The 57255-nt window shown below is 71.1% G+C and carries 50 protein-coding genes and 1 riboswitch (2 of these 51 only partly in view); of the genes, 33 read left to right on the forward strand and 17 right to left on the reverse strand.

Annotated elements, in window-relative coordinates; translation table 11 throughout:
- A protein-coding gene (locus tag ABZZ20_RS12090) for a leucyl aminopeptidase (RefSeq protein WP_356869293.1) crosses the window boundary here: on the reverse strand, window positions 1-1240 show its 5' portion. The gene continues 293 nt to the left of window position 1, outside the view; 1240 of the gene's 1533 nt are visible here — the first part of the coding sequence; its start codon is at window positions 1238-1240; the stop codon falls past the left edge of the window.
- A 346-nt stretch (window positions 1241-1586) separates the two neighbouring features.
- Here ABZZ20_RS12090 and ABZZ20_RS12095 point away from each other — a divergent pair, with 346 nt between their 5' ends.
- From ABZZ20_RS12095 to ABZZ20_RS12115, 5 genes are all read left to right on the forward strand, one after another.
- A complete protein-coding gene (locus tag ABZZ20_RS12095; RefSeq protein WP_356869294.1) occupies window positions 1587-3614 on the forward strand; it encodes a hypothetical protein in 2028 nt (675 codons plus the stop codon).
- 225 nt (window positions 3615-3839) lie between these two features.
- Window positions 3840-5432, forward strand: a complete 1593-nt coding sequence (gene pelF, locus ABZZ20_RS12100) for a GT4 family glycosyltransferase PelF (protein ID WP_356869295.1) — start codon at window positions 3840-3842, stop codon at window positions 5430-5432.
- Window positions 5429-6967, forward strand: a complete 1539-nt coding sequence (locus ABZZ20_RS12105) for a hypothetical protein (RefSeq protein WP_356869296.1) — start codon at window positions 5429-5431, stop codon at window positions 6965-6967. The genes pelF and ABZZ20_RS12105 overlap by 4 nt, the downstream gene beginning before the upstream one ends.
- Window positions 6968-7007: 40 nt before the next feature.
- Window positions 7008-7655: a spherulation-specific family 4 protein gene (locus tag ABZZ20_RS12110; RefSeq protein ID WP_356869441.1), complete on the forward strand. Its 648-nt coding sequence runs from the start codon at window positions 7008-7010 to the stop codon at window positions 7653-7655.
- Window positions 7652-8479, forward strand: coding sequence for an endo alpha-1,4 polygalactosaminidase (locus ABZZ20_RS12115; RefSeq protein WP_356869297.1), 828 nt, complete (start codon window positions 7652-7654; stop codon window positions 8477-8479). The genes ABZZ20_RS12110 and ABZZ20_RS12115 overlap by 4 nt, the downstream gene beginning before the upstream one ends.
- Before the next feature lie 22 nt (window positions 8480-8501).
- Here ABZZ20_RS12115 and ABZZ20_RS12120 read toward each other — a convergent pair whose 3' ends face one another.
- The 5 genes from ABZZ20_RS12120 to ABZZ20_RS12140 form a co-directional block, all read right to left on the reverse strand.
- Window positions 8502-9695, reverse strand: a complete 1194-nt coding sequence (locus tag ABZZ20_RS12120) for a histidine kinase (RefSeq protein WP_356869442.1) — start codon at window positions 9693-9695, stop codon at window positions 8502-8504.
- 146 nt (window positions 9696-9841) lie between these two features.
- Window positions 9842-10570, reverse strand: a complete 729-nt coding sequence (locus tag ABZZ20_RS12125; protein WP_356869298.1) for a hypothetical protein — start codon at window positions 10568-10570, stop codon at window positions 9842-9844.
- Window positions 10567-12489 (reverse strand): phosphatidylglycerol lysyltransferase domain-containing protein, encoded by a 1923-nt coding sequence (locus tag ABZZ20_RS12130; protein ID WP_356869299.1) that lies wholly within the window; start codon window positions 12487-12489, stop codon window positions 10567-10569. The genes ABZZ20_RS12125 and ABZZ20_RS12130 overlap by 4 nt, the downstream gene beginning before the upstream one ends.
- 84 nt (window positions 12490-12573) lie before the next feature.
- Window positions 12574-13638, reverse strand: coding sequence for a nicotinate-nucleotide--dimethylbenzimidazole phosphoribosyltransferase (gene cobT / locus ABZZ20_RS12135; protein WP_356869300.1), 1065 nt, complete (start codon window positions 13636-13638; stop codon window positions 12574-12576).
- Between the two features lie 70 nt (window positions 13639-13708).
- Window positions 13709-14959: a bifunctional adenosylcobinamide kinase/adenosylcobinamide-phosphate guanylyltransferase gene (locus ABZZ20_RS12140; protein WP_356869301.1), complete on the reverse strand. Its 1251-nt coding sequence runs from the start codon at window positions 14957-14959 to the stop codon at window positions 13709-13711.
- Window positions 14960-15063: 104 nt separating this feature from the next.
- Here ABZZ20_RS12140 and ABZZ20_RS12145 point away from each other — a divergent pair, with 104 nt between their 5' ends.
- Window positions 15064-15276 carry a hypothetical protein gene (locus tag ABZZ20_RS12145; protein ID WP_356869302.1) on the forward strand — a complete coding sequence of 71 codons (213 nt, stop codon included), beginning with the start codon at window positions 15064-15066 and terminating at the stop codon, window positions 15274-15276.
- 107 nt (window positions 15277-15383) lie between these two features.
- Here ABZZ20_RS12145 and ABZZ20_RS12150 read toward each other — a convergent pair whose 3' ends face one another.
- Together ABZZ20_RS12150 and ABZZ20_RS12155 are read right to left on the reverse strand one after the other, a co-directional pair.
- Window positions 15384-16175 carry a class I SAM-dependent methyltransferase gene (locus tag ABZZ20_RS12150; RefSeq protein WP_356869303.1) on the reverse strand — a complete coding sequence of 264 codons (792 nt, stop codon included), beginning with the start codon at window positions 16173-16175 and terminating at the stop codon, window positions 15384-15386.
- 17 nt (window positions 16176-16192) lie between these two features.
- A complete protein-coding gene (locus tag ABZZ20_RS12155) occupies window positions 16193-16801 on the reverse strand; it encodes a DUF3043 domain-containing protein (RefSeq protein WP_356869304.1) in 609 nt (202 codons plus the stop codon).
- A 324-nt stretch (window positions 16802-17125) separates the two neighbouring features.
- On the opposite strand from ABZZ20_RS12155, the gene ABZZ20_RS12160 reads away from it, so the two are divergent.
- Window positions 17126-17920 carry a PspA/IM30 family protein gene (locus tag ABZZ20_RS12160; protein ID WP_356869305.1) on the forward strand — a complete coding sequence of 265 codons (795 nt, stop codon included), beginning with the start codon at window positions 17126-17128 and terminating at the stop codon, window positions 17918-17920.
- A 13-nt stretch (window positions 17921-17933) separates the two neighbouring features.
- Window positions 17934-18212: a hypothetical protein gene (locus ABZZ20_RS12165; protein WP_356869306.1), complete on the forward strand. Its 279-nt coding sequence runs from the start codon at window positions 17934-17936 to the stop codon at window positions 18210-18212.
- 86 nt (window positions 18213-18298) lie between these two features.
- Here the strand turns inward: ABZZ20_RS12165 and ABZZ20_RS12170 are convergent, their stop codons facing one another.
- Window positions 18299-19072, reverse strand: a complete 774-nt coding sequence (locus ABZZ20_RS12170; RefSeq protein ID WP_356869307.1) for a hypothetical protein — start codon at window positions 19070-19072, stop codon at window positions 18299-18301.
- An 85-nt stretch (window positions 19073-19157) separates the two neighbouring features.
- Here ABZZ20_RS12170 and ABZZ20_RS12175 point away from each other — a divergent pair, with 85 nt between their 5' ends.
- The 3 genes from ABZZ20_RS12175 to ABZZ20_RS12185 all read left to right on the forward strand — a co-directional run bounded on the left by ABZZ20_RS12175 (window position 19158) and on the right by ABZZ20_RS12185 (window position 24092).
- Entirely contained in the window at window positions 19158-19991 is an 834-nt protein-coding gene (locus ABZZ20_RS12175; RefSeq protein WP_356869308.1) for an adenosylcobinamide-GDP ribazoletransferase, read from the forward strand.
- A gap of 58 nt (window positions 19992-20049) precedes the next feature.
- A complete protein-coding gene (locus ABZZ20_RS12180; protein WP_356869309.1) occupies window positions 20050-20751 on the forward strand; it encodes a response regulator transcription factor in 702 nt (233 codons plus the stop codon).
- A gap of 221 nt (window positions 20752-20972) precedes the next feature.
- Window positions 20973-24092 carry an efflux RND transporter permease subunit gene (locus ABZZ20_RS12185; RefSeq protein WP_356869310.1) on the forward strand — a complete coding sequence of 1040 codons (3120 nt, stop codon included), beginning with the start codon at window positions 20973-20975 and terminating at the stop codon, window positions 24090-24092.
- A 73-nt stretch (window positions 24093-24165) separates the two neighbouring features.
- Here ABZZ20_RS12185 and nadA read toward each other — a convergent pair whose 3' ends face one another.
- Entirely contained in the window at window positions 24166-25353 is a 1188-nt protein-coding gene (gene nadA, locus ABZZ20_RS12190; RefSeq protein ID WP_356869311.1) for a quinolinate synthase NadA, read from the reverse strand.
- Window positions 25354-25655: 302 nt separating this feature from the next.
- Between nadA and erpA the strand changes: the two genes are divergently transcribed.
- On the forward strand, window positions 25656-26012 hold the full coding sequence (erpA, locus tag ABZZ20_RS12195) for an iron-sulfur cluster insertion protein ErpA (RefSeq protein ID WP_030010511.1): 357 nt from the start codon (window positions 25656-25658) through the stop codon (window positions 26010-26012).
- Between the two features lie 115 nt (window positions 26013-26127).
- Here the strand turns inward: erpA and ABZZ20_RS12200 are convergent, their stop codons facing one another.
- Window positions 26128-27585, reverse strand: coding sequence for a hypothetical protein (locus ABZZ20_RS12200; RefSeq protein WP_356869312.1), 1458 nt, complete (start codon window positions 27583-27585; stop codon window positions 26128-26130).
- Between the two features lie 77 nt (window positions 27586-27662).
- Window positions 27663-27878: a hypothetical protein gene (locus ABZZ20_RS12205; RefSeq protein WP_356869313.1), complete on the reverse strand. Its 216-nt coding sequence runs from the start codon at window positions 27876-27878 to the stop codon at window positions 27663-27665.
- Window positions 27879-28009: 131 nt separating this feature from the next.
- Between ABZZ20_RS12205 and ABZZ20_RS12210 the strand changes: the two genes are divergently transcribed.
- On the forward strand, window positions 28010-28987 hold the full coding sequence (locus ABZZ20_RS12210; RefSeq protein WP_356869314.1) for a carbohydrate kinase family protein: 978 nt from the start codon (window positions 28010-28012) through the stop codon (window positions 28985-28987).
- A 69-nt stretch (window positions 28988-29056) separates the two neighbouring features.
- Here the strand turns inward: ABZZ20_RS12210 and ABZZ20_RS12215 are convergent, their stop codons facing one another.
- The gene (locus ABZZ20_RS12215; RefSeq protein ID WP_356869315.1) at window positions 29057-30436 is read right to left on the reverse strand and encodes an aminotransferase class V-fold PLP-dependent enzyme; all 1380 of its coding nucleotides are present in this window, start codon (window positions 30434-30436) and stop codon (window positions 29057-29059) included.
- 283 nt (window positions 30437-30719) lie between these two features.
- Here ABZZ20_RS12215 and coxB point away from each other — a divergent pair, with 283 nt between their 5' ends.
- From coxB to ABZZ20_RS12235, 4 genes are all read left to right on the forward strand, one after another.
- Window positions 30720-31691: a cytochrome c oxidase subunit II gene (coxB, locus tag ABZZ20_RS12220; RefSeq protein ID WP_356869316.1), complete on the forward strand. Its 972-nt coding sequence runs from the start codon at window positions 30720-30722 to the stop codon at window positions 31689-31691.
- Window positions 31688-33418 carry a cytochrome c oxidase subunit I gene (ctaD, locus tag ABZZ20_RS12225; RefSeq protein ID WP_356869317.1) on the forward strand — a complete coding sequence of 577 codons (1731 nt, stop codon included), beginning with the start codon at window positions 31688-31690 and terminating at the stop codon, window positions 33416-33418. The genes coxB and ctaD overlap by 4 nt, the downstream gene beginning before the upstream one ends.
- A complete protein-coding gene (locus ABZZ20_RS12230; RefSeq protein ID WP_356869318.1) occupies window positions 33415-33813 on the forward strand; it encodes a cytochrome c oxidase subunit 4 in 399 nt (132 codons plus the stop codon). The genes ctaD and ABZZ20_RS12230 overlap by 4 nt, the downstream gene beginning before the upstream one ends.
- A 118-nt stretch (window positions 33814-33931) precedes the next feature.
- Window positions 33932-35176 (forward strand): Ig-like domain-containing protein, encoded by a 1245-nt coding sequence (locus ABZZ20_RS12235; RefSeq protein ID WP_356869319.1) that lies wholly within the window; start codon window positions 33932-33934, stop codon window positions 35174-35176.
- 192 nt (window positions 35177-35368) lie between these two features.
- On the opposite strand, the gene ABZZ20_RS12240 is transcribed toward ABZZ20_RS12235, so the two are convergent.
- Window positions 35369-35770 carry a hypothetical protein gene (locus ABZZ20_RS12240; RefSeq protein ID WP_356869320.1) on the reverse strand — a complete coding sequence of 134 codons (402 nt, stop codon included), beginning with the start codon at window positions 35768-35770 and terminating at the stop codon, window positions 35369-35371.
- Window positions 35771-35968: 198 nt separating this feature from the next.
- Here ABZZ20_RS12240 and ABZZ20_RS12245 point away from each other — a divergent pair, with 198 nt between their 5' ends.
- The 6 genes from ABZZ20_RS12245 to ABZZ20_RS12270 all read left to right on the forward strand — a co-directional run bounded on the left by ABZZ20_RS12245 (window position 35969) and on the right by ABZZ20_RS12270 (window position 43308).
- Complete coding sequence (locus tag ABZZ20_RS12245; RefSeq protein ID WP_048476286.1) at window positions 35969-36589, forward strand: heme-copper oxidase subunit III; 621 nt, start codon at window positions 35969-35971, stop codon at window positions 36587-36589.
- Window positions 36590-36665: 76 nt separating this feature from the next.
- A complete protein-coding gene (locus ABZZ20_RS12250; protein ID WP_356869321.1) occupies window positions 36666-37475 on the forward strand; it encodes a c-type cytochrome in 810 nt (269 codons plus the stop codon).
- Window positions 37472-38530 (forward strand): Rieske 2Fe-2S domain-containing protein, encoded by a 1059-nt coding sequence (locus tag ABZZ20_RS12255; RefSeq protein WP_356869322.1) that lies wholly within the window; start codon window positions 37472-37474, stop codon window positions 38528-38530. The genes ABZZ20_RS12250 and ABZZ20_RS12255 overlap by 4 nt, the downstream gene beginning before the upstream one ends.
- Window positions 38527-40152, forward strand: coding sequence for a cytochrome bc complex cytochrome b subunit (locus ABZZ20_RS12260; RefSeq protein ID WP_356869323.1), 1626 nt, complete (start codon window positions 38527-38529; stop codon window positions 40150-40152). The genes ABZZ20_RS12255 and ABZZ20_RS12260 overlap by 4 nt, the downstream gene beginning before the upstream one ends.
- Before the next feature lie 149 nt (window positions 40153-40301).
- The gene (gene trpD, locus ABZZ20_RS12265) at window positions 40302-41393 is read left to right on the forward strand and encodes an anthranilate phosphoribosyltransferase (RefSeq protein ID WP_356869324.1); all 1092 of its coding nucleotides are present in this window, start codon (window positions 40302-40304) and stop codon (window positions 41391-41393) included.
- A 139-nt stretch (window positions 41394-41532) separates the two neighbouring features.
- Window positions 41533-41649: riboswitch (SAM riboswitch) on the forward strand.
- A gap of 216 nt (window positions 41650-41865) precedes the next feature.
- Entirely contained in the window at window positions 41866-43308 is a 1443-nt protein-coding gene (locus tag ABZZ20_RS12270; protein WP_356869325.1) for an aminotransferase class V-fold PLP-dependent enzyme, read from the forward strand.
- 473 nt (window positions 43309-43781) lie between these two features.
- Here ABZZ20_RS12270 and ABZZ20_RS12275 read toward each other — a convergent pair whose 3' ends face one another.
- Entirely contained in the window at window positions 43782-44063 is a 282-nt protein-coding gene (locus tag ABZZ20_RS12275) for an Lrp/AsnC ligand binding domain-containing protein (RefSeq protein WP_356869326.1), read from the reverse strand.
- Window positions 44060-44794 carry a rhomboid family intramembrane serine protease gene (locus ABZZ20_RS12280; protein ID WP_356869327.1) on the reverse strand — a complete coding sequence of 245 codons (735 nt, stop codon included), beginning with the start codon at window positions 44792-44794 and terminating at the stop codon, window positions 44060-44062. Before ABZZ20_RS12280 ends, ABZZ20_RS12275 begins: the two co-directional genes overlap by 4 nt.
- Window positions 44795-44909: 115 nt before the next feature.
- On the opposite strand from ABZZ20_RS12280, the gene ABZZ20_RS12285 reads away from it, so the two are divergent.
- The 7 genes from ABZZ20_RS12285 to ABZZ20_RS12315 all read left to right on the forward strand — a co-directional run bounded on the left by ABZZ20_RS12285 (window position 44910) and on the right by ABZZ20_RS12315 (window position 53335).
- Window positions 44910-45149 carry a hypothetical protein gene (locus ABZZ20_RS12285; RefSeq protein WP_356869328.1) on the forward strand — a complete coding sequence of 80 codons (240 nt, stop codon included), beginning with the start codon at window positions 44910-44912 and terminating at the stop codon, window positions 45147-45149.
- A 40-nt stretch (window positions 45150-45189) separates the two neighbouring features.
- Window positions 45190-46554 carry an NYN domain-containing protein gene (locus ABZZ20_RS12290; RefSeq protein ID WP_356869443.1) on the forward strand — a complete coding sequence of 455 codons (1365 nt, stop codon included), beginning with the start codon at window positions 45190-45192 and terminating at the stop codon, window positions 46552-46554.
- Window positions 46555-46807: 253 nt separating this feature from the next.
- The gene (locus ABZZ20_RS12295; protein ID WP_356869329.1) at window positions 46808-47833 is read left to right on the forward strand and encodes an NlpC/P60 family protein; all 1026 of its coding nucleotides are present in this window, start codon (window positions 46808-46810) and stop codon (window positions 47831-47833) included.
- 231 nt (window positions 47834-48064) lie between these two features.
- Complete coding sequence (locus tag ABZZ20_RS12300) at window positions 48065-49108, forward strand: NlpC/P60 family protein (protein WP_356869330.1); 1044 nt, start codon at window positions 48065-48067, stop codon at window positions 49106-49108.
- A gap of 25 nt (window positions 49109-49133) precedes the next feature.
- Complete coding sequence (locus ABZZ20_RS12305; RefSeq protein ID WP_356869331.1) at window positions 49134-50276, forward strand: hypothetical protein; 1143 nt, start codon at window positions 49134-49136, stop codon at window positions 50274-50276.
- A 144-nt stretch (window positions 50277-50420) separates the two neighbouring features.
- Window positions 50421-51563 carry a glycosyltransferase family 4 protein gene (locus ABZZ20_RS12310; protein WP_356869332.1) on the forward strand — a complete coding sequence of 381 codons (1143 nt, stop codon included), beginning with the start codon at window positions 50421-50423 and terminating at the stop codon, window positions 51561-51563.
- A 155-nt stretch (window positions 51564-51718) separates the two neighbouring features.
- Complete coding sequence (locus ABZZ20_RS12315) at window positions 51719-53335, forward strand: GMC oxidoreductase (RefSeq protein ID WP_356869333.1); 1617 nt, start codon at window positions 51719-51721, stop codon at window positions 53333-53335.
- A 22-nt stretch (window positions 53336-53357) separates the two neighbouring features.
- Here the strand turns inward: ABZZ20_RS12315 and ABZZ20_RS12320 are convergent, their stop codons facing one another.
- A complete protein-coding gene (locus tag ABZZ20_RS12320) occupies window positions 53358-55154 on the reverse strand; it encodes a long-chain fatty acid--CoA ligase (protein WP_356869334.1) in 1797 nt (598 codons plus the stop codon).
- A 228-nt stretch (window positions 55155-55382) separates the two neighbouring features.
- On the opposite strand from ABZZ20_RS12320, the gene ABZZ20_RS12325 reads away from it, so the two are divergent.
- From ABZZ20_RS12325 to ABZZ20_RS12335, 3 genes are all read left to right on the forward strand, one after another.
- A complete protein-coding gene (locus ABZZ20_RS12325) occupies window positions 55383-56165 on the forward strand; it encodes a metallophosphoesterase (RefSeq protein ID WP_356869335.1) in 783 nt (260 codons plus the stop codon).
- A 106-nt stretch (window positions 56166-56271) separates the two neighbouring features.
- Window positions 56272-56721 (forward strand): SRPBCC family protein, encoded by a 450-nt coding sequence (locus tag ABZZ20_RS12330; protein ID WP_356869336.1) that lies wholly within the window; start codon window positions 56272-56274, stop codon window positions 56719-56721.
- Window positions 56722-56813: 92 nt separating this feature from the next.
- A protein-coding gene (locus tag ABZZ20_RS12335) for an ArsA-related P-loop ATPase (protein ID WP_356869337.1) crosses the window boundary here: on the forward strand, window positions 56814-57255 show its start. It continues 776 nt past the right edge of the window; only the first 442 of its 1218 coding nucleotides appear in the window; the start codon lies at window positions 56814-56816; the stop codon falls past the right edge of the window.

The raw sequence follows: 57255 nt of genomic DNA on the forward strand, positions 1-57255 counted from the left end.
CCTCGGCGATCTCGTGGATCGAGGTGCGGAAGGCGTCGTCGTTGGCCATGATGCCGAAGGTCCGGTTGCCCAGGGCCAGCACCATGGCGCCGGTCAGGGTGGCGACGTCGACGATCGCGTCCGGGTTCTCCTCGGAGGCCTTGGTCAGCGCGTCACCGAGGACGAGGCGGCCCTCGGCGTCCGTGTTCAGGACCTCGACGGTCTTGCCGCTGTACATGCGCAGTACGTCACCGGGGCGGGTGGCGGAGCCGGACGGCATGTTCTCGGCGAGGGCGAGCCAGCCGGTGACGTTGACCGCGAGGCCCAGCTTGGCCACGGCGACGACGGAGGCGAACACGGCGGCGGCGCCGGACATGTCGCACTTCATCGTCTCGTTGTGGCCGGCCGGCTTGAGGGAGATGCCGCCCGAGTCGTAGGTGATGCCCTTGCCGACGAAGGCGAGGTGCTTCTCCGCCTTGGGGTGGGTGTAGGCGATCTTCACCAGGCGCGGCGGGTTCTCGGAGCCCTTGCCGACGCCCATGATCCCGCCGAAGCCGCCCTTGAGCAGGGCCTTCTCGTCCAGGATCTGGACCTTGATGCCGTGCTCCTTGGCGGTCGCGGAGGCGACCGCGGCGAAGGCCTCGGGGGTGAGGTCATTCGGCGGGGTGTTGATCAGGTCGCGGGCGACGTTGACCTCGGTCGCGACGACCGTGGCCCGCTCGACGGCGGCCTTGTGCTCCTTGTCGCGCGGCTTGGCACCCAGCAGGGTGACCTCGGCGAGCGGCTGCTTGGGTCCGTTCTTCTTGCCGGCGGCCTTCTTCTCGCCGCCCTGGTAGGCGGTGAAGGCGTACGCGCCGAGCAGCGCGCCCTCGGCGACGGCCGTGACGGCGGAGGCGTCGTCGAGCGGGAGGGCGAAGGCGGCCTTCTTGCTGCCGTGCAGCGCACGGGCGGCGGCGCCGGCGGCGCGGCGCAGGGCCTCTTCGTCGTACGACTCGTCCTTCTCGGGGACGGGGCCGAGCCCGACCGCCAGCACGACCGGGACCTTCAGGCCGTCCGGAGCCGGCAGCTTGGTGGTCTCGCCTTCGGCGCCCGAGGCACCGAGTGCGTCGAGCACGGCGGCGAGCTTTCCTTCGTACGCCTTGTCCACGGCCTCGGCGCCCGCGGCGACGACCGGGCCCTTCGGGCCCTTCGCCACGCCGACCACGAGGGCGTCGGCGCGCAGCGTCGCCGCGCCGGCAGTGCTGAGAGTCAGAGCAGTCACGGTTGTGAAGTCTCGCTTCCGTTTGTGTTGTGGGCCGAGTGGGTGGACGGCCATCCGTAGCGATCGTATTCCGGCCCGACGGCCACCAGAAACGAGCCTACGCGTACGCACTGGTCCGTACGTCACTCGAAGGTTTGGCAAGTTGTTCGATCAGGACGTCAACAGGTTCACCCATCTGTGGCCTGTGTTCCAGGTTTGCCCTTGGGACCTGACGGGGTCCGAGAGACTCGAGCCACTCTCGCAAGGGGACGCGGGGTCCCTTTGCATGATTTCCACAGAGCCTCCTCGGCCCGGCTGACCGCCACAGGGCCGTAGTCGAGTGATGCCTGCGGGGGGAAAGGCCGAAATGGTCCACAAGAACCGGATGAACAGGGCTGCCGCCGCGATGGCCGCGGCAGCGCTGATGTCCGTGGCAATGCCCGCGGCGACCGCCCAGGCGGTCGTGACGCCGCGCATCGACCTGAAGGTGCTCGTCGTCGACGACGGCGGCAGCTCGGTCGAGGCGATCACCGCCGAACTCCGCGACACCGGAGTGCCGTACACGCGCGTCCTGCTGGCCAGCTCGGGCCGCCCGGTGATCGACGCAGGGTTCCTCAGCGATACGGTCGACGGCCGGCCGCGCGCGAAGTACCAGGGCGTCGTGCTGCCGAACGAGAACCCCTTCGGCGAGGGCTCGGCCGAGATGGCCGCCCTCACCGCGTACGAGACGACCTACAACGTCCGCCAGGTTGACGCGTACACCTGGGCCCATCCGGGGGTGGGCCTGGAGTACACCGACAACGGGGGCTACAGCGGGCAGCTCGACGGCGTTCAGGCCGCCGTCACCGCCGCAGGCAAGGCGGGCCCCTTCGGCTACCTCGGCGGCCAGGTCGCCTTCGAGGACAACTCCGCCCTGGTCCCGGAGAGCTACGGGTTCATGGGCAAGCCGCGGACCGGCTACACCAGCTACCTCGACGCCCCCGTCGACGGCGGACGGGCCTCGCTGGTCGGCGAGTACGCGCACGACGGGCGCAGCGAACTGGTCGTCACCTTCGGCTACAACCAGTACCAGCAGCAGTTCCGGCTGCTCGCCCGCGGCATCGTCGACTGGCTCACCCAAGGGGTCCACCTCGGCCAGAGCCGCAGCTACTTCGCGGTCCACGTCGACGACGTCTTCGCCCCGGACGCCCGCTGGAGCAAGGACCTCAACTGCACGCCCGGCGACTACGCCTGTGCGGGCGGCGAGGGCCAGGAGAGCACGATCCGGATGAGCGCCGCCGACGCCCAGTACGCGGCGCAGTGGCAGACCTCCAAGAACTTCAAGCTCGACATGCTCTTCAATGCCGGCGCCGGCGAGGAATGGAAGGCGGAGAACGGCGGCACCGACGCCCTGACCGCACAGCTCGTCGCGGACCGCGCCAAGTACCGCTGGATGAACCACACCTACACGCACCCCTTCCTCGGCTGCGTCCAGGACACCACCACCAACCCGTGGACCTGCACGAAGAACGCGGTGGGCGCCATCAACTGGATGAGCCGCGCCGAGATCTCCGCCCAGATCCGCGACAACAACAACTGGGCCGCGGCCAAGGGCATCACCACCGACCGCACCGAACTCGTCACGGGCGAACACTCCGGCCTCAAGACCCTGCCGCAGCAGACCACCGACAACCCCAACCTGGCCGGCGCGCTCGCCGACAACGGGGTCAAGTGGGCCGGCAGCGACAACTCGCGCGAGCCCGCGCAGCGGGCGGTCGGCGCCGCCCTGACCGTCCCCCGCCATCCGATGAACGTGTACTACAACACGGGCACCAACGCGGAGATGGCCGACGAGTACAACTGGATCTACACCAGTCGTGCCGACGGCGGCAGCGGGGTCTGCGAGGACAACCCCGCGACCTCCACCTGCCTGCCGGCCCCGCTCGACGTCAACACCGGCTACCTGGACCACATCGTCCCGGCCGAGGCGCGGACCGCCCTGCGCCACGTGCTGGCCAACGACCCCCGCCCGCACTACGTCCACCAGTCCAACCTGGCCGAGGACCGCACGCTCTACCCGGTGCTCAACCAGGTCCTCGACACCTACCGCACGCTCTACGCGCCCAGCGCGCCGATCGTGAACGAGAGCATGAAGGACACCGGGATCGAGCTCAGCCGCCGGGCGGCCTGGGACAAGGCCCTGTCCGACGGCAAGGTGACCGCCTACCGCATCGGAACCACCGTCACCGTCAAGGCGCCCTCCGGCGTCGTCGCCCCGGTGACCGCGCCCAACGGCACCAAGAAGCAGCTCCTGCTGGGCACCGCCGACTTCGGCACCGCGTACGCCGGCAACCGTTCGGCGTGGACCGCGCCGGACGTGCTCCAGAGCGCGGTCACGCTCAACCTGCCCAGCTGACCCGGAGCACGAGCCCTTTACTTCAGGCCGAGCGGACCCCGACCCCCGCTCGGCCGCAGCCCTGCGCGAGTGCGCCGAAGGGAGTGCGTCGGCGAAGGCGGGCGAGCGCCCGGAGGAAACCGTGAGGAACGAACGGTTTCCGAGGGCGCACGCCCGCCTGGAGCCGGCAGAAGCGCTCCCGGAGGCGAACGAGCCTCACAAAAAACGTCCTGGGGGACACACCGCATGAGCCATGGGCGTCATGTCACCATGCTCACCGAAGGCACCTATCCGCATGTCCACGGGGGAGTCAGCACCTGGTGCGACCAGCTGGTACGCGGAATGCCGGAGGTCGACTTCAACCTCATAGCCCTGACCGGCTCCGGCCGTGAACCGGTCACCTGGGAGCTGCCGCGCAACGTCTACCGGCACACCGCCGTCCCGCTCTGGGGGCCGCCGCCCGGCCGCAGCCGCCGCTCGGGCCTGCGGGGCAGGGCGCACCGCCGGTTCACCGAAGCCTACGAAACCTTCCTGCTCTCCCTGCTGGTTCCTCCCCCGGCTACCGCGGGGGGCGCCCCCGGCCACGGGGGATTCTCCGAAGCCCTGCACGAACTCGCCGTACTCGCCCGGGCCGGCCGCCTCGCCCCGGCCCTGCGCTCCGAATCGGTCCTGCGCCTGCTGATGGCCGTCTGGACCCGCCCCGACCTCGTCACCGCCGCTGCCGCCCCGACCATCCACGACGCGCTCACCGCCACCGACCTGCTCGAACACGCCCTGCGGCCGCTCGCCGTGAGGATTCCGCCCGACAGCGTCGCGCACGCCGTCAGCAGCGGGCTCGCCACCCTCCCGGCGCTCGCCGCCAAGTACCTCGACCGAGTGCCCTTCCTGCTCACCGAGCACGGCATCTACCTGCGGGAGCGCTACCTGGGCTACCGCACCGCCGAACAGCGCTGGCCCGTCAAGGCCCTCATGCTCGGCTTCTACCGCGAGCTCAACACCGAGGGCTACCGGCAGGCCGACCTGATCACCCCGTGCAACCAGTACAACCGGCGCTGGGAGGAGCGCGGCGGCGCCGCCCCCGACCGCATCCGCACGGTTTACAACGGCGTCGACCCGTACGCCTTCCCCGACGCCGGACCCGAACCCGAAGTGCCCACCCTCAGCTGGTGCGGGCGCATCGACCCGATCAAGGACCTCGAAACCCTCGTCCGCGCCTACGCGTTCATGCGCGCGGAACTGCCCGCCCTGCGGCTGCGCCTGTTCGGCCCGGTTCCGGCCGGCTGCGAGGAGTACAAGCTCCGCCTGGAGAAACTCGCCGCCGAACTCGGGGTGGTCGACGGGATCTCGTACGAGGGCCGCATCGCGGAGGTCGCCAAGGCCTACGCGGCGGGCAGCATCGTGATGCTCTCCAGCATCAGCGAGGGCTTCCCCTTCAGCATCATCGAGGCCATGTCCTGCGGACGCACCACCGTCTCCACCGACGTCGGCGGGGTGCGCGAGGCCGTCGGCGACACCGGGCTGGTGGTCCCGCCGCGCGAACCGGAAACCATGGCCCGCGCCACCCTCGCCCTGCTCCGCGACGGCGAACGCCGCGCCGAACTCGGCCGGCTCGCCCGCAAGCGGGTGGTCGAGAAGTTCACCCTCCACCAGTCGGTGGACGGTTTCCGACACATCTACCGGGAACTCGCGGGCCAGCCCGTCCTGCCCGTCGGCACGGGCGACGACTGGATCAAGCGGCTCGCGGACCCCTGGTCCCACGAACTGGCCCGCTGGGGGCAGCTGCGGACAGGGGCACCCCGGGCGGTGACCGAGGGAGAGCCCGCGGGAGGCAGCCGATGAGCGGATCCCTCTGGCTGCGCGTCCCCGGCGGCGACACGCTGCCCGCCGTCCCCCGGCCCCGCCGCAACGAGCCGGGGGAGCCCGACCCCGCCGCCGACCCGATGGACGAACTCGCCGAACGCCTCGACGGGTTCATCGCGGCGGCCGTCCACCCCGACGAGATCGCCGCCATCCTCGAATCCGACGGGATGACCGACGAACACATCCGGCTCACCTACGGCCGCCACGACTCCTTCGGCCTGGCCGAGGAGCTCTACGCCCGGGTGCCCCGCTCCTTCCCGGAACCCGAACGCGCCCCCGACCCCTGGAGGGTCTCCCTCACCGCCTGCCTGCTGCGCGGGGTGATCTTCGCGCTGCCCGGTCTCGCGTACGTGCTCGGAGCTCCGCTGCTGGAGGGCCCCCAGGACCGGCTGGGGCTGCCCGCCGGGACGCTGACCCTGCTCGCCGGGGCGCTCATCGGCTGGGTGTGGGACCAGACCCTGTCCCACCGCGCCTACTCCTGGCTGGGCATGGGAGACCGGGCCGCCGCCGGGCGGACCCTGCTCGTCGGAGCCCCCGCCGGTGCCCTGCTCGGCATCGCCGCCGCGCTGACCGTGCCCGGCGGTCCGCCGTTCTCGTACGCCTTCGCCGCAGGGCAGGCCCTGTACGTCGGGGCCGCCACCGTACTGCTGGTCCTCGGCCGGGAACGCGTCCTGTTCGCCGCGCTCGCACCGATGGCGGCGGGGGCGCTGCTCGCCCTGCTCACCGACCTGCCCGTGCCGGTGCGCGTGGGCCTGCTGGTGGTGTCCCTGCTGGCCGCCTGCACGCTCGCGGTACGGGAGCTGCCGCTGGCCGAGGGGCTACGGGCCGGCGTGCGCCGCATCCGGGGCTGGGTGCAGCACAGGCCCGGCGAGGGCGCGGTGCGCTGGCGGATGCTGCGCGGCGCCGAGGAGGAGTACGGGCCCCGCGGACCCCGGCTCGGGGACTCCGTGCCGTACGGGGTGTTCGGTCTCGGCACCGGCCTGCTCGTGCTGTACGCCGCCCTGGGGGAGGTGCTCGCCGGGGGCCCCGCCGAGGCCGTCGCCGCCCCGTCCGCGGTGGCGCTCACCCTCAGCATGGGCCCCGCCGAATGGCTGCTCCACCGGTTCCGCAGCGGGAGCCTCGCCGGTCTGCGGGCGGCCCGCTCGCCCCGACAGTTCTGGCTGCGGATGCTCAGCACGCTGGCCCGCTGCCTCGCCGCGTACCTGGTGGTGCTGCTGGCCCTCGGGCTGGTCGGCACCCTGCTGTGGCCCGGAGCCCCGGGCCTGACCGGGGTCAGGGTGGCGACCCTGCTGCTACTCGGGGCCGTCATGTGGACCGGGCTGCTGCTCCAGTCCTTCGGGGCGGTCCGGCCGGCGGCCGTGGTCTGCGCCTCGGCGGCCGTCGCCCAGAGCCTCGCGCTGCTGCTGGAGCTGGGGCAGCCGCGGATGGTACAGCTGCTCGTGGCGGGCACGGCCGCCACCGCGCTGGGCGCGCTCGTCTGCCTGCTCCTCGGCCGTGCGACGGCCCACCGCTGACCCGGTGAACCACGTGACCCCGTACGAGAAGAAGGACCTCATGCTGCTGGTGCCCCTCTACGAGCACCCCGCCGACCGGCCCGAGGACTGGGAGCTGCTGATCCGCTCCGCCGGCCGGCTGCACTCGGTGGTCCTCAACCCGGCCAGCGGGCCGGGGGAGGCCCCCGACGCACGGTTCGCCGCCGTCGCGGAGCGGCTGCGCGACGCCGGGGTGCCCGTGCTGGGGTACACCGACACCGACTACGGGCGGCGCCCGCACGCCGCCGTGGTGCAGGACCTGCTGCGCCACCGCGACTGGTACGGCGCCGACGGGGCCTTCCTCGACCAGGCCTGCGCCGACCCGGCGATGCTGGCCCACTACGGGCGGCTCGCGGTCGCCGCCCGGGCCGCCGGCGCCCGTACCGTCGTCCTCAACCACGGGGTCCATCCGCACCCCGGCTACGTCGAACTCGCCGACCTGCTGGTCACCTTCGAAGGACCCTGGGACGCTTACCGGGACGCGGCCGTGCCGCCCTGGACGGCCGACCATCCCGCCCAGCGGTTCTGCCACCTCGTGTACGCCGTCCCACCGGGCGCGCCCGCCGCCGAGCTCGCCCGCCAGCGGGGGGCCGCGGTGCACTGCGCCGTCCCCGGGACCGGCGCGCACCCGTGGGGGACCCTTCCGTACGCCCTGGAGTCCGCCGGATGACGAAGCGTTTCCTACCCCTGCTCCTCGTACCGCTGCTGCTCCTCGCGGCCTGCACCACCGCACCGCACGACGAGGAACCGGCCCCCGAGCCCGCCCCGGCACCGGGGCAACGCTGGCAGCCGAAGCCCGGCGTCAGCTGGCAGTGGCAGCTCACCGGAAAGCTCGACACCTCGGTGAAGGCAGCGGTGTTCGACGTCGACGGGTTCACCACCACCAAGGAGCAGGTCGCCCTGCTGAAGAAGGCCGGCCGGCGCACCGTCTGCTACGTCTCCACCGGCGCCTGGGAGGACTTCCGGCCCGACGCCGGGGCCTTCCCGAAGACGCTGCTCGGCCAGGGCAACGGCTGGGAGGGCGAGCGCTGGCTGGACATCCGGCAGCGGTCCGCACTGGAACCGCTGATCGCGAAGCGGTTCGATATGTGCCGCGACAAGGGCTTCGACGCGATCGAGCCGGACAACATGGACGGCTACGCCAACACGACGGGCTTCCCGCTCACCGCCGACGACCAGCTGGCGTACAACCGGCTGATCGCGAAGCTGGCGCACGACCGGGGCCTGGCGGTCGGGCTCAAGAACGACCTCGACCAGATCGCGCAGTTGCTGGGGGACTTCGACTTCGCCGTCAACGAGCAGTGCGCCCAGTACGACGAGTGCGAGAGCCTCACCCCGTTCATCGCTGCGGGCAAGGCCGTCTTCCACGTGGAGTACGAGACCCCGATCGGACAGTGGTGCGCGCGCTCGCAGGAACTGAAGTTCAGCTCCCTGCAGAAGAAGTACGAACTGGACGCCTGGCGGCAGGTCTGCCCCAGCACCGGCACGCCCTAGGGCTGTGGCCGGGTTCGGTGTCCTAGACCACGGGCAGGACGGCGTGGACCCGGTAGCCGCCCCCGAAGCGGGGGCCGGCGAAGCAGGATCCGCCCAGGGCGGTGGCCCGTTCGCGCATGCCGAGCAGTCCGTGGCCGCCGCCCGCGCCGTCGTCCGCGGGCGGCGGGTCGGCGGGCGCGGGGTCCGCACCGGCGCCCCCGTCGTCCAACACGGTCACCTCCACCGAGGCACCGACCCGGACCACGCTGACCTCGGCCCGGACCTCCGGGCCCGCGTGCTTGCGCACGTTGGTCAGCGCCTCCTGGATCACCCGGTACGCCGCGAGGTCCACTGCGGCCGGCAGCGGGTCCCGTTCCCGGCCCAGTTCCACCATCACCTTCACCGGCAGCCCGGCATGCCGGAAAGTGCCCACCAGCTCGTCCAGTACGGCCAGCCCCGGGGCCGGTTCGGTCGGCGCTTCCGGGTCACCGGACTGCCGCAGCAGCCCGACGGTGGCCCGCAGCTCGTTCAGCGCCGAGCGGCTCGCGTCCCGGACGTGGGACAGGGCCTCCTTGGCCTGGTCCGGGCGCTTGTCCATGACGTGCGCGGCCACCCCCGCCTGCACGTTGACCAGGGCGATGTGATGGGCGACCACGTCGTGCAGGTCCCGGGCGATGCGCAGCCGCTCTTCGGCGACCCGCCGCCGGGCCTCCTCCTCGCGGGTGCGTTCGGCCCGCTCGGCCCGCTCCCGTATGGCATCGACGAACGCCCGCCGGCTGCGCACCGCGTCGCCGGCGGCGGCGGCCATTCCGGTCCACGCGAAGAGGCCGATGTTCTCCTGCGCGTACCAGGGCAGCGGACCGGCCAGCATGGCCACGCCCGTCAGTCCCGCCATCGTGAGCAGGCCGATCCGCCACGTGGTGGGCCGGTCGGTGCGGGAGGCCAGTGTGTACAGGGCGATCACCGCGGACATGGCGACGGGGGCCCGGGGCTCGCCGGTGGTCAGCTCCAGCAGGGAGAGCCCGATGGTCACGGCGAGCACCGCGCGGGTGTGCCGGCGCCGGAACACCAGGGCGATCGCGCCCAGCAGTATCAGCAGCAGGGAGAACGGTTCGGGGGGCTGGGTTTCGAAGGTGGGCCCGTGCGGGCCGTGCGGATCGGCGAAGGAGCCGACGACCATGGAGACGAGCGCCCCGAGCGCGAGGACGGCATCGGTGGCGAGTGGATGGGCCCGCATCCAGTGCCGGGTGGGGGCGAACGGCCCCAGGTCTGTCGTCACCCCGATACGGTACGGCCTGCCCCGAGGGTGCGGTCCTGCCGTCCGGCTCCGACGCAAGGGCCCAGGGGTCCGTGGGGTCCGCGGGCGCCACTGGGTCTAGTGGTCTAGTGGGGTCGGGAGCAGGCGGCGGGTGCTGGCGGCGGGCGCTGGCCCAGGGGACTGCGGGAGCGTTCTGGGCCCCACTTGGCGCGGACCACGCACACCGCCATGACGGCGGCGATGGCCGCGAGGTGCTCCTTGCCCGCCAGGTTGTCCTTGACCAGCACCTCGCCGATCATCACCGCGATGACGGCGGCGCCGGTCAGGTACGCCCGGTAGCGCCAGCACACGTAGATCGCGAGGCCGACCACCGCGGCCGACGGGCCGGTGTCGTTGACGATGCGGTCGGACAGCGGCAGGCCGAAGGGATGGTCGGGGCCCATCGAGAGCCCGATCCGCGCGTACGTCGTCCCGGCGAGGGTGGCGACGTAACCGATCACCAGCGTGCGCCACCAGCCGATGCAGATCTCCGAGATCCCGAACACCAGCAGGATTTGGGCGAGGGCTCCCCACACCGGCAGGTCGAGGGCGGGGACGAACAGGGACAACGGGGTGCGCAGCAGGGCCAGCCACAGCGGGTCGACGGCCTTGACCGACCCGAGGTTCTGGACCGGCTGGAACCCCCAGGACGTGTTCTGCACGATCTGGAAGACCGAGGTCAGGCAGACGGCCCCCACGGTCATCGGGGCCGCCCGCCACTTGTCGCGTACGAGGGCGTCCCGGACGGTCCAGAACAGGGGCCCCCACTCGCGGCGGGCGAACCGCCGGAGCGGGGTGGTCGTCCACACCGTCAACGATTGGTCTCCAGATGTCTGCGGTTCAGCCACTTCGGCAGCCCGGGAGCCTCCAGGAAGCCCTCGGCCCGACCCGCCGCGATACCGATCCGCAGGAGGTCGGAGCTCTTCTCGAAGAGCATGAACCGCGGTTCCCAGATTGGCCGGTATTTGGCGTTGGCCCGGTAGAGGGACTCGATCTGCCACCAGCGGGAGAAGAAGCTCAGCAGCGAGCGCCACATGCGCAGCACCGGACCCGCGCCGAGCTTGGACCCCCGCTCGAAGACGGAACGGAACATCGCGAAGTTGAGCGAAACCTGTGTGACGCCGATCTCCTTGGAGCGTTCCAGGAGTTCGATGACCATGAACTCCATCAGACCGTTCTCGGAGTCGCGGTCACGGCGCATCAGATCCAGCGACAGGCCCTTGGGGCCCCACGGGACGAAGGACAGCAGGGCGCGCAGGTCACCGTTGCCGTCGGTGCACTCCAGCATCACGCACTGGCCGTCGCCGGGGTCGCCCAGGCGGCCCAGCGCCATGGAGAAGCCGCGCTCGGTGGCGCCGTCGCGCCAGTCGTCGGCGCGGCGCACCAGTTCGTCCATCTCCTCGGACGGAATGTCGGCGTGGCGGCGGATGCGGACGGTGTAGCCGGCCCGCTTGACGCGGTTGAACGCCTGCCGGACGGTCCGCATGGCACGGCCCTCCAGAGTGAAGTCGGCGGTCTCGACGATCGCCTCGTCGCCCAGCTCCAGCGCGTCCAGGCCGTGCCGCGCGTAGATCTGGCCGGCCTCCTCGCTCGCGCCCATCACGGCGGGCACCCAGCCGTGCTCGCGGGCCTCGGCCAGCCACGGGTCGATGGCGCCGGGCCAGGCCTCGGGGTCGCCGATCGGGTCGCCGGAGGCCAGCGAGACCCCGCCGACGACGCGGTAGGTGACGGCGGCCTTGCCAGTGGGGGACCAGATGACGGACTTCTCGCGGCGCAGCGCGAAGTAGCCGAGCGAGTCGCGGTCGCCCTGCTTGGCGAGCAGCGCGCGCAGCTTCTCCTCGTCCTCCTCGGTGAGCGGGTCGACGGCCCGGCGCGAGCGGAACGCGGCGAGCAGTACGGCGATCAGCAGCAGCGTCGACATGACGTTGATGACGATGTCCACCCAGCCGGGCGTGGTGATCGCCGCGTAGTCGCGGGCGTTCGGCTCCAGGGTGATCAGCCGCATCACGCCGTACCGCCAGCGGGCCAGGAACGTGGCGTCGGCGGCGTCCGGGTCGGTGTTGGAGGCACCGACGATCAGCGCGGCGAGCAGTGAGGTGAGCAGCAGGCCGACGGCGCCGACGGCGGTGGCCAGCTTGGGGTTGGAACGGTCGCCCTTGGCGTAGAACTCCTTGCGGCCCAGGACGAGGGCGCCGACGAAGGCCGCGGTCAGGGCGAGGGAGATCCAGTTCTGGGCGTGGTCCCGGAACTCGGGGTAGCAGAGGTTGAACTCACCGCTGGTGCACGGGGCGAAGGCCGCGACCGCGAAGGCCAGCAGCAGCATGCCGCCGAGGACCAGGTTCAAGATCCACGCGGCCCGCTTGCGGCGGCCCATGGTGACCGCGAGCAGCATCGAGAACAGGCCGGACGCGAAGCCCGCGGTGAGCAGGTACGGGGTGTAGAAGTCCGCGGTGTTGTGCCGGCGCAGGTCCTGCCCGAGCGAAAGCCACACCGCGCTGAGCAAGTTGACGAAGGTGACGGCGCGCAGGTACCAGACCGCGAAGCCGGCGCTGCGCCGTGAGCGGGCGGATCCACGGCCGGTCTCCCGACCGCCCCCTTCCTCCTTCTTGTCGTCTTTCCTGCCGTCCTTCCTGCTGTTCGTGTCCTTGCTCGATGCCTGTGCCGTGTTGGCGGTCCGTACGGCCTGTGCGGCGGTCGGGTCAATGTCTGCGCTGGTCAAGCGGGCCTCTCCCATGAAACGCGATGATATGGGGCTCCGCCGTCCATGGGTGGCCTGGTCCCGGGCGGTGGCCCGGGGCGGGGCCGCGCGCCCGGCGGCTCAGCCCTTCGGCTCCTGCACCGCCAGCTCCGGGAGGTCCGCCGCGAGTGCGGCGGCCGCCTGGACCAGGGGCAGAGCCAGCAACGCCCCGGTTCCTTCTCCCACAGTGACGCCGTGGTCGAGCACGGGGTTGAGCGCCATCCGGTCCAGGGCCTTGGCCTGGCCCGGTTCGCCGCTGGCCTGCCCGGCCAGCCACCAGTCGGGAGCCCGGAACGCGGCCCGCTGGGCCACCAGTCCGCAGGCCGCCGAGACGATGCCGTCGAGGATGACCGGCGTACGGCGGACCGCGCACTGGAGCAGGAAGCCGGTGATCGCGGCCACGTCGGCGCCGCCGACCGCCGCGAGGAGGGCCACCTGGTCACCGAGGACCGGGCGGGCCCGGCGCAGCGCGTCACGGATCGCGGCGCACTTGCGCATCCAGGTCAGGTCGTCGATGGGCAGTCCACCGCGCCCGGTGACCACGGAGGCGTCGGTGCCGCACAGGGCGGCGACGAGGGTGGCCGCGACCGTGGTCCCGCCGACGCTCAGGTCCCCGAGGACGACGAGGTCGGTGCCGGAGTCGGCTTCCTCGTCGGCGATCCGCATCCCGAGCCGCAGGGCCGCGTCGGCCTCTTCGAGGGTGAGCGCGTTCTCGACGTCGATCCGCCCGCTGCCCCGGCGTACACGGTGCTCGACCACATCCGCGGGAAGCAGCTCCGGGTCGCAGTCCAGACCGGCGTCCACGATCCGCACGGTGGCGCCGAGCCGTCCGGCGAGGATCGAGACGGGGCTGTTCCCGTCGAGTACGGAGCGCACGATAGCGTGCGCGCCGCCGACGGGGCGGGCGGACACCCCCGCGGCGGCGATCCCGTGGTCGGCGGCGAACAGCACGACGCGGGGCCGTTCGATCGGCCTGACGGGCACCTGCCCCTGCGCGGCGGCGAGCCACTCGGCGAGCTCGTCGAGCCGTCCCAGCGCCCCGGCCGGCACGGCCAGCCGCTCACGGCGTTCCTCGGCGTCACGCCGGACGCCCCCGTCGGGGCGCTCGATCAGATCGGAGAAGTCGTCGAGATTAAGCGTGGTCATTTGCCAGAGCGTACAGCGGGTAAGGCCTTCCCCAAGCCCCGTCCGACCTCCTCGACGGCCGGGGACCGGATCAGTCCTTGAGGACCACCGCCTGCCCGGCGACGACCAGCAGGACGTGCTCGCACTCGGCGGCCACCGCATGGTTCAGGCGCCCGAGTTCGTCGCGGAAGCGCCGGCCGGAAGGGGTGGCCGGGACGATCCCCGAGCCCACTTCGTTGCTGACGGCCACCACCGTGCGGCGGGTCGCCCGCACGGCCGCCACGAGCTCCGCCACCCGTTCCGCGAGCTCCTTGCGGCCGCGCCCCGCCCAGACGGCGTCGTCCCATGCGCCGGCCCGGTCCATCGCGTCCGTCAGCCACAGCGCGAGGCAGTCGATCAGGAGCGGCGGCCCTCCCTCCACCAGCAGCGGCGCCAGCTCGCAGGTCTCCGCCGTCCGCCAGCCCGCCGGCCGCCGCTCCCGGTGCAGGCCGACCCGCGCCGCCCACTCCGCGTCGCCGTCGCGGGAGCCGCCGGTGGCCACGTAGACCACCTCCGGGAAGCCCGCCAGTCGTCGTTCCGCTTCGAAGGACTTCCCGGAGCGGGCCCCGCCCAGCACCAGGGTCCGCCGCGGCAGGTCCGGCACCGCGTGGTAATCGCCCACCGTCACCGTCGTCCCGTCCGGCACCGTCCGTGCACCGGCCGCAGCGCACCGGCGCTCCAGCTCCCGCCCCGGCGGGATGTCGTGGTCCAGGTGCACCGCGATCACATCGGTGGTCGGCCCGGCGGCCCCGCTCGCCCGCAGCCGGGCCAGCGCCTCCGGCCTGCCCAGCACGTCCGCGACGACCGTGTCGTACGGGCGCTGCCCGACACCGACCCCTGCGAACCCGGCCGGTGAGGGGGAGGCTCCCGCCCCGGGGGACCCCCAACCGGCCGGCGCACCGCCCGGCGGGAGGTACAGCAGCCGGCTCCCGTCCGGGCCGGTCACCTCGTACCCGGTGCCCGGGGCGTCCATCGGGACCGCGCGCACCCGGTGTCCGCTGATCACCGCGAGTTCCTGTCCGTCCGGCACCCGCCCGGCGGCCGGCAGCCCCGGGGGCAGCTCGACCGGCGGGCCGTCGTGCGGATGGGTGAGCAGGACCTGTCGTACGCCGGCGAGGGAATGCCCCGCGCGGGCGCCGGCGAGCACCGCCCCCGGGGTCAGGTCGAGCAGCAGTGCCCCGTCGACGAGGAGGGACGTCGCGGCGCGCGACCGGGGGCCGACGGAGACGGCGCAGGCCGCGCAGGGACAGCCGGGGCGGGGCAGTCCTTCGGGTGTACCGGTGCCGAGCAGAGTGAGTTCCACAGGAAGATCCTCCCGCGTCGCCGAGAGTGGTGCGCGCCCGGCTACTCTGCGGGCAGACTCAGGGTGAGAAGCGTGCGAGCAGCGGACGAGCAACGGAGGCGGACATGGCGTGGACGTGGCGGTTCGAGACGGCCGACGGCACCGAGACGAGCCCGTCGGTGGTACCGGATGAGTTCACCACGCAGGGGGACGCGGAGTCCTGGATCGGTGAGTACTGGAAGGAGCTGCTGGAGGGCGGCACCGAGAAGGTGAAGCTGTCCGACGACAACGGCACCGAGCTGTACGCGATGAGCCTGCGCGAGGCGTTGGACGCCTGACACCCGGCCGGGGTCGAACCGGTCCGGCCGCGTCCCGCCCCCACAGGGTCGGGACGCGGCCCCGGTACCGGCCCGGTGGGGCTGTGACCGCCCGGGCGGTCACAGCACTAGCCGCGTACGCCGCAGAGGTGCAGCAGGGCCGCGACCGCTCGGTACGGGTCGGTCCGTCCGGCGCGGTCCTCGGCGGCCAGCAGTAGCTCCAGCTCCTCGTCGGGGGGCAGCGTCTCGCCGGCTTCGGTCCCGTCGGTGAAGACGCGCACGCCGTACCAGGCCTGGAGTGGTGCGCCGATCCCGGACAGCGTGGCCGTGAGCCCGGCCAGCCGGTCGGCCCGTACCTCCAGGCCCAGCCGGTTCGTGTAGTCGACGGTGTCGAAGGCGGCCAGCGCGCCCGACCAGTCGGCGTCCAGTCCGGGCCGCATCGCGAGGGCGTCGCCGTTGCGCACGAGGAGTGACAGCAGTCCGCCGGGCGCGAGCATCCGGGCCAGCCCGGCGAGCATCGCGTCGGGCTCGGGCACGTACATCAGCACGCCGTGGCAGAGCACCACGTCGAAGCTGCCCGGCAGGAAGTGCGCACCGGTCTCCCGGCCGTCGCCCTCCATGAGGCGGACCCGGTCGCGGATCCCGGCGGGCTCGGCCTCCAGCGCCTCCTGGGCGACGGCGAGCATGGCGGGGTCCTGCTCCAACCCGGTGACCTTGTGCCCGGCGCGGGCGAGACGCAGCGCCTGGGTGCCCTGGCCCATGCCGACGTCGAGGACGCGCAGCCGCTGCCCGACCGGGAAGCGCTGCGCGATCTGTTCGTCGACCTGTCGGCCCACGAGTTCCTGGCGGACGGCGTTGCGCAGTCCGCCCAGTCCCTCAAGCCACAGCCTGGCACCCCCCGCGAAGCCGTCCCCCGACATTCCGGGCTTCCCTGCGCTCAGGGTCGCTCCCCGCGCTTGACCTGGGGCTTCGGCAGGCGCAGCCGGCGCATCTGGAGGGTGCGCATCAGGCCGTACGCGACGGCGCCGCGGCGGGGCTCGTCGGGGAAGCGCCCGGCGAGGGCCTTGCGCAGGCGGAAGGCGAGGCCGACGGAGTCGACGATGATCAGGGCGATCACGCCGAGCCACAGCATCAGCGCGATGCTCTGGATCGACTGCACCCGGACCATGCTCAGCACCAGGATGATCACTGCCAGCGGCAGGAACATCTCGGCGACCGAGAACCGGGAGTCCACGAAGTCGCGGACGAACCGGCGGACGGGGCCCTTGTCACGGGCGGGCAGGTAACGCTCGTCGCCGCTGGCCAGCGCCTCGCGCTGCTTGGCCAGCTCTACTCGGCGGCGCTCACGCGCACGCTTGGCGTCCTCCTTGCGGTTGCCGGTCGAGGCCACCACGGCCTTGCGCTGCGACTGGGCCACAGCACGCTTCGGCGTCGGGCGGCCCTTCGGGGCCTGCGGGTCACGGGGCTGCGAGAGGTCGGCGCTCACCTTGTCGGTGGCGGCGGCCTTCTCTTCCTTGGAGGAGCGGCTACCAAACACAAAACCCAAGCCTACGTGGTTGCGGACGGGTACCCCACCCCGTCCGGGAACGATCCGGCAACGGCGGGCGTCTTCCCTGTGCAGGGTTCTTACATCGGATCGGACCTTTCTCCCGGGCCCCTCGGCGCCGGTCGGGGGAGCACCTACTCCCTACGCCTGACACAGACGGGGGTGGAGTCGTCCTGGAGGAGGAGCGCATCCGTACACGAACAGTGCGGTAATGGAGACAGGGCCCGTACTGTGGGTTCTGATGGCGTTCGGCTCGGGAGACCGGGCTGTCGCCATGGCTGGTGACCTGGAGCGAAGTCCGTCAGAAGGGGGCGCGCGAAGCCCATGAGCGGTGTCATGAAGCGTATGGGGATGATCTTCCGCGCGAAGGCGAACAAGGCCCTGGACCGGGCCGAGGACCCGCGCGAGACCCTCGACTACTCGTATCAGAAGCAGCTGGAGCTGCTGCAGAAGGTGCGCCGCGGAGTCGCCGACGTGGCGACCTCCCGCAAGCGTCTGGAGCTGCAGCTGAACCAGCTCCAGGGCCAGTCCGCCAAGCTGGAGGACCAGGGCCGCAAGGCTCTGGCGCTCGGCCGCGAAGACCTGGCCCGCGAGGCGCTGTCCCGCCGCGCCTCGCTCCAGCAGCAGGTCAGCGACCTGGAGGTGCAGCACCAGACCCTCCAGGGCGAGGAGGAGAAGCTGACCCTCGCGGCGCAGCGCCTCCAGGCCAAGGTGGATGCCTTCCGTACGAAGAAGGAGACCATCAAGGCCACGTACACGGCGGCCCAGGCGCAGACCCGGATCGCGGAGTCCTTCTCCGGGATCTCCGAGGAGATGAGCGACGTCGGCCTGGCCATCCAGCGGGCCGAGGACAAGACGGCCCAGCTGCAGGCCCGTGCCGGCGCGATCGACGAGCTGCTGGCCTCCGGCGCCCTCGACGACCGGAGCGGCCTCGGCTCCAAGGACGACATCCAGGCCGAGCTGGACCGCCTCTCCGGCGGTACGGACGTCGAGCTGGAGCTCCAGCGGATGAAGGCCGAGCTGGCCGGCGGCCCGTCCGCGCAGCAGCAGGCCATCGAGGGCGGCACCCCGGGCAGCGCCCAGCAGCCGCAGACCCAGCACCGCTTCGACAAGCAGTAGGACGGGGCCCGTCATGATTGTCCGCATCATGGGGGAAGGCCAGTGGAAGTTGGACGACGCTCACTTCGCCGAGCTGAACGGGCTGGACGACGAGCTGCTCGCGGAGATGGAAGCCGGTGACGAGGACGGCTTCCGGCGCACGCTGGGCGCGTTGCTCGACGCGGTACGGCGGCTCGGCGAGCCGCTGCCGGACGACGCCCTGGAACCGTCCGAGCTGATCCTTCCCGCCTCCGAGGCCTCGCTCGAAGAGGTTCGGGAGTTGCTCAGCGACGACGGCCTGATCCCGGGCTGAGCGCCCGTCAGGACACGGACACGGACACGGACGTGACGGCGCCCGGTCCGCCCCTTCCAGGGGGCGGGCCGGGCGCCGCCGCGTGGTCAGTGCTTCGTCGGTTTCGTGGAGACCGCGGCCTGCGGTGGATCGGGAGTACCGCCGATGAAGTTCTCGAACCTGCGGCGGGGGGCAGCCCAGCGCCGGTCGTGGTGGAAGGCGCGCAGCGTGGCCTTCGCGCGGGCCCGCGGGCGCCTCGCGTAGAACCTCTTGGCATAGGGGGAGGTGGGCCGGGCCAGCCGGACCGCGCCGATCAGTGCCACCAGGGGGATGACGGTACCGAAGAGCGCGGTGCGTGCCTTGCCCTTCCACAGGGCGACCAGGGCCAGGAAGAAATTGGTGGCGGTGTTCATGACGATGAGCCCGCGGCTCTGCCGCTCGTCGGTGGTCAGGTCGTTGACGCCGAAGGGCAAGAACCCGCCCAGGACCAGCGCCACCAGGGCGGCCGTCAGGACCACGATCTCGACGCTCTTGCGCCCCTGTTCGCTCCAGTAGACGTCGTCGAGGTGCAGGATCAGCGCGAACTCGTCCAGCACCAGGCCGGCACCGATCCCGAAGATGACGGCGGAGAGCATGGCGCCGAAGCCGTACCGGCCGCTGCCGACGGCACCGAACCCGCCGATGATCACGAGGATGACGCCGGGCACCACGTGGTGGACGTGCATCCCGCCCGGGGTGACGTTCTTGAAGGGGCCCCGACCGGCCCGGATCAGGCGGGTGATCACCCGGGTGACCAGGAACGACAGGACGAACGACAGCAGGGCGAGGAGCAGCGGGAGCTTCCCCGGTTCGACGATGTTCCGATACCACCAGTGACCCATACCGCAGCTTCCCGTCGTGGCGGCTCCCCGATTTTCCCGTAATGGGCAATTTACCGCTCCCGGCGAGCGGGTAGCGTTCGCGCCGATGACAGATTCGTTCGACGATCAGCCCGCGGAGTCGAACACGACCCCGCCCGCGCACCGCGCCTCGTTCCCCGACGGCGTGCGCTTCGCGTTCGGCACGCTCACCGTGCTGCCCGCCCGCATCACTCGCTGGGACCGGCCCGCGGCCCGCACCGGCATGGCCTGTGCCCCGCTCGCCGGGCTCGTCGTGGGTGTGCTCGCGGCCGTGCCCGGAGTGCTGTTGCTGGTCCTGGGCGGGGGCCCGTTGCTCGCGGCGGCCGTCGCCGTGGCCGTGCCGGCCGCACTGACCCGGGGGCTACACCTGGACGGCCTCGCCGACACCGCCGACGGGTTGGGCAGTGCGAAGCCGGCCGACGCGGCGCTGCGCATCATGAAGCAGTCCGACATCGGCCCCTTCGGAGTGGTGGCGCTGATGCTGGTGATGCTGATCCAGGTCGCGGCGTTGTCGAACGCCTACGCCGACAGCTGGGTCCGCGGCGCCCTCGCATCGGTCCTGGCGGCCGTCACCGCCCGACTGGCCATGACGCTCGCCTCCCGCGAAGGCGTACCGGCGGCCCGCCCCGAGGGGTTGGGAGCGGCGGTCGCCGGGGTGGTCCCGCGCGGCTCGGCCGCACTGGTCGCCGCGTCGGTGGTGGTCCTGTCCGCGGCCGTGGCCGCGCCGCTCGGCCCGTGGGCAGCCGCCCGGTCCGCGGGGGCGGTCCTGGTCGCCCTGGCCGTGGCGGAGTTGCTGCTGCGCCGGTGCGTGCGCCGCTTCGACGGCGTCACGGGCGACGTCTTCGGCGCTCTCGCCGAGACCTCGGCGACGACCGCACTGGTGGTTCTGGCCCTGGGCTGACCCCGGGCCACCGGGCCCGGGAGCCCGGCCCGGTCGGGGGAACGCGTAGGGTCGGGGCGTGGAAGAGACGCCGACGACCATCAAGGTGCTGCTCGCCGACGACCAGGCCCTGCTGCGCAGCGCCTTCAAGGTGCTCGTCGACTCCGAGCCCGACATGGAGGTCGTCGGTGAGGCCTCCGACGGCGCCCAGGCCTACGCGCTCGCCCGGCAGACCCGGGCCGACGTCGTGCTCATGGACATCCGGATGCCCGGCACCGACGGGCTCGCCGCCACCCGCATGATCGGCGCGGACCCCGAACTCGGCGCCGTCCGCGTGGTCATGCTGACGACGTTCGAGGTCGACGAGTACGTCGTCCAGTCCCTGCGGGCCGGCGCCTCCGGCTTCCTGGGCAAGGGCGCCGAGCCCGAGGAACTGCTCAACGCGATCCGTGTCGCCGCCGCCGGGGAGGCGCTGCTCTCGCCGGCCGCCACCAAAGGGCTCATCGCCTCCTTCCTCGCCCAGGGCGGGGGAGCGGACCCGGCCGCCCCGGCCTCGGCGCACGCCGAGCGGCTCGCCGCGTTGACCGGCCGGGAACGCGAGGTCCTCGTCCACGTCGCCGCGGGCCTCTCCAACGACGGGATCGCCGGTCGGCTGGAGGTCAGCCCCCTCACCGTCAAGACGCACGTGAACCGGGCGATGGCCAAGCTCGGTGCCCGCGACCGGGCCCAATTGGTGGTCATCGCCTATGAATCGGGACTGGTCCGGCCCCGGGGCGAGTAGCGGCACGGCCCACGGCACGGGCCCCGGTACGGGCCCCGGCACGATCCGCGGTGCGACCCACGGCGAGGCCGCGCAGTACGGCCGCGTACTGCGGACGCGGTATGCCGCACATAAGGACGGCACCTGGGGGCGACGCAGCACCACCCCCGGGTGGGCAAAGCTGAAGGGCCCCGCGGCCTTCGCGGTCCACGCGCACGCCACTGCAGAGAGATCCCACACCCATGTCCTGGCTGTCCCGCTTCAGCCTGGCCCAAAGAGCGCTGATCGGCCTCGTCTCGATCACCGCACTGCTCTTCGGCGCCATTGCCATCCCGCAGCTCAAGCAGCAGCTGCTGCCGTCCATCGAACTGCCGATGGTGTCCGTGCTCGCGCCGTACCAGGGCGCCTCGCCCGACGTGGTGGAGAAGCAGGTCATCGAGCCGATCGAGGCCACCCTCAAGGGCGTTGACGGCATCACCGGCATCACCTCCACCGCCAGCGAGGGCAACGCCCTCATCATGGCCAAGTTCGACTACGGCGACAGCGGCACCAAGCAGCTCGTCGCCGACGTCCAGCAGGCCGTGAACCGGGCTCGCGTCCGGCTGCCCGCCGAGGTGGACCCGCAGGTCGTGGCCGGTTCCACCGACGACATCCCGACCGTCGTCCTCGCCGTCACCTCGGACAAGGACCAGCAGGCGCTGGCCGACCAGCTGAACCGTTCCGTCGTACCGGTCCTCGAAGACGTCCCGGGCGTCGGCCAGGTCAGCGTCGACGGGGTCCAGAACCTCCAGGTCACCGTCACCCCCGACAACGCCAAGCTGGCCGCCGCAGGCCTCGACGGCGCCGGCCTCGCCCAGGGCCTCCAGGCCGGCGGCGCGACCGTCCCCGCCGGTTCCTTCGACGAGGCGGGCAAGAACCGGACCGTCCGCGTCGGCGGCGGCTACACCTCGCTCGCCCAGCTGGAGGACCTGCGCCTGAGCGCCGGCCCCGGCAAGCCGGCCGTACGCCTGGCCGACGTCGCCACCGTCAAGCAGGAGCCGGCCAAGGCCGTCTCCCTCACCCGGACCAACGGCAAGCCCAGCCTCGCCCTCGTCCTCACCATGGACAAGGACGGCAGCGCCGTCGCCATCTCCGACGCCGTCCGGGACAAGCTGCCCGAGCTGCGCTCCACCCTCGGCGCCGGCGCCGAACTGACCGTGGTCAGCGACCAGGGCCCGCCCGTCGCCAAGTCCATCTCCAGCCTGACCACCGAGGGCCTGCTCGGCCTGCTCTTCGCGGTGATCGTGATCCTGGTGTTCCTGGCCTCGCTGCGCTCGACCCTGGTCACCGCGGTCTCCATCCCGCTGTCCGTGGTCCTCGCGCTGATCGTGCTGTGGACCCGCGACCTGTCGCTCAACATGCTGACGCTGGGCGCGCTCACCATCGCCATCGGCCGCGTCGTCGACGACTCGATCGTGGTCCTGGAGAACATCAAGCGCCACCTCGGCTACGGCGAGGAGCGCGAGTCCGCCATCATCTCCGCGGTCAAGGAGGTCGCCGGCGCGGTCACCTCCTCCACGCTCACCACCGTCGCCGTCTTCCTGCCGATCGGCTTCGTCGGCGGCATGGTCGGCGAGTTCTTCGGCCCCTTCTCGCTCACGGTGGCCGCCGCCCTGCTGGCCTCGCTGATCGTCTCGCTGACGGTCGTGCCGGTGCTCTCGTACTGGTTCCTGCGCGCCCCCCGGGGCGCTGCCGAGAACCCCGACAAGGCGCGGCGCGAGGCCGAGGAGAAGGAAGCCAAGAGCCGCCTCCAGCGGTTCTACGTACGGGCCCTGGGCCTGGTCACCCGGCGCCGGATCGCCACCCTGTCCGTAGCGGTCGTGGTCCTCGTCGCCACCTTCGGGATGGCTCCCCTCCTGAAGACCAACTTCTTCGACCAGGGTGAGCAGAGCGTCCTGACGGTCAAGCAGCAGCTGCCCCCCGGTACCTCACTGGCCGCCTCCGACCAGGCGAGCCGCACCGTGGAGAAGGCCCTGACCGGGGTCAAGGGCGTCAAGGACTACCAGGTCACCGTCGGCTCCTCCGGCTTCCTGGCCGCCTTCGGCGGCGGTACCGGGTCCAACCAGGCCTCGTACCAAGTCACCCTGGAGGACTCCGGTGACTCGGAGGCCGTCAAGAAGCGCATCGAGGACGCCCTCGGCCAGCTCGACGGCATCGGCGACACCAGCATCTCCGCGGGCGGCGGCTTCGGCAGCCAGAACCTCAGCGTGATCGTCAAGGCGGGCGACGCGGACGTCCTGGCGAAGGCCGCCGAGCAGGTCCGGGCCGAGGTGGCCACGCTCTCGGACGTCACCGACGTGCAGAGCGACCTGTCGCAGTCCGTGCCCCGGATCTCGGTGACCGCCACCCCGAAGGCGGCCGAGGCGGGCCTGAACCAGGCCGCGCTCGGCGCGATCGTGGCCCAGGCCGTACGGGGCAACCCGGCGGGCAAGGCCGTCCTGGACGACACCGAGCGGGACATCGTCATCAAGTCCGCGCAGCCGGCCACCACCCTGGCCGAACTGCAGGCGCTCCCCGTCGGCCCGGTCCGGCTCGGTGACGTCGCCGAGGTCAAGGTGGTCCCCGGCCCGGTCTCGATGACCCGCATCGACGGCGCCCGCGCCGCCACCGTCACCGCGAAGCCGGTCGGCGACAACACCGGCGCGATCGGTGCCGCGCTCCAGACGAAGATCAAGGCGCTCGACCTGCCCGAGGGGGCGACGGCCACCATCGGCGGCGTCTCCGAGGACCAGAGCGACGCCTTCGCCTCGCTGGGCCTGGCCATGCTCGCAGCCATCGCGATCGTGTTCATGCTGCTCGTGGCCACGTTCCGCTCGCTGATCCAGCCGCTGATCCTGTTGGTCTCCATCCCGTTCGCCGCGACCGGCGCACTCGGCCTGCTGCTGGTGACCGGCACGCCGTTGGGCGTTCCGGCCATGATCGGCATGCTGATGCTCATCGGCATCGTCGTGACCAACGCGATCGTCCTGATCGACCTGGTCAACCAGTACCGCGCCCAGGGCCTCGGGGTCGTCGAAGCGGTCATCGAGGGCGGCCGGCACCGGCTGCGCCCGATCCTCATGACGGCACTGGCGACGATCTTCGCCCTGCTGCCGATGGCGCTCGGTGTCACCGGTGAGGGCGGGTTCATCTCGCAGCCGCTCGCGGTGGTGGTCATCGGAGGCCTCGTCAGCTCGACCCTGCTGACGCTGCTCCTGGTGCCGACCCTCTACACGGCCATCGAGCTCCGCAAGGAGCGCCGCCGCGCGAAGCGCACGGCCCGCCTGACGGTGGTCCCGACCCCGTCGGCCTCGTCGGACGAGGAGACCCCGGCCACGGTCTGACCGTGGGCCACGCGTACGAAGAGGGGCGCCCCGCGCGGCGGGGCGCCCCTCTTCGGCGATCGGTGTTCCGGGACTACGGGAGCGCGAGCATGCGCTCCAGGGCGAGCTTCGCGAAGCTCTCCGTCTCCTTGTCGACCTGGATCTGGTTGACAAGGTTGCCCTCGGCCAGCGACTCCAGGGTCCAGACCAGGTGCGGGAGGTCGATGCGGTTCATCGTGGAGCAGAAGCAGACCGTCTTGTCGAGGAAGACGACCTCCTTGTCCTGCGAGGCAAATCGATTCGCCAGGCGGCGGACGAGGTTCAGCTCGGTGCCGATGGCCCACTTGGAGCCGGCCGGGGCCGCCTCCAGCGTCTTGATGATGTACTCCGTCGAGCCGACGTAGTCCGCGGACGCCACGACCTCGTGCTTGCACTCGGGGTGGACGAGGACGTTCACGCCGGGGATACGGGCGCGCACGTCGTTGACCGAGTCGACCGAGAACCGGCCGTGCACGGAGCAGTGGCCGCGCCACAGGATCATCTTGGCGCCGCGCAGCTCCTCGACGGTCAGGCCGCCGTTCGGCTTGTGCGGGTTGTAGAGCACGCAGTCGTCGAGGGACATGCCCATGTCGCGGACGGCGGTGTTGCGGCCCAGGTGCTGGTCCGGGAGGAAGAGCACCTTCTCGCCCTGCTCGAAGGCCCAGCCCAGGGCCCGCTCGGCGTTGGACGAGGTGCAGATCGTGCCGCCGTGCTTGCCGGTGAAGGCCTTGATGTCGGCGGAGGAGTTCATGTACGAGACGGGGACCGTCACGTCGGCGATGCCCGCCTCGGTCAGCACGTCCCAGCACTCGGCGACCTGCTCGGCGGTGGCCATGTCGGCCATGGAGCAGCCGGCGGCCAGGTCGGGCAGGACGACCTTCTGGTTGTCCGAGGTCAGGATGTCCGCGGACTCGGCCATGAAGTGGACGCCGCAGAAGACGATGTACTCGGCCTCCGGCTTGGCGGCAGCGTCCTTGGCGAGCTTGAAGGAGTCGCCAGTGACGTCGGCGAACTCGATGACTTCGTCACGCTGGTAGTGGTGGCCGAGGATGAAGACCTTGTCCCCGAGCTTCTCCTTGGCCGCGCGGGCGCGCGCCACCAGGTCCGGGTCCGACGGCGAGGGCAGATCGCCGGGACACTCCACCCCGCGCTCGCTCTTGGGGTCGGCCTCGCGGCCGAGCAGCAGCAGGGCAAGGGGCGTCGGCTGGACGTCCAAAGGCTGGGCGGTGGTCACGACACGCACCCTTTCTGTTCCGCGACAAGGGGACTTCCGAAGCGGGGCTTCGACTTCTCGTCTATTTGACGCTATCTATGATAGCCGCTTCACGTCACTTTGACGATGCCGATAGTGTCGATGTGACGAATTCGCCCCGTAAGCGGCCGGTCCGTCGGGTCCACCTCTCCACGGGGGTGTGCGAGCATGAATATCTGAAACATGCGTCGGGTCCGGAATGAATCCGCGGCCCCGCTCGTTGCCATCGACGGCAAGAGTCCGACGTTTCCCTGCCTGAGGCGGGGAGCCGCCCACTTCGGGAGTGAATGCAGATGTCCGTACAGGACGACAAGACCACTGTGAGCGACGGCATCCTCCTGTCCGACGCCGCCGCCGAGAAGGTCAGGACCCTGCTGGAGCAGGAAGGCCGCGATGACCTGGCGCTCCGCGTCGCCGTCCAGCCCGGTGGCTGCTCCGGCCTGCGCTACCAGCTCTTCTTCGACGAGCGCTCCCTCGACGGAGATGTCGTCAAGGACTTCGACGGCGTGAAGGTCGTCACGGACCGGATGAGCTCCCCCTACCTGCACGGCGCCTCGATCGACTTCGTCGACACCATCGAGAAGCAGGGCTTCACGATCGACAACCCCAACGCCACCGGCTCCTGCGCCTGCGGCGACTCGTTCAGCTAAGCCCGTACGGCTGGGTCCAGTACGGCTGAGCCCGTACGGCTGGGTCCAGTACGGCTGAGCCCGTACGACGAAGGCCCCCGGCACCGAGCGGTGCCGGGGGCCTTCGCATGCCGGGCTACTGCCGGGGGAGCGGCTTGCCCGTGGTCGCGTCGATCACCTTGCGCTCGCCGAGCGGCTGCTGGAGCGTCGCCGACACGGTCATCTCCTGGGCCAGCAGGATGCAGGCCCGGCCCGGCTCGTTCGGAGTGTCGGTGATCCTCACCGTGACCGAGCCGGCCTCCTCCCGCGCCTCCAGGGCGTAGGTGCTGCACACCCCGCCCCAGAAGTTCACCGTCAGCTTCCGGTCGGCGTTCGTGTACGAGACCCCGGGCACGGTACGCCCGCCCTTGGGAGCCGTCGGGGCCGCGGAGGCGTTCTCCCCGGCCGCCTGGACGACCGTGTGCGGGGGCGCGCCCTTACCACCGTCCACCTCGAAGAGCCAGGCCGGCACCAGGCCACGCGCCCCGTCCACCGTTCCCGGGGCCAGCCCGAGCACGGCCCCCCGTACGGTCTCGGTCCGCGGCGGCTTCATCGGGCGCGGCTCGGGGTTGCAGGGCGGCGTGTCCGTGGGCCCGACCGGGGTGTCCGGGGTCAGCGGGACCGCGGTCGCGCAGCCGCTGGGGCCGGTTCCCGTACCGTCCGACCCGGCCGAGGCGCGGTTGAGCCGGGCCAGCGCCTCGACGGCCCCGACCACCGGCTGCTCGGCGGCGCGGGTGGGTGCCTTCAGCTCGCCGCTGCCCGCCACCACCTGCGCGTCCGCGCCCACGCTGACCTTGGTGGACCATCCTTGGGTGGGCATTGCGCCGATCACCGGGTCGGCGTTCACCACGCGGACGGCGCCCTGGGTGAGCCGGGCGTCCAGCTTGGCGCCGCTCTGGCCCACGGCGGCGAGCACCGGGGCGGCGGCGGCCTTGGCGGCCTCCTCGGTCACCGGCTTGCCGCCCTGTGCGCCGTTGCCTCCGGTGCCGGCCGCGTCCTGGGCCCCCTGGGGCAGGGTGGCGGGGCCGCAGGTGTCCTTGCCGCGCTGGCAGTCGTCCCCGGCGCCGTTGCCGGGCTGGAAGCGGGAGAAGTTCCAGGTTCCGGGGGCCTTCAGGTTCACCGCGAGCCGGGGGCCGGAGCCGTCCGCGGTCTCCCCGACCTGCCAGATCTCGCCGTTGAGCCGCGGGGCGCCCTGGATGCCGAGGGCCGTCGCGAGCCGGGCCACCTCTTCCGAGGTGACCTCCCCGGTCGCGGCGAAGGTCGGCGCGGTCGCCGGGGCCTCGGGCAGCGGCACGTCCGCCCGGTAGGTCACCCCGCTGCCGTGCGGATCCGGCTCGCCCGGGGCGATGCCCGGCCCGGGGGGGCTCGGCTCGACGCGGGGCGCCGAGGCCGCGCTGTCAGCCGTACGGCCGCCCGTCGCACCGTCGCCGTGGGCCGTCGACGCCCAGTACGCCGTACCGCCGCCGGTGAGCAGGACGGCGGCGGCGATCGAGCCGATGGCCCAGGCCGGCCGCCGCCGTGTGCCGCGTGATGTGTCGGGTTGTTCGCTGGTCACCGCTTGCTCCTTCGCCCGTACCGCCGTGGCTGATGCCGGTGTGACGGAGCGGGCGGCCATCCGGTTCCGCGGCTCCGCTAGTCGCCGTACTCGGCCGTGGAGGCGATCAGACGGGCCGAGGCCGGAGGGACGCTGATCCCGTGGATCTGCGAGGGCGCCACCCGGGCCGGCCGGGGGTCCGCCGGTACCGCCCAGTGCGGGGCCATCCTGGCGCAGTCACCCAGCAGCCGTGCGAAGCCGGGCCGCGTGTCGGCGGTGTACTCGGTGTACCCGAAACCATCGGTGTAGGTCATGGGGCACGGTAGGCACGGCGCGGCGGGCGGAGAAAGACCTACTACGGGGTAGTTTCGGGCGGTCGGCTGCCGGGCTGCGACCGGGTAGCTTTGACTGTCCCCTCGCCGACCTTCGCAGGAGCATCCACGCCGTGCGTATCGCAGTCACCGGCTCCATCGCCACCGACCACCTCATGACCTTCCCCGGCCGTTTCGCCGACCAACTCGTCGCGGACCAGCTGCACACGGTCTCCCTCTCCTTCCTCGTCGACAACCTCGACGTACGGCGGGGCGGCGTCGGCCCGAACATCTGCTTCGGCATGGGCCAGCTGGGCATCAACCCGATCCTGGTCGGCGCGGCCGGCTACGACTTCGACGAGTACCGTGCCTGGCTGGACCGGCACGGCGTCGACACCGCGTCCGTACGGATCTCCGAGGTGCTGCACACCGCGCGCTTCGTGTGCACCACGGACTCCGACCACAACCAGATCGGCTCCTTCTACACGGGCGCGATGAGCGAGGCCCGCCTGATCGAGCTGAAGGCGGTCGCGGACCGGGTGGGCGGTCTCGACCTGGTCCTCATCGGCGCCGACGACCCCGAGGCGATGCTGCGCCACACGGAGGAGTGCCGGACGCGGGGCATCCCGTTCGCGGCGGACTTCTCGCAGCAGATCGCCCGGATGGACGGCGAGAACATCCGCACCCTGATGGAGGGCGCGACGTACCTCTTCTCGAACGAGTACGAGAAGGGCCTGATCGAGTCGAAGTCCGGCTGGACGGACGAGGAGATCCTCGCCAAGGTCGGCACCCGGGTGACGACGCTGGGCTCCCGGGGCGTGCGGATCGAGCGGGCCGGCGAGGAGCCGATCGTGGTCGGCTGCCCGGAGGAGACGGCGAAGGTCGACCCGACGGGCGTCGGCGACGCGTTCCGCGCGGGCTTCCTGACCGGTCTGGGCTGGGGCGTGGGCCTGGAGCGGGCCGCGCAGCTCGGGTGCATGCTGGCCACGCTGGTCATCGAGACGCTGGGCACGCAGGAGTACACCCTGGCCCGGGCGCACTTCATGGAGCGCTTCACGAAGGCCTACGGCGAGCCCGCCGCAGCCGACGTCCGCAGCCACCTGGCGGCCTGACCTCCGCCGCGGGGTGCCGGGCCCGGCACCCCGCGGCCCCGCCCGACGGGCCCAAGGGCGTCCGTCGCCTCAGACCTGGCGGCGGACGGTGTACGCCACCCCCGCGGGGCGGGGGGCCTCACCCAGGTAGGTGTGGCCGCGCATCGCGCACCACGCGGGGATGTCCAGCCGTGCCACCTCGTCGTCCGACAGGACGGTCACGGTCCCCCCGACCGGGACCGTACGGATGACCCGGGCCAGCTCGATCACCGGCTGCGGGCAGCGCAGGCCGAGGGCGTCGACCTCCAGCGCGTCCGCAACCGGCTCGTCCGGCGCCGGTTCCGTCACCCCGAGGGTGGCGCGGACCCCCGCCACCACCCCCGGTAGGACCTCCAGGAAGCCGTTGACCTCCTGCGCAGTCGTCCCCCTCGGTAGGGAGACCCGTACGTTTCCCTCCGACAGCACGCCCATCGCCCGCAGCACGTGACTCGGGGTCAGCGTGGAGCTGGTGCAGGAGGAGCCGGAGGAGACGGAGTAGCCCGCCCGGTCCAACTCGTGCAACAGGGTCTCGCCGTCGACGTACAGGCAGGAGAAGGTGACCAGGTGCGGCAGCCGCCGCTCAGGGTCCCCGACCACCTCCACGTCCGGCACCAGCCGCGCCACCCGGCGCCGGATACGGTCCACCAGGATCCTCAGCCGGGCCGCTTCCGCGTCGGCCTCGGCCCGTACGGCCCGCAGCGAGGCCGCCGCCGCCACGATGGCCGGGAGGTTGGTGAAGCCGGGGGAGCGGCCCGACTCCCGTTCGTCGGCGGGCCCTTGGGGCGAGAAGCGGACCCCCTTGCGGACTGCCAGCAGCCCGACCCCGGCCGGCCCGCCCCATTTGTGCGCGCTCGCGGTGAGCACCGACCAGTCGCCCGCCACCGGCCCCCAGCCCAGCGACTGTGCAGCGTCCACCAGCAGCGGCACCCCGGCCGTCGCACAGGCCTCGGCCACCTCCGCCACCGGCTGTACGGTGCCCACCTCGTGGTTGGCCGACTGGAGGCAGGCCAGGGCCGTCGACGCGTCCAGGGCGCAGGCGTATTCCGCCGGGGACACCGCGCCGCTGCGGTCCACCGGGACCAGGGTCACCGTCCCCCCGGCCGCCTCGTGCGCCGCCGCCGCATGGAGGACGGAACTGTGTTCGACCGCCGATGCGACCATGTGGCCGCCGACGCGCCGCCGGCCGGCGAGGACTCCGGCGACGCCGGTGTGAACCGCGTGCGTTCCCGAAGGAGTGAACACGAGCTCGTCGGGGCGACAGCCCACCGCCTCCGCAGCGGCCTCGCGCGCCGCGTCCAGCAGCAGTCTGGCGCGCCGGCCTTCCCGGTACAGCCGGGCGGGGTCGGCCCAGCCCTCGTCCAGGGAGGCCTGCAACGCCTGCCGTGCCACGGGGTGCAGGGGGGCGGCGGACGCGGTGTCGAAGTACGGCATCCGGCCACGCTAACCGGCTGGCGCGGCCACCCGAGGTCAGGGGCCGTCAGATGCCCCCCGCAGGCCGCCGTTCGGGGGGTGTTGGGCCGTCCCCCGTACGGCGGATCCATCCCTTCGGGGGCAGTAGCGGCGCGTTGGGCACCCTCCCCGCGCGACCCCAAATAGCGTCCAGTAGGGTTTGGTCCGCATAAACATCCAAACCCCTGCCTGCGTCAGGGCCGGCGACCGACCCGAATACGGCCGCGGCCGGCCGCGCGGGCCGAGACTCTCGGGAAGGCGCTACGTGAGTCCCTACGGCTCCGACCGCTCGCCGCGGCGCCCGATGCGGCGGAAGCTGCTGCAGGCGCTGACTGCGGGCGTGGTCCTGGCGACCGCCACTGGTTGCTCTTACAACTGGCAAGACTTCCCCCGCCTCGGAATGCCCTACCCCGTCACGGAGGAGGCGCCTCGCATCCTGTCCCTGTGGCAGGGATCGTGGGCGGCCGCTCTGGCCACGGGCATCCTGGTGTGGGGCCTGATCCTGTGGAGCGTCATCTTCCACCGGCGCAGCCGGACCAAGGTGGAGGTCCCCCCGCAGACCCGGTACAACATGCCGATCGAGGCGCTGTACACCGTGGTCCCGCTCATCATCGTCTCGGTGCTGTTCTACTTCACCGCGCGTGACGAGTCGAAGCTGCTCGCGCTCTCCAAGCCGGCGCACACGATCAACGTGGTCGGCTTCCAGTGGAGCTGGGGCTTCAACTACGTCGAGAACGTCGACGGTGACGGGGCGACCCCGAAGGCGGGCGCGGTTCCGAAGGAGCTCGCCTCCATCCCGGACCGCTTCTCCAAGGACTTCCCCGCAGGCGCCGAAGGTGTCTACGAGAAGGGCGTCCCCGGCGACCGCAACCCGCAGACCGGTAACCCCGGGCCGACCCTCTACCTGCCCAAGGGCGAGAAGGTCCGTTTCATCCTGTCTTCGAACGACGTCATCCACTCGTTCTGGGTGGTCCCGTTCCTCTTCAAGCAGGACGTCATCCCGGGTCACACCAACGTCTTCGAGGTCACGCCGTCGCAAGAGGGCGTCTTCATGGGCAAGTGCGCCGAGCTCTGCGGCGTCGACCACTCCCGGATGCTCTTCAACGTCAAGGTCGTCTCGCCCGAGGAATACCGGGCGCACCTCAAGGAACTGGCCGAGAAGGGGCAGACCGGCTTCCTCCCGGCCGGCATCAAGCAGACTGACCCGGCCCGGAATGCGGAGACGAACAAACTGTGAGCATCCTCAACGAATCTCAGGGTGCCGCCGCCGACTCGTATGAGAGCGAGTTGCCGGTGCGGCGCAAGCAGCCGGGCAATGTCGTCGTGAAGTGGATGACCACTACCGACCACAAGACCATCGGCACGATGTACCTGGTCACGTCGTTCGTGTTCTTCATCATCGGCGGCATCATGGCGCTCTTCATGCGCGCCGAGCTGGCCCGTCCGGGCATGCAGATCATGTCGAACGAGCAGTTCAACCAGGCGTTCACCATGCACGGCACGATCATGCTGCTGATGTTCGCCACCCCGCTCTTCGCGGGCTTCGCGAACTGGATCATGCCGCTGCAGATCGGCGCGCCCGACGTGGCGTTCCCGCGGCTGAACATGTTCGCGTACTGGCTGTACCTCTTCGGCTCGATCATTGCGACGGCCGGCTTCGTCACCCCGCAGGGTGCGGCCGACTTCGGCTGGTTCGCCTACTCCCCGCTGACCGACGCGGTCCACTCGCCCGGGATCGGCAGCGACATGTGGATCATGGGCCTGGCCTTCTCGGGCTTCGGCACGATCCTCGGCTCGGTCAACTTCATCACCACGATCATCTGCATGCGCGCGCCCGGCATGACGATGTTCCGCATGCCGATCTTCACTTGGAACGTGCTGCTGACCGGTGTTCTGGTCCTGCTCGCCTTCCCGGTGCTGGCCGCCGCGCTCTTCGCGCTGGAGGCCGACCGCAAGTTCGGTGCGCACGTGTTCGATGCGGCCAACGGCGGCGCGCTGCTGTGGCAACACCTCTTCTGGTTCTTCGGACACCCCGAGGTGTACATCATCGCCCTGCCGTTCTTCGGCATCATTTCCGAAGTGATCCCGGTCTTCTCCCGCAAGCCGATGTTCGGTTACATCGGTCTGATCGCGGCGACGATCGCGATCGCCGGCCTCTCGGTGACCGTGTGGGCCCACCACATGTACGTCACCGGCGGTGTGCTGCTGCCGTTCTTCTCGTTCATGACCTTCCTGATCGCGGTCCCGACCGGTGTGAAGTTCTTCAACTGGATCGGCACCATGTGGAAGGGCTCGCTGTCCTTCGAGACCCCGATGCTCTGGGCCGTCGGCTTCCTGATCACCTTCACCTTCGGTGGTCTGACCGGCGTCATCCTGGCCTCGCCCCCGATGGACTTCCACGTCTCCGACTCGTACTTCGTCGTCGCGCACTTCCACTACGTCATCTTCGGCACCGTGGTCTTCGCGATGTTCTCCGGCTTCCACTTCTGGTGGCCGAAGTTCACGGGCAAGATGCTGGACGAACGCCTCGGCAAGATCACCTTCTGGACGCTGTTCGTGGGCTTCCACGGCACGTTCCTGGTGCAGCACTGGCTGGGTGCCGAGGGCATGCCGCGTCGTTACGCGGACTACCTCGCCGCAGACGGCTTCACCCTGCTGAACACGATCTCCACGATCAGCTCGTTCCTGCTCGGCCTGTCGATGCTGCCCTTCATGTACAACGTCTGGAAGACGGCGAAGTACGGCAAGAAGGTCGAGGTCGACGACCCGTGGGGTTACGGGCGCTCGCTGGAGTGGGCGACCTCCTGCCCGCCGCCGCGGCACAACTTCCTCACCCTGCCGCGGATCCGTTCCGAATCCCCGGCGTTCGACCTGCACCACCCGGAGATCGCGGCCCTCGACCACCTTGAGGACCACAGCGCCGGCACCAAGGCCGTCACCGGTGGCAAGGAGGCCGGCAAGTGAAGATCCAAGGCAGGATGTTCCTCTGGCTCTCCGTCTTCATCCTGATCATGGCCGTCGTGTACGGCGTGTGGGCGAAGGAACCCGTCGGAACCACCGCGCTCTTCCTGGGCTTCGGCCTGAGCGTCATGATCGGCTACTACCTGGCCTTCACGGCCAAGCGCGTGGACGAGATGGCCCAGGACAACCTGGATGCCGACGTCGCCGACGAGGCGGGCGAGCTGGGCTTCTTCTCCCCGCACAGCTGGCAGCCGCTCTCGCTGGGCATCGGCGGTGCGCTCGCGTTCATGGGCGTCATCTTCGGCTGGTGGCTCATGTACTTCTCGGCCCCGATCATCGTGATCGGCCTGTGGGGCTGGGTGTACGAGTACTACCGCGGTGAGAACCAGAACCAGTAGGACCACAGCACCACAGTCAAAGACCTAGGGCCCGGATACCTCCAATGGAGGAGTCCGGGCCCCTCGTTTGGAGTCATCCGGCGCGCCGTAATTGTCATATTTTCATAGCGTTGGCTCCATGAAGCACTCACCGCGTCTTTGGACGGTACTCAGCTGCTCCCTGCTGGTCGCGTCCCTCGTGGCCGGCGCCACCGCCTGCGGGTCCGGCGACGACCCGCTGTCAGCCCGCCCGTTCGACGCGGGCGATCAAGTCGCTTTCAACCAGCCCAAGGGCGGCCGCCCCGTCGATCCCGACCGGCCCCTGGAAGTCACCGCCAAGGCGGGTAGCGGGCGCATCACCGACGTGACCGTCGTGGACACCCAGGGCCGCCGCCTCGCGGGCGAACTGAGCGCCAAGGGCGACCGCTGGCACAGCACCGTCCCGATGGCCGCCGGCGTGCACTACGCGGTCACGGTGACCACCGAGAACGAACGCGGCGCTCCAGGGCGGCGCACGCTGATGTTCGAGACCACTCCGGCCAAGAAGGTCCTGAAGGTCGAATTCGGGCCGGACGCGGGCAAGTACGGCGTCGGACAGCCCATCACGGCCGAACTCAACGAGCCCGTCAAGGACAAGGCCGCCCGCGCCCTGGTCGAACGCGGCCTGATCGTCGACACCCCGTCGGGGGTCGAAGGCGCTTGGCACTGGGTGGACGACAAGCATCTCCACTTCCGCCCCAAGGAGTACTGGCCCGCCCACTCCACCATCTCCGTACGGAGCAATCTGGAGGGCGTCAAGATCTCCGACGAGCTCCACGGGGCCATCAGCAAGCCGCTGAAGCTGGAGATCGGGGATCGCGTCGAGGCCATCACCGACGCGTCCTCCCACCACCTCACGTTCAAGCGGAACGGGGAAGTGATCAACACCATTCCGGTGACCACCGGAAAGCCCGGCTTCTCCACCCGCAACGGGGTCAAGGTGGTGCTCGGCAAGCAGTACTACGTCCAGATGCGCGGCGACACCGTCGGCATCGGCGGCAGCGAGTACTACAACCTGCCCGTCTACTACGCGACCCGCGTCACCTGGAGTGGTGAATACGTCCACGCCGCGCCGTGGTCCGTGGACTCCCAGGGCTACGAGAACGTCAGCCACGGCTGCACCGGCATGAGCACGGGCGACGCGGCCTGGTTCTACGCGAACATCACCGAAGGCGACATCGTCAAGGTCGTCAACAGCATCGGCAACGACATGGAACCCTTCGGCAACGGCTTCGGCGACTGGAACGTGGACTGGAAGGACTGGCGCGAGGGCAGCGCCCTGCTCAAGGGAACCCAGGACGGCCGCAGCCCGGTGGACCAGGCCCGACTGCGCCCGCAGGTCTGAACACCCGGGCCCGGGGCGACCCGTACGGCCCCGTACCGGCGCGCAGGAGCCTCACAGGAGCCCTGCGCGCCGGCGGCGGTTGCGGGGCCGGCGCGGGCCGTACCGCGCCGTGCCCGGCCCTTGCGCGCCGTGCCCGGGTACGCGAACGGGCGCGGGGCGTCCGAGGGGCGGGCGGGCGTGCTACCGCACGGGCTACGCGTCCAGTGACAGCCGCGGGCGCAGGAGGCCCGCCAGGGCGTCCGCGAACTCCACCGGGTCGACCGGAAGGGTCACCGCCGCGTCCGCGCGGCTCCAGGTGGCCAGCCAGGCGTCCTGCGGACGTCCCATCAACAGCAACACCGGCGGGCATTGGAAGATCTCGTCCTTGATCTGCCGGCACACCCCCATGCCGCCCGCCGGAACCGCCTCGCCGTCCAGGACGCACACGTCGATGCCACCCGCGTCCAGTTCGCTCAGGACGGCCGGCAGCGTGGCGCACTCCACGAACTCGACCGGCGGCAGGTCCGCGGCCGGCCTGCGCCCGGCCGCCAGTCGCACCTGCTCCCGGGTGCTCGCGTCGTCGCTGTAGACCAGAACCCGTGCAGTCGACTGCATTTCGTTCCTCCACGGTGCCGTGAATCACGTTGATGTTGCGCGGGATGCTACTCCGTCCGACCCGCTGTCAACATCGGTTCGCACAGCCCCGCCGGTGAGCGCTCGCGGCCGATCTGATGGGCCGTTCGGGCCTTGCACACGCCCCTGACACTCCGAACGGCACCCCCCGGGGTGAGGGCGGGATAAGCGACCGACATAATGTCGGTCGTGGCGACAGCAACGACAGTAGATACCGGGCACGCGCACCCGACGGTCAACCGGCCGAACCTCGTCAGCGTCGGAACCATCATCTGGTTGAGTTCCGAGCTGATGTTCTTCGCGGCCCTCTTCGCGATGTACTTCACCCTGCGATCCGTGACAGGCGCCGAGTACTGGACAGAACAGGCTTCGGCCTTGAATCTGCCCTTCTCGGCGACGAACACGACGATCCTGGTGCTTTCCTCGCTCACCTGCCAGCTCGGAGTATTCGCAGCCGAGCGCGGTGACGTGAAGAAGCTCCGGTCGTGGTTCATGATCACGTTCGTTATGGGTGCGATCTTCATTGGCGGCCAGGTGTTCGAGTACACCGAGCTGGTCAAGCACGAGGGCATGTCCCTCAAGTCAGGTCCGTACGGCTCGGTGTTCTACCTGACCACCGGCTTCCACGGTCTGCACGTGACGGGCGGTCTCATCGCCTTCCTGCTGGTCCTCGGCCGGACGTACGCGGCCAAGAGGTTCACCCACGAACAGGCCACGTCGGCCATCGTCGTGTCCTACTACTGGCACTTCGTCGATGTCGTCTGGATCGGCCTCTTCGCGACGATCTACCTGATCAAGTAGCGAACACGTCACCGGGCTCGACCCGGCACTCCATCCAGACACACCGACGCAGAAGATCCTGACACCGGGGTAATCCGTGAAAAAGCTCTCCGCACGACGACGCCATCCGCTGGCGGCGGTCGTCGTTCTACTCCTCGCGCTGGCGGCCACTGGGGGGCTGTACGCCGCCTTCGCCCCCGCGGGCAAGGCGCAGGCCGATGAAACCGCCCAGTCCCTCGCCATCGAGGAGGGCAAGAAGCTCTACGCCGTGGGTTGCGCAAGCTGCCACGGAACCGGCGGTCAGGGTTCCACTGACGGCCCCAGCCTGGTCGGCGTCGGCTCCGCGGCCGTCGACTTCCAGGTGAGCACGGGCCGTATGCCCGCCCAGCAGCCCGGCGCCCAGGTGCCGAAGAAGCCGGTCATCTACACCCAGGCGCAGACCGACCAGCTGGCCGCGTACATCGCATCCCTCGGTGCCGGCCCGATCACGCCGGCCGAGAGGCAGTACGAAACGGCGGGCGCCGACATCGCCAAGGGTGGTGAGCTGTTCCGCAACAACTGCGCGCAGTGCCACAACTTCACCGGCGAGGGCGGCGCACTGACGAACGGCAAGTACGCCCCCAACCTTGAGGGCGTCGAGCCGAAGCACATCTACGAGGCCATGCTCACCGGCCCGCAGAACATGCCCTCCTTCCCGGACAGCACCATGCCGACGAAGGAGAAGAAGGACATCATCGCGTACATCCAGCACGTGAACGGCGAGAAGTCGGTCAGCCCTGGCGGCCTGAAGCTCGGTGGCCTCGGCCCCGTCTCCGAGGGTCTGTTCGGCTGGATCTTCGGTCTGGGTGCGCTGATCGCTGTCGCCGTCTGGGTCGCGGCCCACACCGCTAAGGCCAAGAAGTCATGAGTAGCCAAGAGATTCCCGAAGAGAAGCACCTGCCGAGCGAGCAGGGCGACGCGCACCACGGTGGCGTAGCAGTCGCGGACGACCCGTTCGCCGACCCGGGCCTGCCGGTCCACAAGCCCCGTATCCAGGACATCGACGAGCGGGCCGCGAAGCGCTCCGAGCGCACCGTGGCGATGCTGTTCACGCTGTCGATGCTGGCCACGATCGGCTTCATCGCCTCGTACGTGACCATTCCGGTCGACAAGATCGTGTACATCTTCCCGGTCGGGAAGGTGAGCGCGCTCAACTTCGCCCTGGGTCTGACCCTGGGCACCGCCCTCTTCTGCATCGGCGCGGGCGCGGTCCACTGGGCCCGCACCCTGATGTCCGACGTGGAGGTCGCCGACGAGCGCCACGAGATCGCGGCGCCGGCGGAGGTCAAGGCGAAGGTCCTGCAGGACTTCGCCGACGGTGCGGACGAGTCCGGCATCGGCCGCCGCCCGCTGATCCGCAACACGATGCTGGGCGCGCTGGCCATGCTGCCGCTGTCCGCCGTCATGATCCTGCGCGACCTGGGCCCGCTGCCCGAGGAAAAGCTCCGCAAGACGGTCTGGGCCAAGGGCAAGCTGCTCATCAACCAGAACACGATGGAGCCGCTGCGTCCCGAGGACGTCCCGGTCGGTTCGCTGACCTTCGCCATGCCCGAGGGCCTGGAGGAGGAGCAGCACGACTTCCAGACGCAGATCGCCAAGGCTGCCCTGATGATCGTCCGGATCAAGCCGGAGGACATCAAGGACAAGCAGGAGCTTGAGTGGTCCCACGAGGGAATCGTGGCCTACTCCAAGATCTGTACCCACGTCGGCTGCCCGATCAGCCTGTACGAGCAGCAGACCCACCACGTGCTCTGCCCGTGCCACCAGTCCACCTTCGACCTCTCCGACGGCGCCCGTGTCATCTTCGGCCCGGCTGGCCACGCGCTTCCGCAGCTGCGGATCGGCGTGAATGGCGAAGGCTTCCTCGAGGCGCTCGGCGACTTCGAAGAGCCCGTCGGTCCTGCATTCTGGGAGCGCGGATGAGCACTGCCACCGATTCGAAGCGCAAAGCGCCGGCCGGCGAACGCGTAGCCGACTGGGCGGACGGCCGCCTGGGCATCTACAGCCTGGCCAAGTCCAACATGCGCAAGATCTTCCCGGACCACTGGTCCTTCATGCTCGGTGAGATCTGCCTCTACAGCTTCATCATCATCATCCTCACGGGTGTGTACCTGACGCTGTTCTTCCACCCGAGCATGAACGAAGTCGAGTACCACGGCTCGTACGTGCCGATGCAGGGCGTCCTGATGTCCGAGGCGTTCGCCTCGACGTTGAACATCAGCTTCGAGGTCCGTGGCGGTCTGCTCATCCGGCAGATCCACCACTGGGCGGCCCTGATCTTCGTTGCGGGCATGGTCGTGCACATGATGCGCGTCTTCTTCACCGGCGCGTTCCGCAAGCCGCGCGAGGTCAACTGGATCTTCGGCTTCCTGCTGCTGGTCCTCGGCATGTTCACCGGTTTCACCGGTTACTCCCTGCCGGACGACCTGCTCTCGGGCACCGGTGTCCGCTTCATGGAGGGCGCGATCCTGTCCGTGCCGATCGTCGGCACGTACATCTCGTTCTTCCTCTTCGGCGGCGAGTTCCCCGGCGGCGACTTCGTCGCACGGTTCTACTCGATCCACATCCTGCTGCTGCCCGGCATCATGATGGGCCTGCTGGTGGCCCACCTGATCCTGGTCTTCTACCACAAGCACACCCAGTTCGCGGGTCCCGGCAAGACGAACAACAACGTCGTCGGCATGCCGCTGCTGCCGGTCTACATGGCCAAGGCCGGAGGCTTCTTCTTCCTGGTCTTCGGTGTCATCGCGGCCATCGCGGCGATCGCCTCGATCAACCCGATCTGGGCGCTCGGCCCGTACCGCCCGGACCACGTGTCCACCGGTGCGCAGCCCGACTGGTACATGGGTATGCCGGAAGGCCTGATCCGTGCCATGCCGGGCTGGGAGATCAACCTGTGGGGCCACACGCTCGTGCTGGGCGTGTTCATCCCGCTGCTGCTCTTCCCGCTGGTGCTGGGCGCGATCGCCGTCTGGCCGTTCATCGAGTCCTGGGTCACCGGGGACAAGCGCGAGCACCACATCCTGGACCGCCCGCGCAACGTCCCGACCCGTACGGCCTTCGGTGTCGCCTGGATCGCGGAGTACATCGTGCTGCTGATCGGCGGTGGAAACGACATGTTCGCGCAGTACTTCCACCTCTCGATCAACAACATCACGTGGTTCGTCCGGATCGGCTTCTTCGCCGTACCGGTCCTCGCCTTCATCGTCACCAAGCGCATCTGCCTCGGCCTGCAGCGCCGGGACCACGACAAGGTGCTGCACGGTCGCGAGACCGGCATCATCAAGCGCCTGCCGCACGGTGAGTTCATCGAGGTCCACGAGCCGCTGTCGCAGGGCCAGCTCCACACGCTCACCGCGCACGAGCAGTACAAGCCGATCGAGATCGGCCCGACGGTCGACGAGAACGGTGTCGAGCGCAAGGTCGGCCGCATGGAGAAGCTCCGCGCGAAGCTCAGCAAGGGCCTCTACGCGGAGAACAACCAGATTCCGAAGCCCACGGTGGAGGAGTACAAGGAGATCCAGAGCGGCCACGGCCACCACTGATCCCGCTTGAGGGACTGATTTCGGTCAGTCCTGGTGTCGCCACGGCGAGAGCCCCGTCCAGCGTCTGGACGGGGCTCTTTGCCGTCCCGGCGGGCTGGATAGGGTGGAGTCCTCAGTGCTGTGCTTGCCGACGGATCCAGGAGCAGACCATGAGCGGTCAGAGTCCGGCTGACGCCGGTGGGGTGCCGGCCATCCCCCAGACTCCGCCCGGGGGTGCCCCCACCTGGCCGGGCGTCCTCGACGCCCTGCTGACCGGCCACGACCTGCGCGCCGACGAGACCGCCTGGGCCATGGACCGGATCATGCGGGGAGAAGCCACCGACGCCCAGATCGCCGGCTTCGCGGTGGCGCTGCGCGCCAAGGGGGAGACGGTCGCGGAGATCAACGGCCTCGTGCGGTCCATGTACGAGCACGCCAACCTGATCGAGGTACCCGGCCGGACGGTGGACATCGTCGGCACCGGCGGCGACGGGGCCAAAACGGTGAACATCTCGACGATGTCATCGGTCGTGGTGGCCGGCACCGGTGCCAAGGTGGTCAAGCACGGCAACCGGGCCGCCTCCTCCGCGAGCGGGTCCTCGGACGTGCTGGAGAAGCTCGGCGTCAACCTGGACCTGACCCCGACGCGGGTGGTGGAGGTCGCCGAGGAAGCCGGGATCACCTTCTGCTTCGCGGTCAAGTTCCACCCGGCGCTGCGGTACGTGGCCGCCGCCCGCAGGGAACTGGGGATCCGGACCACCTTCAACTTCCTCGGCCCGTTGACCAATCCGGCGCGGGTGCGAGCCCAGGCGACCGGTGTGGCCGACGCCCGGGTGGCCCCCATCGTGGCGGGCGTCCTCGCGGAGCGGGGCTCCTCGGCGCTGGTGTTCCGTGGGGACGACGGCCTGGACGAGCTCACCACGACGGCCACGTCCCGGGTCTGGTGGGTCCGTGACGGCCGGGTGGAGGAGCTTCCCTTCGACCCGCGCGACGTCGGCATCCCCCTGGTCGACGTCGCGGAGCTGCGCGGCGCGGACGCCTCGTACAACGCGGACGTCGCCCGACGCCTGCTGGCCGGTGAGACCGGCCCGGTCCGCGACGCGGTGCTACTGAACTCGGCGGCGGCCCTGGTGGCCCTGGACCCGGGCACCGGCTCCCTGGAGGAGCAGCTCCGCGCGGGTATCGCCCGCGCGGCGGAGGCGATCGACTCGGGTGCGGCCAGGGCCGCACTGGACCGGTGGGTGGCGGCGAGCAACGCGTAACGCGGCGGCGGTCGCGGGTCCCGGGGGGCGTGCCGCCCGGGTGCGGCCGGCGGCCCCTGATCGTTTTCGGACAAGGTTCCGGTCCAGCATGCGGACCGGGGCCTTGTGCGTGAGGGATCTTGTGGCAGGATGCTGATCAGGTCACGAGTGACAGCGTTTCGGCCCCGGCTTGCTGTCCGGCAACCCTCCTTCCGTGGCGGGGTGCCCCGGGTGATGACCAGGTCGTAGGCACAAAGGCCTACGGCAAGCGCGGATCCCTCGAAACCAGGGGTCCTGGTCTCTCGAGGAGTTCTTTCCGTGAGCAAGCGAATGCGATAGGGCGAAGCCGCCCCTTCTTCACCCTCCGCACGGCCGCGAGCCGTCCGTGCGTCGAGGCAATCCCCGTACCCCTGCACGCGTGCGTCCGTGCACCTGCACACCCCCGTACGGGTCATCCGAAGCCATTCAGCCTGTCCTGCCGGGAGATGCCGCCATGTCCACGTACCCGAACGCCGTCGTCACCGCCGTCGCGACCGCCCCCGTCGACCCCGCCCGTGCCGAGCCGCTGCCGGTCCTGGGCCGGGACGTCACCGTTCCGCTCGTCACCGGCGGCGAAGTGACCTACGCGGCCCTCGACTACGCGGCCAGCGCCCCGGCCCTGCAGCGGGTCTGGGACGACATCGCCGCGTACGCCCCCTATTACGGCAGCGTGCACCGCGGCGCCGGCTACCTCTCTCAGCTCTCCACCGACCTGTTCGAGCAGAGCCGGGCCACCGTGGCCGAGTTCCTCGACTGTCGTCCCGCAGATCAGGTGATCTTCACCCGGTCCACCACCGACTCCCTGAACCTGCTCGCCGCCGTACTCCCCGCCGACTGCCAGGTGTTCGTCTTCGAGACCGAGCACCACGCCTCGCTGCTGCCGTGGGGCGATGCACAGGTCACGTACCTCGACGCGCCGCGGACCCCGGCCCAGGCCGTCGAGACCCTGGAGCGGGCGCTGGCCGACCGTGCGGCGTCAAATGAAGAGGGCCACGGCCCGGCCCTGGTCTGCGTCACCGGCGCGTCCAACGTCACCGGCGAGCTGTGGCCGGTGAAGGAACTCGCAGCCGCCGCACACGCGCACGGCGCCCGGATCGTCCTGGACGCCGCCCAGTTGGCCCCGCACCACCCCGTCTCCGTGCAGGAACTGGACGTGGACTGGGTGGCCTTCTCGGGCCACAAGCTGTACGCGCCGTTCGGCTCGGGCGTACTGGCCGGCCGCGCGGACTGGCTCCAGCAGGCGGAGCCCTACCTGGCCGGCGGCGGCGCCTCCCGTACCGTCGCCCGCCGCGAGGACGGCGGCGTCGACGTCGAGTGGCACACCACGGCGGCCCGCCACGAGGCCGGTTCGCCGAACGTCATCGGCGTGTACTCGATCGCCTCCGCCTGCCGGGCCCTGAACGAGGCCGGGTTCCCGCACCTCGTCGCCCGCGAGCGGCACCTCATCGCGAAGGTCCGCGAGGGCCTGGCGGAGGTCCCGGCGGTCCGGATCCTCTCCCTCTTCGGGGACGACGCCCCACGGGTCGGCGTCATCTCCTTCGTGGTGGACGGCTGGAACAGCTCGCACTTCGCCGCCGCGCTGTCCGCCGAGTACGGGATCGGGGTCCGCGACGGCCTGTTCTGCGCCCACCCGCTGGTCCGCACCCTGCTGGGCAGCGAGCCGCAGGAGCCGGGCGCCTGCGGTGCGCCCGAGACGGCGCCGGGGGAGCGAAGCGAGGTGGGGGTCCCCCCGGCCGAAGGCTGGGGGAGGTCGCTGAACGCGATCCGCGTCAGCTTCGGCGCGGGCACCCCCGACGAGCACGTCGAGCGGTTCGTCCGCGCGGTGCGGGAACTCGTCGCCGACGGCGCCAAGTGGCAGTACCGCACGGAGGAAGGCCGCTGCGTCCCCGCGGTGTGACAGCGTACGGACCATGACGTACTGGGATCCGACGCCGACCGTCCGGGGCGCCGGGAACGGACCACTGCCCGCTCCGGACGGCAGTACGTGGGTGCCCGACCCGGCCCGGGTCGGCTGGTGGAACACCCGCCCCGACCGGTGGGAGGAGCGCAACTGGCGCAACGTGCCGGGCCCGTTCTACGGTGCGGGGACCGACAGCTGCTGGACGGGCCGGCTGATCGCCCCCGCCAACGTGCTCTACGACGACGAGTGGGGCCAGGAGTTCGTCTACCGCCGGCCCCGCGACGCCGCGGAGACCCTGGCGGTGCTGGGTGCCGCCGCCCAGGACCCGATGGTCGGATGCGCCTGCGACGGCGACCTGCACTGGACCTGGGAGCTGGTCCGGGACTGGTGGCGCGACCGGGGCCGGGTCCGCGAGTGGGCCGTGGCGCTCGACCGCACATGGTCGGTGTCCGAACGGGCCGGCCTGGGCGCTACGCGTCGAGGCCGATCGCGAAGGCTGCTTCCAGGTCGTGCTGGGAGTAGGTGCGGAACGCCACGTGGGTGTCCGTCGCCTCCACGCCCGGGATCTTGCTGATGCGGCCCGGGATGATGTCCGCCAGGTTCTCGTGGCGGGTCACGCGCACCAGGGCGATCAGGTCGTACGTCCCCGTGACGGAGTAGACCTCACTGACGTTCTCCAGCGCGGCGATGGACTCGGCGATCTCGGGGATGCGGTCCACGCTGGTCTTGATGAGCACGATCGCGGTGATCACGGTTGGCTGTCTCCCTCGGTGGCCGTCGCTGGTCGCCTCACTCTAGTCGTACGCCGATAGCGCACCCACGCGTAGACGAAGCCGAGCGAGAAGCCCACCAGGTGGGCCAGGTAGGCGACCCCCGGGCCGCTTCCGGCGCGGTGCGCCGCGACCCACTGGAGGGCGAACCAGAACAGCAGCACGATCCAGGCGGGTAACCGCAGCGGCAGGAAGAAAAGGAACGGGAACAGGCTGGTCACCCGCGCGCGCGGGAAGAGGCACAGGAAGGCTCCCAGCACCGCCGAGATCGCGCCCGACGCGCCGACGAGCGTCTGGTCCGAGGAGGCGTTGGCCGCCGCGTACGCCGCCAGGGCGAGGTAACCCGTACAGACGTAGAAGGACAGGAATTCCGGTCGGCCCATCCGCTCCTGCGTCATCACCCCGAAGACGTAGAGGAAGAGCATGTTGCCGAGCAGGTGGAGCCAGCTGCCGTGCACGAACAGGGCGGTGAGCGGGGTCAGCAGCGCCCGCCCGGACCCCGTGAGGAGTTCGTCCGGCACGACGCCCCAGCGTCGGAAGTACGCGGTCCCCGTCTCCAGCAGGCGGTCGCCCGTCCCGTACGACGGATTCAGCCCCGAGGTCGGGCCGAGCAGGAACACCACGCAGCAGCCCGCGATCAGCGCGTGGACGACCAACGGGCCCCGAGCGGCCTCCCTGAGGGCCTGCCACCTTACGATCATGCGATCGAGCATGACCCAAGCGGGCCCACCCGGGACACCGGCAGGCCGTAGGGTTACGTGCTGCGGTCCGCCGATTGACGCGGACGGCGGCTTTAATTGAATCAGCTACGAAGGAGAGAGCGGCCTGATGACGGTTCCCCTGCCGACCGACACCACTCGGTGGCGCTGCACGCTGTGCGGCAACCTCACGCGCTTCGACGTCACCCGTTCGTCGAAGGTCGTGGAGTACGTCCACCTGGATCTTGCCGGGGAGCCCAAGGTCGAGGAGCGGCAGGTGGTCAGTGAGACCATCGAGTCGGTCCGCTGCCGCTGGTGCAACGCGGTGGACCAGATCGAGCTCGTGGACAGGCCGGGCGCGGACTCCTGACGGAGCCGTGCCCACAGGTAGATCACGGTAGGGGTGACGGATTGTGGAGCCAGCAAGCGGCGCTGAGCCGGCCGACGCGGCCGGCGACGCCGCCGAGGTGCTCGACCGCCCGCTGCCGGAAGGCGTGCGGCGCCGGGTCGTCGCGCTCGTCTCGGACGCCTTCGGCGGACTGACGGTCGCGGACCTCCCGGCGCAGCTGCGCCAGTACGCCCGCTTCACCCCGACGCGGCGCGCCAAGTTCGCGGGCAACGCCATGGCCGCGGCCGTGGAGAGCGACGCCGTCTTCCGGGGCCGTGTCGCCGAGAAGCTGCGCGAGGCCCAAGCGGAACTGGCCGGTGCGCTGGAGACCGGTGCGCCGCCGGCCGCCGCGGACCCGTTGGACGTGGCCGCAGCCGCGTACGTGCTGCGGCCGGTCGGCTGGGTGAAGCTGGTGGCCGCCGCCGGCGAGGAGGCGCAGCGTGCCGACGCCGAGCGGGTCGACGAGGAGACCCGGCGCGAACTGGATCGGCTCCGCGAGGAACTGGCCCAGGCACGTGACCTGCAGCGCCTCGGCGGCGAGCAGGTGCGGACCGAGTTGGATGCGGCGCGCAAGGAAGCGGAATCGCTTCAGCGCAAGCTGCGCAGTGCTTTGAGCGATGTGAAGCGCGGCGAGGCGGCCCTGCGGAAGGTCACCGCCGAGATCGACGGGGTCCGCGGCGAGGCGGCCGCGCAGGTGGCCGCCGCCGAGAGCGAGACCCGGCGGCTCAAGTCCCGTCTGGCGGAGGTCGAGGCGGCCCTGGAGACCTCCCGGCGGGCCACGCGCGAGGGCCGCAGCATCGAGGACATGCGGCTGCGCCTGCTGCTGGACACCGTCCTCGACGCGGCCCAGGGGCTGCGTCGCGAGTTGGCGCTGCCGCCGGTGTCGACGCGACCGGCCGACACCGTGGACGCGGTGGAGCCGGGCCGGATGACCCCCAAGGACATCGCTGCGCGCGCCCTGTCGGAGACCGATCCGGCGCTGCTGGACCAGCTGTTGGCGCTGCCTCAGGCCCATCTGGTGGTCGACGGCTACAACGTGACCAAGACCGGGTACCCGACGATGCCGCTGGAGAAGCAGCGGCTGCGGCTGCTGGGCGGGCTGTCGATGCTGGCCGCGCAGACCGGGGCGGAGATGACCTGCGTCTTCGACGGTGCGGAACTGGCGGCCCCGGTGCTGCTCGCCCCGCCGCGCGGGGTGCGGGTGCTGTTCTCCAAGCCCGGTGTGACGGCCGACGAGCTGATCCGCCAGCTGGTCCGTGCGGAACCGCCCGGCCGGCCGGTGGTCGTGGTCTCCACGGACCGCGAGGTGGCCGACGGGGTGGCGAAGGCTGGTGCCCGCCCCGTTGCGTCCGCATTGTTGCTAAAGCGGCTTTCGCGTGTTTCGTAACTCCTCGACGTAATGCCCGATTTGGCATGGGCGATAGGGAACGTACCGTCAAGTGCCCTGCACGGAGCGTGGGCTGTAGGTAAAGAACCTGGTCGGGGAGCGAGTTTTTTCCCGGCAGGATTTGAACTGATCACAGAGAGGTCACTAGGGTCACCTCAAACCTTCGTGCGGTAGATCACTCATTCGGGGTGACAGCGAAGGTGTCGCCGAGTTGCGTTCTTTCGGCGGCTAGAGGAAGAAGGAGCTCGCCTTCGTGGCGTCCCACCGTCGACCCAAGCAGCCGACCCGCACTCGCGTGACCGTGCTCACCGCCACGGCCGCCGCGGCCGTCGCCCTCTCCGCACACGGCGCCTCCGCCGCTCCGGCCCAGCCGAGCAAGGACGAGGTCAAGGCCAAGGTCGACACCCTCTACGAAGAGGCGGAACAGGCCACCGAGAAGTTCAACGGGGCCAAGCAGCGCCAGGAAACGCTGGAGAAGGAGATAGGCCAGCTCCAGGACGCGGTCGCCCGCGGCCAGGACGAGCTCAACCAGCTGCGCACCACGCTGGGTTCGATGGCGAGCGCCCAGTACCGCACCGGCGGCATGGACCAGTCCGTCGCCCTCTTCCTCTCGGGTGACCCGGAGACCTACCTCGACAAGGCCTCCACCCTGGAGCAGTTGAGCGGCAAGCAGGTTGAAGCGGTCCAGAAGATCCAGGCCAAGCAGCGCGCGCTCGCGCAGCAGCGCCAGGAAGCCGCCGGCAAGCTCGCGGACCTCGACGCCACCCGCAAGGAGCTCGGCGAGAAGAAGAAGGCCTCGCAGGACAAGCTCGCCGAGGCCCAGGCCCTCCTCAACACGCTGACCGCGCAGGAGCGCGCGGCCCTCAAGGACGAGGACACCCGCGCCAGCCGCAGCGCGAGCGACCGCGCCGACCTCGGCGCCGTCAAGGCTTCGGGTCGCGCCGGCGCCGCCCTGGAGGCCGCCAAGACCAAGCTGGGCAGCGCGTACGTCTCCGGTGCCACGGGCCCGAGCGCGTTCGACTGCTCGGGGCTGACCCAGTGGGCCTACAAGCAGGCCGGCGTCAGCATCTCGCGCACCACCTTCACCCAGATCAACGACGGCACCCGCATCGGCCAGAGCCAGCTCCAGCCGGGCGACCTGGTGTTCTTCTACTCGGACCTGCACCACGTCGGCCTGTACGCGGGCAACGGCATGGTGCTGCACGCCTCCAACCCGCGCGGCGGCGTCAAGTACGAGGCCATGGGGAACATGCCGTTCCAGTTCGGTGTCCGCGTCTGACGCCTCCCGGATGCGCCGCACACCGCCCATCCGGGCGAATTGTGCGGCCCCGCTGTGACCGCACGCCCCGCCGATGACCTGCGTCTGAGGCGGGGCGTCACCGTGTGTACCCTCCGACGGTCGTTGGCCGGTGCGTGCTCGCGCGGCTACTGTCTGCCAGCGCGGAACCCGGCACACGGCCGTCCACGGTGGGCGGACCCGGTCCCGCGCAGCGGAAGGGAGCGGTTCCACGTGGCGTCCCATCGCCGGACCGGGCTCGGCGGTCCCGACCGGAACATCAAGGTCACCGTCCTCGCCGTCGCCGCGGCCACCGCCGTGGCAGCCCTGACGGGCGCCTCCGCGAGTGCGGCCCCGACCCTGACGCAGGAGCCGCCCGCCGGCTCCCGCGCCCAGGTCGACCGGCTCTTCGAGGAGGCCGAACTGGCCACCGAGCGTTACAACAGGGCGGGCGAGCGGGCCGACAAGCTCCGCGCCGAGGTCGACCGGGCCCAAGACGCACTGGCCCGCGGACAGGACCGCATCAACACCATGCGCGGCCTCCTCGGCGCCTTCGCCGGAGCCCAGTACCGCTCCGGTGGCATCGACCCCGCCGTCGAGCTGATGCTCTCGGAGGACCCGGACGAGTACCTCGACAAGGCGTCCACGCTCGACCGGTTGACCGGCAGCCAGGCCCGTCGGCTCGACGAACTCCGCAAGGAACAGCGTCGACTGGCCCGTCATCGCCACGAGGCCTCGCAGAAGCTCGCCGAACTCGACGCCGTACGCGCCGACGTGGCCCGCCAGAAGCGTGCGGTCACGGCGAAGCTCGCCGCGGCCCGGCGGATCCTGAACGCCATGCCCTCGCAGGAGCGGGCCGACTACGAGCGGGCCTCGCGCTCCGGCGGCCGACCCGAAGGGCTGCCCGCCCCCTCCTCGCTCGGCTCTTCCTCGGCCCGCGCCGCGACCGCCGTGATGGCGGCCCGGGCCGCTGTGGGCCGTCCGTACGTCTGGGGCTCCACGGGACCGGCCGGGTTCGACTGCTCCGGGCTGATGGTGTGGTCCTACCGACAGGCGGGCGTCTCCCTGCCGCGCACCTCGCAGGCCCAGCGGTACGCGGGCCGGCAGGTACCGCTCTCGCAGGCGCGGCCGGGCGATCTGGTCACGTACCGCTCGGACGCCAGCCACGTCGGCATGTACGTCGGCAACGGCCAGGTGGTGCACGCCCCGTACCCGGGGGCGCGGGTGCGCTACGACCCGGTCGGGATGATGCCGGTGTCCTCGGTGACCCGCCCCTGACGCAGACCGTGCGTACGATCGTCGGATGTCCCCGGTCCGCCCGCTCCGCCCGCTCCTCCTGCGCGTCCTGCCGCTCCTGCTGAGCGCGCTGCTCGCGGGGTGTGCGGCGCCCGCGGCACAGGACGGCGGCGAGCAGGACGTCCGGCGGGCCGTCGCCGCGTGGTCCCGCACGCCGCCCGCGCAGCTCGCCGACGTGCCGCTGGAGGACTGGACGTACGAGGTCTCCTCGGTCCGGCGCAGCGGCGCGGCGGCCACCGTCCGGGCGGAACTGCGCTACCGGCTCACCGGCTACGACGGGGCCCCGGCCGGCTCCGCCCGCGAGGTCCGGCTGAGCCGGGACGGCGGACGGTGGCGGGTCACCGGGGACCGGGCCGCGCCGGGTGCGCCGCCCCAGCTGTGGGACCAGGGTCCGGTGACGGTCGTCCGCGGGGCCCACTGCCTGGTGCTGGGCGTCGGACAGACCTCCCGGACGCTGTCCGCGGTCGCGGAGGAGGCCGACCGGGCGGTGCCCGCCGCGAGCGCCGCCCGCCCGGGACCGTGGGCGGGCCGGGTGGTGGTCGTGGTCCCCGCCTCCCTGGAGCGGATGGCGGAACTGCTGGGCCGGCCGGCCGCCGCGTACCGGGGCATGGGCGCCGTCACCACCGGTCGGGCGGGCGCCGCGCCGGCCCCCGCCGACCGGGTCGTCGTCAACCCGCAGGGATGGGCCGAGCTCAGCGCGGCGGGCCGCGGCATCGTCCTGACCCACGAGGTCACCCATGTGGCCACCCGCGCCGTGACCACCGACCGCACCCCGCTGTGGCTCTCGGAGGGCTTCGCGGACTGGGCTGCCTACCGCGGCGGAGCCACCACCCGGCAACAGGCCGCGCCGACGCTGGGCCGGGCGGTCCGCCGTGGTGAGCTGCCGGGCGGGCTGCCCGCGGACGGGGACTTCGCCTTCGGCGGCGACCAGGAGGCGCTGGCCCGCTCCTACGAGGGTGCCTGGCTGGCCTGCCGGCTGATCGCGCAGCAGTGGGGCGACGCCGCCCTGGTGCGGCTCTACGAGCACGCGGGACGCGATCCGCTCCCCGTCGCCCTGCGGGACGTCCTGGGGGTGGACGAGCCCGCCCTGACGCGGGCGTGGCAGGACTCCCTGCGCGCCGACCTGGGCGGGCCCGCGCCGGCGCCGTAGCGGCGGGACGGTGTGCGGGATGGCGTGCTGGATGGCGTGCGGGAGGGCGTGCGGCGCCGGCGCGCCGGTCGCCGTAGCTGCTGGCCCAGGGAGCGGGGCACGGGGCTCCGGGCCGGCGGACGGGTCCGGTACTGTCGGCAGGCGATGCACAAGACGCTGATCGTGACCAATGACTTCCCGCCGCGACCGGGCGGCATCCAGGCCTTCCTGCACAACATGGCACTGCGGCTGGATCCCGACCGGATCGTCGTCTACGCCTCCACCTGGAAGAACAGCGCGGAGGGCCGCGAGGCCACCGCGGCCTTCGATGCCGAGCAGCCGTTCCCGGTGGTGCGCGACCGTACGACGATGCTGCTGCCGACCCCGCGGGTGACCCGCCGGGCGGTCGGGCTGCTGCGCGAACACGGCTGCGAGTCGGTGTGGTTCGGGGCGGCGGCCCCGCTGGGGCTGATGGGTCCGGCGCTGCGCGGGGCCGGGGCGAAGCGGATCGTGGCGACCACCCACGGGCACGAGGCGGGCTGGGCGCAGCTGCCGGCCGCGCGGCAGCTGCTGCGCCGGATAGGCGAGGGCACCGACACGCTGACCTACCTCGGGGAGTACACGCGCTCGCGGATCGCCTCGGCGCTGACGGACCAGGCGGCGGCGCGGATGGTGCAACTCCCGCCGGGGGTGGACGAGAAGACCTTCCACCCGGAGTCGGGCGGCGAGGAGATCCGGGCCCGGCTGGGGCTGTCGGACCGGCCGGTGGTCGTGTGCGTCTCTCGGTTGGTTCCCCGCAAGGGGCAGGACACCCTGATCGAGGCCATGCCGAAGGTCCTGGCCACGGTCCCGGACGCGGTGCTGCTGGTCGTGGGCGGGGGTCCGTACGAGGCGGACCTGCGGGAGCTGGCCGTCTCCACGGGCGTCGCGGACTCGGTGGTCTTCACGGGAGCGGTCCCGTGGGCCGAGCTGCCCGCCCATTACGGCGCCGGCGACGTCTTCGCGATGCCGTGCCGGACCCGGCGCGGCGGGTTGGACGTGGAGGGCCTCGGCATCGTCTACCTGGAGGCCTCGGCGACGGGCCTGCCGGTGGTCGCGGGCGACTCGGGCGGGGCCCCGGACGCGGTACTGGAGGGCGAGACGGGCTGGGTGGTCCGGGGCGGCGTGCCCGAGGACGCGGCGGACCGCGTGATCGCCCTGCTCCAGGACCCGGAACTGCGCCGCCGCATGGGCGAGCGGGGCCGTGCATGGGTCGAGGAGAAGTGGCGCTGGGACCTGCTGGCCGACCGCCTGCGCGAGCTGCTCTGAGGGTCACCGGCGGTCGGCCCGGCGGGCGTCCCGCGGGGCCGGCGAGGGGCGAATCCCGGGGGAGCGGGGTGATCGTCCGCCATGCCTGACTGTTCCTCAGATGTCTGTCAATACCGCTTCTGGGTGGACGGCCAGATTCCGCCCATGATGCGGCCATGACACCTCAACTGACGCGCCGTCACTTCCTGGGCATCGGCGCCCTCCAGACCGCCGCGGCCCTCGGCTTCACCCGTATCGGGCTGCAGTCGGCGGCAGCCGCCGAACCCCCCGCCGCGCAGTACGCCCCCGCCATCGTGGTGGGCTCCGGCTACGGCTCGGCCGTCGCCGCCCTCCGGCTCGGGCAGGCCGGCGTACGGACCGTCGTCCTCGAAATGGGACGGCTGTGGAACACCCCCGGTCCGGACGGGAAGGTCTTCCCCTCCACCTCCGCCCCCGACCAGCGCTCCATGTGGTTCCGCACCCGCACCGAGGCCCCGCTCGCCCAGTTCCTCTGGCTCGACGTGGTCAACCGGGACATCAGCCCCTACCCCGGGGTCCTCGACCGCGTGAACTACGGCGACATGTCCGTGTACGTGGGGCGCGGTGTCGGCGGCGGATCCCTCGTCAACGGCGGCATGGCACCGACCCCGCGCAAGTCCTACTTCCGCGAGGTGCTGCCCCGCGTCGACGCCGACGAGATGTACGGCACCTACTACCCCCGTGCCCGCGCCGTGCTCGGGGTGGGCGACATCGACCCGGCGTGGTTCGAGTCCACGGAGTGGTACCGCTTCGCCCGGATCTCCCGCAAGCACGCGCAGAACACCGGCCTGAAGACCGTCTTCGTGCCCAACGTCTACGACTTCGACCACATGAAGCGCGAGGCCGCCGGCACCGCCACCCGCTCCGCCCTCGCCGGCGAGGTCATCTACGGCAACAACCACGGCAAGAAGAGCGTCGACAAGACCTACCTCGCGGCCGCGATCGGCACCGGCAACGTCACCATCGAGACCCTGCAGCGCGTGGTCGGCGTACGCCAGGACCCGGCGGGCGGCTACGTCCTCACCGTGCGCACCAGCGACCTCACCGGACGGGTGACGCAGGTCCGCGAACTCGGCTGCAAGCAGCTGTTCCTGGGGGCGGGGAGCCTCGGCACCACCGAGATCCTGCTCAGGGCCAGGGAAACCGGGACCCTGCCCGCGCTCAGCGAGGAGGTCGGGCTCGGCTGGGGCCACAACGGCAACGTCATGACCGCCCGGGCCAACCACCTCTGGGACACCGTCGGCGCCAACCAGTCCACCATGCCCGCCCTCGGCATCGACGACTGGGACAACGCAGCGAACCCGGTCTTCGCCGAGATCGCCCCGCTGCCGATGGGCTTCGAGCACTGGATCTCGATGTACCTGGCGATCACCAAGAATCCCGAACGCGGGCACTTCACGTACGACGCGGCCACCGACTCGGCGCGGCTCAACTGGCGCCGCGACCAGAACACCCCGTCGGTCAATGCCGCGAAGAACCTCTTCGACCGGATCAACTGCAAGAACTTCACGATGTACCGGTACGACCTGTTCGGCGGCAACAGGGCCTTCGCCGACAACTTCACGTACCACCCGCTGGGCGGCTGCGTCCTCGGCGACGCGACCGACGACTTCGGCCGCGCCAAGGGCTACCGGGGGCTGTACGTCGTCGACGGCTCCCTGATCCCCGGATCGCTCGGAGTGAACCCGTTCGTGACCATCACCGCGCTCGCCGAGCGGAACATGGCGCGAATCCTCGCCGAGGACCCGCACTAGCCCCGCCCGGCCCAGCGGTCGGTCAGCCGCGGTAGAGCGCCTCGATCTCGTCCGCGAAGTCCTTCGCCACCACATTGCGCTTCAGCTTCAGCGAAGGCGTGATGTGACCCGACTCCTCCGTGAACTGGGAGGGCAGAATGCGGAATTTCCGCACCGATTCCGCCTTGGAAACCGCCGCGTTGCCGTCGTCCACGGCCTTCTGGACGGCGGCGATGAGGTCCGGGTCCTCGCGCAGCTCCGCCACCGTGACCCCGGCAGGCTTGCCGTGCTCCGCCGCCCAGCGGCCGAGGAACTCCTCGTCGATGGTGACCAGCGCGGCCACGAACGGCCTCGCGTCGCCGACCACCATGCACTCCGCGACCAGCGCGTGCGCCCGGATGCGGTCCTCGATCACCGCGGGTGCGACGTTCTTGCCGCCCGCCGTGATGATGAGTTCCTTCTTGCGCCCGGTGATCGCGAGGTAGCCGTCCTCGTCGAGGGTGCCGACGTCACCGGTGTGGAACCAGCCGTCGGTGAGCGCCTCGGCGGTCGCCGTCTCGTTCTTCCAGTACCCGGTGAAGACCTGCTCGCCGTGCAGCAGCACCTCGCCGTCGTCGGCGATCCGCACCACGGAGCCCGGCAGCGGTTGACCGACCGTACCGATCTTGGGCCGGTCCCACGGGTTGAACGCCGTCGCCGCGCACGACTCCGTCAGGCCGTAGCCCTCCAGCACCGTGAACCCGATGCCGCGGAAGAAGTGGCCGAGGCGCTCGCCCAGCGGGGCGCCGCCGGAGATCGCGTACTCGCCGCGCCCGCCGAGGACCGTGTGCAGCTTGCTGTAGACCAGCTTCGAGAACAGCTTGTGCTTGAGCTTCAGACCGAAGGACGGGCCGCGCGGGGCGTCCAGCGCGCGGCTGTACGCGATCGCCGTCTCGGCCGCCGCGTCGAAGATCTTGCCCTTGCCCTCCGCCTGGGCCTTGGCGCGGGCCGAGTTGTAGACCTTCTCGAAGACGCGCGGCACGCCGAGGATCAGCGTGGGCCGGAAGGACTGCAGCTCGTCGGTGAGGTTCTTGATGTCCGGTACGCAGCCCAGCCGGATCGGCGCCAGTACGGCCGCCACCTCCACCAGGCGGCCGAAGACGTGCGCGGCCGGAAGGAAGAGCAGGACGGAGCACTCGCCGGTGCGGAAGAGCGGGCTCAGGCGCTCCACCACGTTGCCGCACTCGGCGAAGAAGTTGCGGTGGGTCAGCACGCAGCCCTTGGGGCGGCCGGTGGTGCCCGAGGTGTAGACGATGGTGGCCGGGTCGTCGGCGTTGGCCAGCGAGCTGCGCTCGTCCACCTCGGCGTCGGTGACAGCCGCGCCGGACGCCTTCAGCGTCTCCAGCGCGCCCTGCTCGATCTCCCAGACCTCGCGCAGCTCCGGCAGCCGGTCGCGCAGCGAGGCCACGGCCGCGTTGTGCGCAGGGCTCTCGACGACGACGGCCGTCGCGCCGGAGTCACCGAGGATCCACTGGATCTGCTCGGGGGAGCTGGTCTCGTACACGGGGACGGTGACCGCGCCCGCGCTCCAGATCGCGAAGTCGATGAGCACCCACTCGTAGCGGGTGCGGGAGATCAGCGCGACGCGGTCGCCTGGCTTGATGCCGGCCGCGATCAGACCCTTGGCGGCGGCGCGCACCTCGGCGAGGAACTCGGTTGCCGTCACGTCCTGCCACTGGCCGTCGACCTTGCGGCCCATGACGGCGGTGTCTGGATGCTGAGCGGCATTGCGGCGGATGAGATCCGTCAGGTTCCCGTCCGACGGGACCTCGTACAGGGCCGGAAGGCTGAACTCGCGCAAGACTGCTGCTCCTCTGGGCGCCATCGCCACCATGTGGACGACCGGACGTTACCCACCGGTAGTGGGTTCCCGATAGAGGGAACCGGCCAGATGTTCCATGCGTCACATGACGCGGCACTGCCTTGCCGACAGTAGTCGACCCCGTTGACCACTCGGAAGTAACCGCAGGTAGGGCCGCCTGCGCCGGCCCCTCTACCCGCAACCCCCGAGCCCCCCTAGGGTGGCGGCATGGGTGGCAGGAAGAGCAGTACGCGCGTCCACGTCGTCAGCGACGTCCACGGCAACGCCGAGGCGCTCGCCCGGGCCGGGGAGGGGGCCGACGCCCTGATCTGCCTCGGCGACCTGGTGCTCTTCCTCGATTACGCCGACCACTCCCGCGGCATCTTCCCCGACCTCTTCGGCGTCGAGAGCGCCGACCGGATCGTGGAACTGCGCACCGCGCGCCGCTTCGAGGAGGCCCGCGACTTCGGCCGGCGGCTGTGGGCCGGGCTGGACCGGGAGCAGCTGATCGAGGGAGCGGTGCGCCGCCAGTACGCCGAGATGTTCGCGGCGTTCCCGCACCCCACGTACGCCACCTACGGCAATGTCGACATCCCCGGTCTGTGGCAGGAGTACGCCCACTGCGGAACCACCGTCCTCGACGGGCAGCGGGTCGAGATCGGCGGTCGCGTCTTCGGCTTCGTCGGCGGCGGGCTGCCCTCCCCGATGCGCACCCCGTACGAGGTGGACGAGGAGGAGTACGCCGCCAAGGTCGAGGCGCTCGGCGAGGTGGACGTGCTCTGCTCGCACATTCCACCGGAGGTGCCGGAGCTCTGCTACGACACGGTCGCGCGCCGGTTCGAACGGGGGAGCCACGCGCTGCTCGCGGCCATCCGGCGGACCCGCCCGCGGTACGCCCTGTTCGGGCACGTGCACCAGCCGCTGGCCCGGCGGATGCGCATCGGGAACACGGAGTGCGTGAACGTCGGACACTTCGCCGCCACCGGAAGGCCATGGGCCCTGGAGTGGTGACCTCCACACGCACGGTAGCCTGCACGCGGCGGTCACAGGCCGCACACATCCTCGAAACTCCCCCAGCTACCGCGGGGAGGTACCCCAGCCCGGAGGAGCGACCGCGATGGCGGAACACACCAGCTCGAGCATCACGATCGAGGCGGCGCCGGCCGACGTCATGGCCGTGATCGCCGACTTCGCCCGCTATCCCGAGTGGACCGGTGAGGTGAAGGAGGCCGAGGTGCTGGCCACCGACGCCGAAGGCCGCGCTTCGCTGGTCAGGCTCCTGCTCGACGCGGGCGCGATCAAGGACGACCACACCCTCGCCTACACCTGGAACGGCACGGACGAGGTGAGCTGGACCCTCGACAAGTCACAGATGCTGCGCCAGCTCGACGGCTCGTACCGGCTCGCCCCGCTGGACGGCGGCACCCGCACCGAGGTCACCTACCAGCTGACCGTGGACGTCAAGATCCCCATGCTCGGCATGATCAAGCGCAAGGCCGAGAAGGTCATCATCGACCGGGCCCTCGCCGGCCTGAAGAAGCGCGTCGAATCGACCGAGTCGGCCTGACCGCGTCCGGCCCCGCCCGCGCGGGGCCTTCGCCGGCGCGGGGCCGGGGGCGCAGCCCGGTTCCGCTCGCGCACCCGAGGAGCACCCGCACCATGCACACCCTGCTCGTCACCGGTCCCGGCGGGGCCGGGCGAACCACCGTGGCCGCGGCCACCGCAATCGCCGCGGCGCGGGCCGGGCACCGGGTGCTCGTGCTCTCCGGCGACCCCGGGAACCCCCTGGCCGCGCTGGTCGGGGAGGCCACGGGGGAGAGCGCCGAGGTCGCGCCGGGACTGACCGCCGCACCCGCCGGCGAGGTCCTGGTGGCCCGCGTGGACTCCGGCGAGGAGTTCCGCGAGGAGCTCGTCGCCCTCCAGGAGCGCGGGTCTGCACTGCTCGGCATGGTCGGAGCCCGGCCGATGGGCGCCGAGGAGCTCACCGAACTGCCCGGAGCCGAGCAGTTCGCCCTGCTGCGCGCCCTGCGGCGGGCCGCCGCCGCCCCCGGCATCGACCTCGTCGTCGTCGACATGCCCCCGCTCCACCAGACCCTGGCCA

The organism is Streptomyces sp. NPDC006430 (genome assembly GCF_040612395.1).
Lineage (GTDB): Bacteria > Actinomycetota > Actinomycetes > Streptomycetales > Streptomycetaceae > Streptomyces.

Bases quoted from the DNA above. Each gene is read 5' to 3' on its own strand.
- ABZZ20_RS12095 (WP_356869294.1), top strand. From the start codon at position 1,587: ATGGTCCACAAGAACCGGATGAACAGGGCTGCCGCCGCGATGGCCGCG.
- pelF (WP_356869295.1), top strand. From the start codon at position 3,840: ATGAGCCATGGGCGTCATGTCACCATGCTCACCGAAGGCACCTATCCG.
- ABZZ20_RS12105 (WP_356869296.1), top strand. From the start codon at position 5,429: ATGAGCGGATCCCTCTGGCTGCGCGTCCCCGGCGGCGACACGCTGCCC.
- ABZZ20_RS12110 (WP_356869441.1), top strand. From the start codon at position 7,008: ATGCTGCTGGTGCCCCTCTACGAGCACCCCGCCGACCGGCCCGAGGAC.
- ABZZ20_RS12115 (WP_356869297.1), top strand. From the start codon at position 7,652: ATGACGAAGCGTTTCCTACCCCTGCTCCTCGTACCGCTGCTGCTCCTC.
- ABZZ20_RS12120 (WP_356869442.1), bottom strand. From the start codon at position 9,695: ATGCGGGCCCATCCACTCGCCACCGATGCCGTCCTCGCGCTCGGGGCG.
- ABZZ20_RS12130 (WP_356869299.1), bottom strand. From the start codon at position 12,489: ATGGGAGAGGCCCGCTTGACCAGCGCAGACATTGACCCGACCGCCGCA.
- cobT (WP_356869300.1), bottom strand. From the start codon at position 13,638: ATGACCACGCTTAATCTCGACGACTTCTCCGATCTGATCGAGCGCCCC.
- ABZZ20_RS12145 (WP_356869302.1), top strand. From the start codon at position 15,064: ATGGCGTGGACGTGGCGGTTCGAGACGGCCGACGGCACCGAGACGAGC.
- ABZZ20_RS12150 (WP_356869303.1), bottom strand. From the start codon at position 16,175: ATGTCGGGGGACGGCTTCGCGGGGGGTGCCAGGCTGTGGCTTGAGGGA.
- ABZZ20_RS12160 (WP_356869305.1), top strand. From the start codon at position 17,126: ATGAGCGGTGTCATGAAGCGTATGGGGATGATCTTCCGCGCGAAGGCG.
- ABZZ20_RS12165 (WP_356869306.1), top strand. From the start codon at position 17,934: ATGATTGTCCGCATCATGGGGGAAGGCCAGTGGAAGTTGGACGACGCT.
- ABZZ20_RS12170 (WP_356869307.1), bottom strand. From the start codon at position 19,072: ATGGGTCACTGGTGGTATCGGAACATCGTCGAACCGGGGAAGCTCCCG.
- ABZZ20_RS12175 (WP_356869308.1), top strand. From the start codon at position 19,158: ATGACAGATTCGTTCGACGATCAGCCCGCGGAGTCGAACACGACCCCG.
- ABZZ20_RS12185 (WP_356869310.1), top strand. From the start codon at position 20,973: ATGTCCTGGCTGTCCCGCTTCAGCCTGGCCCAAAGAGCGCTGATCGGC.
- erpA (WP_030010511.1), top strand. From the start codon at position 25,656: ATGTCCGTACAGGACGACAAGACCACTGTGAGCGACGGCATCCTCCTG.
- ABZZ20_RS12205 (WP_356869313.1), bottom strand. From the start codon at position 27,878: ATGACCTACACCGATGGTTTCGGGTACACCGAGTACACCGCCGACACG.
- ABZZ20_RS12215 (WP_356869315.1), bottom strand. From the start codon at position 30,436: ATGCCGTACTTCGACACCGCGTCCGCCGCCCCCCTGCACCCCGTGGCA.
- ABZZ20_RS12235 (WP_356869319.1), top strand. From the start codon at position 33,932: ATGAAGCACTCACCGCGTCTTTGGACGGTACTCAGCTGCTCCCTGCTG.
- ABZZ20_RS12240 (WP_356869320.1), bottom strand. From the start codon at position 35,770: ATGCAGTCGACTGCACGGGTTCTGGTCTACAGCGACGACGCGAGCACC.
- ABZZ20_RS12245 (WP_048476286.1), top strand. From the start codon at position 35,969: ATGTCGGTCGTGGCGACAGCAACGACAGTAGATACCGGGCACGCGCAC.
- ABZZ20_RS12255 (WP_356869322.1), top strand. From the start codon at position 37,472: ATGAGTAGCCAAGAGATTCCCGAAGAGAAGCACCTGCCGAGCGAGCAG.
- ABZZ20_RS12260 (WP_356869323.1), top strand. From the start codon at position 38,527: ATGAGCACTGCCACCGATTCGAAGCGCAAAGCGCCGGCCGGCGAACGC.
- trpD (WP_356869324.1), top strand. From the start codon at position 40,302: ATGAGCGGTCAGAGTCCGGCTGACGCCGGTGGGGTGCCGGCCATCCCC.
- ABZZ20_RS12270 (WP_356869325.1), top strand. From the start codon at position 41,866: ATGTCCACGTACCCGAACGCCGTCGTCACCGCCGTCGCGACCGCCCCC.
- ABZZ20_RS12280 (WP_356869327.1), bottom strand. From the start codon at position 44,794: ATGCTCGATCGCATGATCGTAAGGTGGCAGGCCCTCAGGGAGGCCGCT.
- ABZZ20_RS12285 (WP_356869328.1), top strand. From the start codon at position 44,910: ATGACGGTTCCCCTGCCGACCGACACCACTCGGTGGCGCTGCACGCTG.
- ABZZ20_RS12305 (WP_356869331.1), top strand. From the start codon at position 49,134: ATGTCCCCGGTCCGCCCGCTCCGCCCGCTCCTCCTGCGCGTCCTGCCG.
- ABZZ20_RS12310 (WP_356869332.1), top strand. From the start codon at position 50,421: ATGCACAAGACGCTGATCGTGACCAATGACTTCCCGCCGCGACCGGGC.
- ABZZ20_RS12315 (WP_356869333.1), top strand. From the start codon at position 51,719: ATGACACCTCAACTGACGCGCCGTCACTTCCTGGGCATCGGCGCCCTC.
- ABZZ20_RS12325 (WP_356869335.1), top strand. From the start codon at position 55,383: ATGGGTGGCAGGAAGAGCAGTACGCGCGTCCACGTCGTCAGCGACGTC.
- ABZZ20_RS12330 (WP_356869336.1), top strand. From the start codon at position 56,272: ATGGCGGAACACACCAGCTCGAGCATCACGATCGAGGCGGCGCCGGCC.